Genomic DNA, 57,259 nt, shown 5'->3' on the forward strand with positions numbered 1-57,259 from the left:
GGGCGCGCGGCGCGGGGCGGCGCGGGGCGGCGCGGGGCGGCGCGGGGCGGCGCGGGGCGGCGCGGGGCGGCGCGGGGCGGGAGTGTGTGGGTGGCGGGGGCGGGCGGGCCACACAGCTTTGGTGCGGAGTATGTGTCGCTGGCCCATGTGCCGGGGACCACACAGCTCGTAACTTCTTGCGCCATGACGGCAGAACCCGTGGCGGTCCCCCACGTTGTGCAGGTCGACCTCTCCGGTCGGACCGCCCTGGTCACCGGGGGCGGCGGCGGCATCGGGCGGGCGTGTGCTCTGCGGTTGGGCGCGGCCGGTGCCACGGTGATCGTGGTGGACCGCAACCTGGAGGCGGCCAAGGCGGTGGCCGCGGAGGTCGGGGGCCGGGCCGAGGGCGTCGACCTGTCCGACGCCGCGGCGGTGGACTCGCTCGACGTGGATGTGGACATCGTGGTGAACAACGCCGGGCTCCAGCACGTCGCGCCGTTGCAGGACTTTCCCGTCGAGCGCTTCGAGTACATCCAGCGGGTGATGGTGGAGGCGCCGTTCCTGCTGATCCGCCGGGCGCTGCCGCACATGTACGCGCGGGGCTGGGGGCGGATCGTCAACATCTCCTCGGTGCACGGGTTGCGGGCCTCGCCGTACAAGGCGGCCTACGTCTCGGCCAAGCACGCCCTGGAGGGGCTGTCGAAGGTGGTCGCGCTGGAGGGCGCCGCGCACGGGGTCACCGCCAACTGCATCAATCCGGCGTACGTGCGCACCGCGCTCGTGGAGAGCCAGATCGCCGACCAGGCGGCCAGCCACGGCATCGACGAGGCCGAGGTGATCGAGAAGATCATGCTGGCTCGGGCCGCGGTCAAGCGGCTGATCGAGCCGGAGGAGGTGGCGGAGCTGTTGGCGTACCTCTGTTCGCCGCCGGCGGCGTTCATCACCGGCGCGTCGATCGCCCTCGACGGGGGCTGGACGGCCAACTAGTGGGGCTGAGCACAATGTCGACCATGTCATCGCCGGTGGAGTTCCTGGAGCTGCTCGCCCGAGAGGCCGCGCCGGTCGAGTTCGAGGGGCCGCTGGTGGCCGCGCGGGCCGCCGGGCTGCCACCGGACCGGCTGGCCGAGCTGGAGCAGGCCAAGTCGGTGGCGTTGCGGGTCCGGGCGCTGCTGGAGCGGCGCCGCCGCCGGGAGAGCGAGCTGTCCGGCCTGTACGACACGGTCAGCGACCTGGCCGGGCTGCGCGACCTCGACGACGTCCTGCGGGCGATCGTGCACCGGGCCCGCCACCTGCTCGGCGCGGACGTGGCCTACATGACGCTCAACGACGACGAACGCGGCGACACCTACATGCGGGTGACCGACGGGTCCGTCTCGGCCCGTTTCCAGCGGCTGCGCCTGCCGATGGGCGCCGGCCTCGGTGGTCTGGTGGCCCAGTCCGGCGCCCCGTACGTCACCGCCAACTACGGCGAGGACGCGCGGTTCCACCACACCGGCGAGATCGACGCCGGCGTGGGCGAGGAGGGCCTCGTCGCGATCCTCGGGGTGCCGTTGCGGCTCGGCTCGACGTCGATCGGGGTGCTGTACGCGGCCAACCGTTCGGCCCGCCCGTTCGTCCGCGAGGAGGTGGCGCTGCTGGTCTCGCTCGCGGCGCACGCCGCGGTGGCGATCGACACCGCCCGGCTGCTGACCGAGACCCGTTCGGCGTTGGCGGAGTTGTCGGCGGCGAACACCACCATCCGGGCACACAGCAGCTCGGTGGAGCGGGCCGCGGCGGCGCACGACCGGATGACCGCGCTGGTGCTGCGCGGCGGCGGGGTGGAGGACGTGGCGGCGGCGGTGACCGAGGTGCTGGGTGGGGCGCTGCTGGCGCTTGACGCCGAGGGGCGCCTGCTGGCCCGGGTGGGTGAGATCGAGGAGCCGGACCGGGCGGACATCGTCGAGGCGGTGGCCGCGTCCCGGACCGAGGGGCGCAGCGTACGCAGGGGTCCGCTCTGGTACGCGGCGGTGGTGGCCGGCGCGGAGAACCTGGGTGCCCTGGTGCTGCGCCCGGACGACGAGTTGGTCGACGCCGACCAGCGCATCCTGGAGCGGGCCGCGTTGGTGACCGCGCTGTTGCTGTTGTTCCGCCGGACGGTCGCTGAGGCGGAGGGGCGGGTGCGCGGCGAGCTGCTGGACGACCTGATCGCCCGTCCGCTGCGCGACACCGACGCGCTGCGCAGCCGGGCCCGCCGCCTCGGCGTGGACCTGGACGCGCCGCACGTGCTGGTGGCGGTGGGCGACGACGCGATCGCCGCGACCGGCTCGGCGCGGCAGCGGGTGCTGTCCTGGGCCACCACGTACGCCTCGGCGCGTGGCGGGCTGGCCGCGGCGCGCGACGGCCGGGTGGTGCTGATGCTGCCGGGGTTGGACGCGGGTGGCAGTGCACGGGCGGTGGCGCGGGACCTGTCCCGGGTGACCGGTCGACCGGTGACCGCCGGGGCGAGCGGCCCGTCGAACACGCCGTCGGCGCTGGCGGCGACCTTCCAGGAGGCGGACAGGTGCCTGACGGCGCTTGGCGCGCTGGGCCGCTCCGGGCAGGGGGCGAGCACGGTGGAGTTGGGCTTCGTCGGGCTGTTGCTGGGCACTGTCGGCGACCGGGGCGAGAAGGACGTGACCGACTTCCTCGGTGCCACTGTCGGGCCGGTGCTCGACTACGACGCCCGGCGCGGTACGGCGCTGGTGAAGACGCTTGAGGCGTACTTCGGGGTGGGTGGCAGCCTGGCCCGGGCCGCCGAGCAGCTGCACGTGCACGTCAACACGGTGACCCAGCGGTTGGAGCGGGTCGGGCAACTGCTCGGCGTCGACTGGCAGCGGCCCGAGCGGGCGCTCGAGGTGCAGCTCGCACTGCGCCTGCACCGCCTACGCGCGCCAGCCGGCTGACCGACGCCAGCCGACGGACCAGCGCCGGCCGGCTGACCGACGCCGGCCGGCGGACCGACGCCGGCCGGGCAGCCCCGACGTCAGCGGGCCCGGATGCCCTCCAGCACGGCGTCGACGACCCGGTCGGGCAGGCTCTGCTCGTCCAGGTCAGGGTTCCACTGGAGCACCCGCTGGATCAGCATCGGCCCGGTGAGCAGCGCCATCGTCACCTCGACGTCGATGTCGGCGCGGAGCACCCCCTCGTCGATGCCGCGCCGCAGCACCTCGCGCATCAGCTGTCGCCGGGGCGAGATGATGTTCTGGTAGAGCTGGAACTGGTCCGCGCTGCGGTTCACGGCGGGCGCCAGGCAGGGCATGATCTTGGCAGCTCGCGGGTCGACGTTCTTGCCGATCGCACCGACCAGTAGCACCAGGTCGTCGCGGACGGAGTGGCCCGCCGGCTGGGCCATCACGCCCTTGAGCCGCCGCAACGCGTCGAGCAGCAACGCGTCCTTGCCGGCCCAGCGACGGTAGATGGTGGCCTTGCCGACCCCGGCTCGGGCGGCGATCGCCTCGATCGAGAGCGCCTCGATGGTGCTGCCCTCGGCGAGCAGGTCGAGGGTGGCCTCGATGATCGCCTCGTCGGCGCGGATGCTCCGCGGTCGCCCGGGCGACCGCGGAGCATCGGCAGTGGACGTCATGTCCGCCATTCTCGCCGAACCTACGCCGTGCCGGCCAGTTCAGGCTCGGCGACCGGCGCCGCCGGGGCGACGCTGGTGTCCTCCTTGCCCGGCATCCAGCGCAGCACCACGATCATCCCGAGCGCGGCGATCACCGCGGAGAGCCCGGCCGCCCAGTGCATGGCGGTGACGAAGGCGTCGTTGGCCGCCGAGATGAGCCCCGGAGCCGCCGGGCCGAGCTGACCCGCCGCCGCGTACGCGCCGGAGATCGACTCGTTCGCCGCGTCCCTGGCCTGCGTGGGCAGGCCGGTGAGCGCGTCGCCGATGTCGCTGCGGTAGACCGCGGAGAGCACCGAGCCGAGGACCGCCACGCCGAGCGCGCCGGCCACCTGGCGGATGGTGTTGCTGACCGCGGAGCCGACACCTGCCTTCTCCCGGGGCAGCGCCGACATGATCGACTCGGTGGCCGGCGGCATGATGTTGGCCATCCCGGCGCCCTGGATGAGGAAGACCAGCAGCACGATCCAGATCGGGGTGGAGGCGCCGATGAAGACGAAGGCGGCGAGGGACACCACGGTCAGACCCAACCCGACGGCGGCGACGACCTTCCCGCCGTAGCGGCGGACCATCGCGGCGCTGCGCGGCGCGAAGACCAGTTGGGCACCGGCGAAGGGCAGGAAGAGCAGGCCGGTCTGCAGCGGGCTGTAGTCGCGCACGAGTTGCAGGTAGAACGAGCCGAAGAACATCGAGCCCATCGCGGCGAAGAAGACCAGGCCGACGATGGCGACCGGCGCGGCGAAGCGGGGCACCTTGAACAGCCGGACGTCGAGCGACGGGTAGTCGCTGCGCCGCTCGTGCTGGACGAACCAGGCCAGCACCGCGACGCCCACCAGGATCGAGCCCCAGGCCAGCGGGCGGTCGAAGCCGTGCTCGCCGCCGTCGATGATGCCGTAGGAGAGGGCGACCAGGCCGACCACGGAGAGCAGCACGCCGAGCACGTCGATCCGGCCGGGCCGCGGGTCCCGCGACTCGGGGACCAGCAGCGCCACCAGGACCACACCGGCGACGACCACCGGCACGTTGATCAGGAAGACCGAGCCCCACCAGAAGTGCTCCAGCAGCGCGCCGCCGAGGATCGGGCCGATGGCCACGGCGAGACCGACCGCGCCGGCCCAGACACCGATGGCCCGACCACGCTCACGCGGGTCGAAGACGTTCGAGATGATCGAGAGCGTGACCGGCATGATGGCCGCGCCGCCGACCCCCATCAGGGCGCGGGCCGCGATGAGCTGTCCGGGGCTCTGGGCGTACGCGGAGAGCAGCGACGCCAGGCCGAACAGCAGCAGGCCGACCATCAGGAAGCGCTTGCGGCCGGCGCGGTCACCGAGCACCCCGAAGGTGAACAGCAGCCCGGCGAAGACGAGCGTGTAGGAGTTGATGGACCACTCCAGCTCGCCCTGGCTGGCGCCGAGGCCGTGCACCGGGTCGGCCAGGGTGCGCAGGGCCACGTTGAGGATCGTGTTGTCGAGGACGACCACGAGGAGGCTGATCACCAGCACCCCCAGGATCGCCCACCGCCTCGGGTGTCCGGTGTTGTTGTGCAGCTCCATGCCGTGCTTTCCCCCCACGCTTGTCACCCGCGACGAAATACGATACGGGTCAGACTCGTAACGTGGGTCAGCGTACGACGCGTATTAACGATACGGCACCGATCCGTATCGTATGTGGTGGGCATCACGCCGGGACACGGTCGTCAGACATGCGTCGACGGCGTCCGACAGCGTGCCGAGCCGGACCGCCGGACGGCCGAACGGCTCGATCCAGCCCGGCCCCGCGCCGTACACCCGAAGGAGCGGGAAGTCCCGGGCGAACCGCACCAGGCGGTACGCGCGGCCGGTCAGCGGCGTCTGCGACCAGAGCACGACGGTGTGCGGACGCGCCCGGTACACCGCGCTGGTGAGGGCGGACCAGGGCAGCGCGGGGCCGAGGTTCAGACAGCCGCGCCCCTGCTCGCGCAGCGCGGCGGCGAGCGCGAGCAGGCCCAGGCTGTGCGCCTCCTTCTCGGCGCCGGCCAGCAGCACCCCGCCGGTGGGCAACGGCCGACCCGGCTCCCGGCGGTACGCGTCCAACCCGACCCGGACGCCCTCGAACAGGGCGTGTTCGACGACGACCTCGGCCGGGGTCCGCCCCGACGACCCGGCCAGCAGCGGACGGCAGACCTGCTCCCAGAGCGCCGGCACGCCCCACGCCTCGGCGCACTCCAGCAGCACCGAGGCGACGCCGTTGGCGTCCAGGTCCTCGGCCGCCAGCAAGACCTGCTTGTGCGCGATCTCCACGGCCTCCGCCGGCATCGGATCGGTAAGCACCAGACGCACCCCCGGGTAGACGTTCTCTACCCGGGGTTCGCTCGGAGGGCGCGCGGCGGATGCGCCGTCGGGAAAGTTTCAGCACCTTGACCGCACCCTCTACGTTGATGATCCACACAGCTCAGCGAAAGGTCCCACCCCATGCCCGTCGGCTTCACCATGGCGATCGTCTTCGCCGTCGCCCTGGCGGTCAGCGCCGTCGTCGCCCTGGTCGCCCCCGCCCGCCCGGTGAAGCGGACCGCCGCCCTGGCGGCGCTCGGCTTGCTCGCCCTGACCCTGGTGGTCGGCGTCGCCTCCAGCGCCCACTCGGTGCCCATCCGCTCGGTCGGCATCGTGACCAGCTTCGGCAAGCCCACCGGCAAGGTGACCGGCTCGGGCCTGAAGTGGGTGGCGCCCTGGCAGAAGGTCGGTGAGTGGGACGCGGGCCGACAGAAGTACGACCACATCGGCGGCAACAACTGCGTACGGGTACGCACCGGCACCCTCGCCGACGCCTGCGTCGAGGTGCTCGTCGAGTGGCAGGTCAAGCCGGAGAACGCGCCGAAGCAGTTCATGGACTACAAGGGCGACTTCGACAGCTTCCGGGGTCAGCGGGTGGGCGTGCAGCTCGACAGCGCGGTCAACGACGCCTTCGCCGCGTACAACCCGCTGGAGAAGATCGACGCCCGGACCGGTGACCTCAACGTCGACCTGAAGCCGTTCGCCGCGAACATCAAGACCAGTGCGGACAGCCGCCTCGCCACCGACGTGGACATCCTGTCGGTGACCATCACCAGGGTGAACCACGACGACAAGACCGAGGGCAACATCAAGGCGTTCCAGGACAAGCTGGCCCAGACCCGCAACCTGGAGCAGGACCGCAAGAACGCCGAGATCTCCAAGCAGATCACCGAGACCAACGCCAAGGTCGACAAGGTGACCCGCTGCCTGGAGATCGCGGAGAAGAACGGTGCCAACCCGGGGCTCTGCATCAACCCGGGCATCGTCACCGGCAAGTGACCCGAGGCCGACGGACCCATGGCGGGCGGGCCAGCCCGCCATGGGTCCCACTGCCGGCGTAGTTCGGCCAGACCACGGTCGGCGATGCGGTGGTACCTGCGCTTCCGCTCGTCGGCGACCGCCCGCCAGAATCCGGGAGGAAACGGTCGACCGAATCGCCGCCACCGGCAACTGTGGTGCCGCGAACGGCGTTGTCCGGGTTAGCCTCTACGTATATGGCTACCTTTCGCAGCGCCTCAGTCCTCCTTTCCTCAGACGGCACCAGGACCCCCGGCACTGCCGCGCTCTTCGCCGAGCCGGCCCGTAGAGGCGGGATTCCGCCCTGGGCAGGCGACTTCCGACCCGCCAACAGCGCCGGAAACGGCCCCAAGAACGCGGTCGGAAAGGCCTTCACCCTGGAGCTGCCCGACGGCAGCACCGGCAAGGTCGTGGTCCAGGGCCTCAAGAGCGGCAAGGGTGGCGTCGTGCTGGCGCTGATGGGCGAGGACGCCCCACCCTTCTGACCGGCCGCCCGGCTCTCGTCGCCAGGGTGCCCAGGATTGGCCCCTCCCGGGTCGATCCGGGGCCCCTGGCCAACCACGCCAGTCGCCGCGACAAATCGCTGGCACGTCGATGGTCGCGTCGCGACAATGGCCGTTGTGCCGGAGGTCGAGGTCGTCGTCGCCCACAAGGAACGCACGACCCTGCGCGTCGGCGACGTGTTCCTGAAGGTCGACGCCCATCCGGGCCGCACCGACGTCGAGGTCGCCGCGATGGCGCTGGCGCCGGTCCCGACGCCCGAGATCCTCTGGCACAAGCCGCCCGTGCTCGCGCTCGCCGCCCTGCCCGGGACGGCACTGGGCCGTCTCGGCGAGCCGTCGACCGCCTCGTCGGCGGCCTGGGCCGCGGCGGGCGCCGCCGTTCGGACGCTGCACGACGCGCCACTACCACCGTGGCCCGGTCGCAGCCGCGACGAGTTGGCATCGCAGCTCGACGCCGAGTGCGGGCAGCTCGTCGCCAGCGGCATCCTTCCCAGCGATCTGGTCACGCGCAACCGCCAGGTCGCCGAGGCGGCGCTGCGGCCGTGGACTCCGGTGTTCACGCACGGCGACCTGCAGCTCACCCACGTCTTCGTCGACGGTGACGAGATAACCGGTGTGCTCGACTGGTCCGAGGCGTGCCAGGGCGACGCCCACTTCGACCTCGCCATCCTGACGCTCGGCCATGAGGAGCGCCTCGACGACGTCCTGGCCGGCTACCGCGCCGACGTCGACCCGGACGTGATCCGCGCCTGGTGGTCCCTGCGAAGCCTGCTGGCGATCCGCTGGCTCGCCGGGCACGGCTTCGACCCGTGGGCACCGGGCTGCGAGGTAGACGTGCTGAAAGCCCGGCTGTGATCGGCGTCAGTTCAGGGTGACCACCCAGCGGGCTCCCTCGCCCCGCGCCAGCCGGTCGAACGCCGCGGGCGCCTCGTCCAACGGAACCACTCCGCTGACCAGCACCCGCAGGTCCAGTGCGCGGTCGGCGAGTTCGGTGGCCAGCACCGGCACCTCCCGGTCCGGGTCGGACGAGCCGTACACCGAGGAGCGCAGGGTGCGCGCGGAGTGGAAGATGTCCAGCGCGCCGAGGCTGACCATGTCGTCCTTCGCGCCCATGCCGACCACGGTCACCGCTCCCCCACGACGGGTGAGCCGCCATGCGGCGCGGATGGTGGCGGCCCGACCGACACACTCGAAGGCATGGTCGACGCCGCGGCCCTCGGTGCGCGCGCGTACCTCCTTGGAGAGCCGGTCGTCCGAGAGCAGGAAGTCGGTCGCCCCGGCGGCGAGCGCCAGGTCCCGTTTCGCCTCCGCGACGTCGATGGCCAGGACCGTCGTGGCACCGGCCCGGCGGGCCGCGCTCAGCACGGCGAGCCCGACCCCACCGAGCCCGACGACCGCGACCGACTCACCGGGCGCCACCCCCGCGGTGTTGCGGACCGCGCCGATTCCGGTGAGCACCGCACAGCCGAGCAGTGCGGCCTGCTCGGGCGGCAGCCCGGCGGGGATCGGGATGACGGCCCGCTCGGGTACCACCACCGCCTCGGCGAGCGCGCCGAGGCCGAGGGTCAGGTGCAGCGGCTCCCCGTCGTCGGTCTCGCCGCGCGGCACGGTCGGGGCGGTGGTGTCGGCGCAGAGCCACGGCTCGCCGCGCCGGCACCACCAGCAGGCCCGACAGGCCGGCGCCCAGTTGAGCACCACCGGCGTGCCGACCGTCAGCCGGCTGCCCGGCCCGGTCTCGGCCACCACTCCGGTCGCCTCGTGCCCGAGCACCAGCGGGAACCTCGCGGCGATGGTGCCGTTGACCATGGACAGGTCGGAGTGGCAGACACCTGCCGCCGTGATCGTCACCCGCACCTCGCCGGGGCCGGGCGCGGGCAGGCGTACCCGCTCGACCCGCAGCTCGGCACCGGACCCGCGCGCGACGAGCGCGCGGACGACGACCGGCGCGGACGCCGGCTCGGTGCCACCGCGCGGCGCGGCCGGGGGCAGCTCGGCGGCGGTCATCGCTGGATCGCCTTCAGCTCGCAGAACTCGGCCAGCCCGTGCACGCCCAACTCCCGGCCCAGGCCGGACTGCTTGTAACCGCCGAACGGGGCGAGCGGGTTGAACGGGGCACCGTTGATGTCGACGGCGCCGGTGCGCAGCCGCCGGGCCACCGCGAGCGCCGCGTCGGTGTCGGCGGACCAGACCGCGCCGGCCAGCCCGTACTTCGAGTTGTTGGCGATGGCGACCGCCTCGTCGGTGTCGGCGAACGGGATGACGGCGAGCACCGGGCCGAAGACCTCCTCCTGGGCGAGCGCGCTGTCGGGGCGCACATCGGCGAAGACGGTCGGGGCGACGAAGTGCCCCGGGGTCGGCACCGGGGCGTCGGGCCCGCCGGCGACCAGCCGGGCGCCGTCGGCGAGGGCCCGCTCGATGTGGCCGCGTACCCGCTCGGCCTGGGCGGCGGAGACCAGCGGGCCGAGCCGGGTCGCCGGGTCGAACGGATCGCCGAGTCGGTAGCCGGCCACCGCCGTGGCGATCAGGTCGAGGGCTTCGTCGTACCGGTCGCGGTGCACGAGCATCCTGGTCCACGCGGTGCAGGTCTGCCCGGAGTTGAGCAGGGCGTTGCCGACACCCACCTTCACGGCGGTGGCCAGGTCGGCGTCGGGGAGGACCACGTTCGCGGACTTGCCGCCCAGCTCCAGCGCGACCCGGGCGATCCGGTCGGCGGCGAGCCGCATGATCCGCGAGCCGGTGGCGGTGGAGCCGGTGAACGAGACCAGGTCGACGTCGGGGTGCCCGGCCAGGGCCTCGCCGACCACCGGGCCGGTGCCGGGGACCAGGTTGAGCACCCCCGGCGGCAGGCCGGCTTCGGTGACCGCGTCGAAGAGCAGGTACGCGGTCAACGGGGTCAGTTCGCTGGGCTTGAGCACCACCGTGCAGCCGGCGGCCAGGGCGGGTGCGAGCTTCGCCATCACCTGGTGCAGCGGATAGTTCCACGGGGTGATCGCACCGACCACACCGACCGGCTCGCGGACCACGAGCGAGTTGCCGATGCTCTCCTCGACCGGCGCTCGGGCGGCGAGCGCGACGTGGTCGGCCAGCACCGTCAACGGGAGCCCGACCTGCACCCGGGTGGCGAACTTGAGCGGCGAGCCCAGCTCCACCGCGATGGTGTGGGCGAGGTCGTCGGCGCGGGTGGTGAGCGCCGCGCGCAGTCGGTCGAGGTGCGCGGAGCGCTCGGCGGGGGTGGCGGTCGACCAGGCGGGAAACGCGGCGCGGGCGGCGGCCACAGCGCCATCCACGTCGGCCGGGGTGCCGGCCGGCACCTGCCCGACCGGCTCCCCGGTGCTCGGGTTCTCCACGTCGATCAGATCGGCGCCGGCGGGAGACGTCCACTCCCCACCGACGTGCAGGTGGCGCCGGAGGCGCAGGGAGTCGGGCAACTGCGACGGCGGGGCGGCGAGGTCCATGTCGTCCCTTCGGGGGTGGGCGAGGGGGTCGCGACGGGCGATGAAACTAGCGCTGGGAGTTTGGACGCTACCCGTTGGACTCCACCGGGTCGACGGTGCGGGCGTACTCGGCGGCCAGACCGTGCAGCAGGGCGTCCAGGCCGAGGGCGAAGGCACCCTCGTCCACACTCTGCTGGTGCTCGGCGAGCCGGTGCGCCTGACGCAGGTGCGGGTAGTGCGCCGCGTACAGCTCCGGGTCCTCGACAAAACCACGGGCGAACGAACCGAGCGCCGACCCGGCCACGAAGTAGCGCAGCGCCGCGCCGATGTGGGTGGCGCGGGCCGGCGGCCAACCGGCCCGGACCAGACCGCCGTAGACCGCGTCGGCCATCGCGAGGGCGGCCGGTCGACGGCCCGGCCCCTGGGCCAGGTACGGCACGACGTTCGGGTGCGCGGTGAGCGCCCGCCGGTACGACCAGGCCCAGTCCCGCAGGGCGGAGGCCCAGTCCCGGCTGGCGAAGCCGCCGGTGTCGACGGCGCCGGTGACCGTGTCGGCGACCGCGTCGAGGATCTCGTCCTTGGTGGCGAAGTGGTTGTAGAGCGAGGGACCCTGCACGCCGAGCGCGGCGGCGAGTCGGCGGGTGGAGAGCGCGCCGAGCCCGTCGGCGTCGATGAGCGCGAGTGCCGTCTCGACGATCCGGTCACGGGTGAGCAGCGGCCGTCGAGGTCGGGGCACGTCGGACCTCCTCGGTGTGCGGTGTCCCTACCCGTGGGAACCACCTGTTCACGCACCCTATCGGGGGGCGTGTGCGGGCAGGTGTCGGCACGAGGGGTCTGGACGAATGAAAACTTACACCGCTAGTTTAGGGATGACCGCTGCGGCCCGCAGCGGCGCACCGCCACGCCGACCGAGGGGGAACCGTGGACTTCGCACTGTCCGACGAGGAACGCGCCGTCCGAGACACCGTGCGCGCGTTCATCACCCGCGAGGTGATGCCCCTGGAAGCCGAGGTGCTCCGCCGCGAACGGGCGCACCAACCGGGCCTCGACCACTCCGAGGTACGCGAACTGCAACTCAAGGCGCGCAAGTTCGGCTTCTGGGGCCTGGCCACCCCGGAGGAGTACGGCGGGATGAACCTGCCGGCCGTACTCCAGTCGTTGATCTGGACCGAGCTGGGCCGCACGTTCGTGCCGTTCCGCTTCGGCGGCGAGGCGGACAACATCCTGTTCCACGCCACCGAGGAACAGAAGCGGGAGTTCCTCATCCCGACCATCGAGGGCGAGCGACGCTCCTGCTTCGCGATCACCGAACCGGGCGCCGGATCGGACGCGGCGAACATCCGGCTCTCCGCCCGACGCGACGGCGACGACTGGATCCTCGACGGCGAGAAGACCTTCATCACCGGCGGTCACGACGCCGACTTCGCCATCGTGGTCGCGGTGACCGACCGGGAAAAGGGCGCACGCAACGGCGGCGCCACCGCGTTCCTGGTGGACCGGTCGATGGGCTGGCGCTCCGAGTTCATCCAGACGATGGGCGAGGGCGGGCCCGCGTCGCTCATCTTCGACGGCGTACGCGTGCCGCACCGCAACATCCTCGGCGAGATCGGGCAGGGCTTCACCCTCGGCATGGAGTGGATCGGCAAGGGGCGCTACACCATCCCGTCGCACGCCATCGGCATCGCCGAGCGGGTGTTGCAGATGGCCATCGAGTACGCCAACACCCGGGAGACCTTCGGCGCGAAGATCGGCACCAACCAGGCTATCCAGTGGATGATCGCCGACTCCGAGACGGAGTTGGAGGCGGCCCGTTGGCTGGTGCTGCGCTCGGCGTGGACCGTCGACGCGGGCCTGGACCCCCGGCACGCCTCGTCGATGGGCAAGCTCTACGGCGCCGGCATGGTCAACCGGGTGGTCGACCGGGTGCTCCAGATCCACGGCGGCATGGGCTACACCCGGGAGCTGCCGATCGAACGCTGGTACCGGCAGGTCCGGCTCTACCGGATCTTCGAGGGCACCGACGAGATGCAGCGGCTGATCATCTCGCGGGACCTGCTGCGCGGCTACACGAAGATCGGCGGCCACCTGGCCTGAGCCGCCAGGTCCGCTACCACCGGGGGCGGCCGGCCGCCCGGCCGCCCCGACGCCAAGCTCAGCCGGCCAACGCCGTCAGCGCGGCGTCCACGTCCGCCTCGGTGGAGTAGACGTGGAAGGAGGCCCGGACCCGCCCGGCGCGCACCGCCGCCCGAATGCCGGCAGCCGCGAGGCGCTGCTCCGCGTCGGGCACGTCCACGCTCACGATGGCGCTCTCCCCCGGTGGCCGGCCCAGCCCGGTCAGGAACCGGTTGGCCAGCGCCACGTTGTGCGCCCCGATCGCCGACACGCCGATCTCGGCGACCACCTCCAGGGCGGGCGCCGCCCCGACCCAGCTGAACCAGGCCGGTGAGATGTCGAACCGGCGGGCGTCGTCGGCCAGACGCAGCGGCGGCCCGTAGTAGGAGGCGTGCGGGTCGCCGCCCGCGTACCAGCCGGCGGCGTCGGGGCGCAGCCGCTCGCGAAACGCGGGGGCCAGATAGGCGTACCCCGTCCCGCGCGGGTTCATCAGCCACTTGTAACCGCCCACCGCCACCACGTCGGCCAGGCCGCCGTCGAACGGCAGCCAGCCGCACGCCTGGGTCGCGTCCACCACCACCAGCGCGTCGTACGCGCGGGCCGCGGCCACGATCTCGTCGTACGCCGCGACCGCCCCGTCGGCCGACTGCACCAGGCTGAACGCGACCAGGTCGGTGTCGGCGTCGATGGCGTCGACAAGAGACGCCAGCGGCACCGTGCGAACCGTGACGCCCCGCTCCTCCTGCACCAGCCAGGGGAAGAGGTTCGAGGTGAACTCGACGTCGGGGACCACCACCGTGGCACCGGCCGGCAGCGCCGCCGCGACCGGTGCGAGGAGCTGAGACACGGCTGCGCCGACCGTCACGTCGCCGGCCGGCACGCCGATGAGGTCGGCGAACGCGACCCGCGCCCGGTGCGTCGACTCGCCCCAGCCCTCCCACGACGTACGACCGACCCGCCAGGCGGCGAGGGCCTCCTGCACCGCCGCCCACCCGGGCTCCGGCGGCAACCCGTAGCTGGCGGTGTTCAACCAGCCCGGCTCCGGCTGCCACAGCTTCTGCGCCTGCTCGATCTCCATGCGGTCGACGTTAGGCCGAACGGCGTGCGACGAGCACGGCCAATCGGCGATCGGCGGCCTGTCCGGCGGCGCTCACCAGCACCACGCCGGGCAGGGCGGCGGGCGCCGCCGGCGTCACGGCTCGCCGCGACGCCCGACCGGGTCGTCCGCACCGGGCGGACGTGCGCGAGCGAGACTGTCGGCGAGGCCGGCGAGCCACCTGTCGACCTCCACCACGTGCCGGACCGCCCGGGGGTCGGCCCCCGCCAGGAGGGGTCGGATCCGGTCGAGCTGGTCGACGCAGGTGGTCGAGACCGGCGTCGACTCGGACGTCCGGCCGTGGGCGACCTCGTCACCGAGGGCGTCGTACGCCGAGCGCAGACGCCCGGTGGCGTCCCGCAGCAACGCCGCCGCCTCCGGCCAACCGGCGAGGCAGCCGGGCGGGTTGCGCCGCAGCAGCGCCTGGGCCCCGGGCACGACGTGGTGTCCGGCGCTCAGGACGGCGTCCCAGTTCACCCGCTGACGGCGTGGATCGTGCCGCTCCGAGTGGTACTGGCCGTACGACGAGTCGACCAGGGCCATCCGCCACCGCACCCGGCCGAGGGCGGCCTCGGGTGGCGGAGCTTCACCGAGCACCGCCGCGACCGTCTGGTCGACCGCGTCGGCGTTGGCCGCCAGGTACCTGACGGCGTTGTGCCGCAGGTCGTGGCCCGCTCCGCGCGGCCACATCGCCACGCCGGCCAGCACACCGACCACCGTGCCGAGCAGGACGTCGACGACGCGGACCTCGGCGAGCCGCCACCCGGCCGGGCTGAGCTGGGCGAAGACGACAGTCAGCAGCAGGGTGAACAGCGCCTGCTGCCACAGCGGACCGAGCAGCCGGCCAACGCCGAAGGCCAGCAGCAGCGTGATCGGCAGGACGATGGCGTACACGATCGGCGCGTCGACGACGAGCATCACCCCGCCGCTGACCACCGCGCCCACGATCGTGCCCAGCACGGCCGGCCGCAGCGCGGTGCGGGTGTCGGCGGCCGAGGTACGCAGGACGGTGAGGGTGGCCAGCAGCACCCAGAAGCCGTGGGTCAGCTGCAACACTCCGGCGGCCACCCGGGCGACGGCGAGCGCCACGGCCAGCCGGAGCGAGCTGTGCAGGTGGGCCGAGCGCGGGGCCAGATGCGTGCGGAACTGTCTCCAGTACAGCGTCCACGGGCTGCGGCGGGCGTACTCGAACAGGCCCGATGTGGTGTCCTCGCCGTCGAGGGGTGCCCCGGTTGCCACCCGGCAACCCACCGCGAAGACCCGCGCCTGGCCCGCCAGGGCCAGCGCGGTCGCGTCCCGACAAAGCCGGGGTACGTCAGGTGCGCCGTGCCCGGTGCCCGCTGCCACGGGGTACGCCGCCTCGGCCCGGCCGACGGCCACGTCCAGGTCGGCGGGGTCCACCGCCGGCGCACCCGGTGACAGGCTCCGGCCGGCGTCGCGGGTCGTGTCCGCGCAGGCGCGCAGCAGACGCGCCGCCGCCAGGCCCGGGATCGGCGCCGACGGGGCGTCCGCCACCAGCCGGTCCGCCTCGGCGAGCACCTCCCGCAGCGCGGCCGCGCAGATCCGCAACGCCCGGTCCTGAGCGCTCGCCGCAGTAGGCGCCCAGGTGGGCGGGGTGCGGGCCAGCTCGATAGCCGCCACCACGTCGTACGCCCGCTCCCGCGGCGGGTCGGTCGACCTCTCGGCGGCGGGCGGGCCGGTCAACCTCTCGGCGGCGGGCGGGTCGGTCAACCTCTCGGCGGCGGCGTCGAGGAAGGCGGCGACGCCGTCCGCCGCCTCGGCGAGGCGCTGCCGGTAGGAGACCGGCACCGGGTCGGGCCAGAGCAGCACCTCCGCCGCGGCGAGCAGCACGATGGCGAGCGTGACCCCACCGAGTCGTTCCGGCAGGGTGCCCGGCTGGTACGGCGGGAACGACGCCAGGATGTAGAAGAGCTGGAATGCGCTCGCCAACCCCACCAGGCGCGGGTTGCCGACCCCGGCGAACGCCACCACGAACCCGACGACGAGCATCCCGGCAGCGGCGGCCCAGGTGCTCCAGGCCAGGAGCGAGCCCGCCGCGATCAGCGCCCACACCGCCGGCAGCGACAGCACCAGGATCCGCGCCCGTTGCGGCGCCGGGCCGGGGAGCTGCGCGAACGACCCGGCGGCGATCGTGCCGAACAACCCGTACGTGGCGAGCGTCGGGCTGCCCGCGCCGTACCGGCAGCCGTAGAAGACCAGCGACGCGACGAGCGTCAGTCGTGCGGCCCGTCGCAGGATGGCGTCGCCCGGGTCACGTCGGCGAAGGCGGCCAAGGAGGCTGGTTCCGAGCACGACCGCTCCCCCGGTTCGTCGCAGCACCCCTCCCCGGCCCACCATTCTTCCCCGCGCCCGGCCACCGGCGCTGGGTTTGACGACGAATCCCACCGCGACGTTCGCCGTGCCCAGCGACGGCGTGCACCACGTCGAAAGACACGACTCCACCCCTGTTGATCAAGAGCTTTGCGTCACCCATCTCGGCGTGTCGTGACAGAAACCTCTTGATCAACAACGGGGGTGGGGTGGGGGTGGGGGTGGGAGGGGATGGGGGTTTGGGGTGGACGGGGTTGTCTACTGTCTACAGCGCCTGGAGTTGGTGTGCTCGCTTGTTGCTGCCGGCGACCTGGACGTGCCGTCGAGAGGTAAACGTCATGCTGAAGGCCGAGGATCTTCCCCCGTTTCAGCGCGCCGTGTCCTACGAGTCGCAGCGCGGCCAACGCGTGTACGCCACCCTGATCGCGCTACGGCTGTCCCTGCTCCTGGTGGCCGCGGTCGCGGGAGTCGCCACCTGGAAACTCGACGATCTCGCCCTGGGCCCGGCGCTCGCGGCGGGGGCGTTCGCCGCGACCTCGATCGTCGAGGTCTTCCTTCTCACCAATCGCCCCAATGAGCGGTGGTACGTCGGCAGAGCCCTCTCCGAATCCGTCAAGTCGCTCACCTGGCGATTCAGCGTAGCGGCGGATCCCTTTCCCCGGTCGCGCAGCGACTCGGACAGCGTCGAGGAGTTCACCAACCGACTGTTTGGTCTGACCCGGGACATGTCGGCGGCTGGGTTGTCGGCCCCCGCGTTGGCCGGGCAACAGGTCACCGAGGGAATGCGGACGTTGCGCGCAGCCTCCCTCGCGGACCGCCGCGCCGCGTACCTGACCGGTCGTCTGGAGGCCCAACGCGCCTGGTACGCCGGGCAGTCGCTGTCCAACCGTGCACGGGCGACCCGCTGGTCGGTCAGCATGCTCGTGCTGGAGATAGTTGGGGTGACCCTCGCCGTGTCGCGGGCTGCCGGGTTGACCGACCTCGACCTGCTCGGAGTGGCCGCCGCCGCGGTCGCCGCCGGGGCGGCCTGGACGCAGACGCGGCAACACGGCGCGGTGGCGACCGCCTACGCCCTGGCGAGTCAGGAGCTTGCCGCGATGGGATCGTTGGGCACCCGGGTCAGCTCGGAGGCCGAACTGTCGCGGTTCGTGAACGACACGGAGACGGCGATCTCCAGGGAACACACGATGTGGCGCGCACGCCGACGCTGACGCCTCGCGGTCGACGCAGCGGCTGCGGCTCGTAGATCGACTCGGCTTCTAGGAAGTCGCGGTGTCGGGCAGGTTCGGACGCCACGATTTCCAGGAAACCGAGTGGATCACTGCCGGGCGGCGAGGGTCGCGGTGGCGCTGGGCCGCCGCGACCCCGGTGCACGGCGTGGATCAGGCCGGGGCGCCGGCCGGCGTGGCCCTGTTCTCGTCGGGGCGGGACTCCGACCCGTCGGGGTGCTCGTCGAGCATGGTCGCCTCGTCGTCGTGCTCGTCGACCATTGTCGTCTCGTCGAACGGGTCGGTGCCGCTGAGCACTCCGACCGCCCGCTCCCGGTCGAACTCGCCGGTCCAGGTGCCGACAAGGACCGTCGCCACCGCGTTGCCGGCGAAGTTGGTGAGCGCCCGAGCCTCCGACATGAACCTGTCGATGCCGACGATCAGACCAACCCCGTCGACGAGGTCCGGGCGGTGTGACTGGAGGCCACCGGCAAGCGTGGCCGGCCCGGCGCCGGTGACCCCGGCGGCACCCTTCGACGCGATGATCATGAAGAGCAGCGGCGAGATCTGCTCGCCGATGGCCAGTGGTTTGCCCAGCGCGTCGGCGATGAACAGTGAGGCCATGGTCAGGTAGATCGCCGTGCCGTCCAGGTTGAACGGGTAGCCGGTCGGCACCGTGATGCCGACGACCGGCTTGCTCACGCCGAAGTGCTCCATCTTGGCGATCAGGCGCGGGCGGCGATGGCGGCCCTGCGCGCGAACGACGGCGGCGACGTGGACCTCGTACTCCTTGATTTTCGGCTGCCCGACCTACACGGCCTGGACGTCTGCCGGGCGCTGCGCGCGGCCGGCAGCAGCGTCGACGTGCTCGCGGTGACGTCGGCGCGGGACCTCGCGGTGGTCCGCACGGCCGTGTCCCTCGGGGTGACCCACTACCTGCTCAAACCGTTCACGTTCGCCGCGTTCCGCGACAAGCTGGAGCGGTACGCGGACTACCGCGCCCAGGCGCTCGCCGACGGCGAGGTCGCCGCCCAGCACGAGGTTGACCAGATGTTCGCGACCCTGCGCGGCACCGCCGGGCACAGCCTGCCCAAGGGGCTCGACGCGCAGACCCTCGATCGGGTACGCGCCGCGCTCACCGACGGCACCCGCGCGGCGGTCGGGCTCTCCGCGACCGAGGTGAGCGCGTCGACCGGCATCTCCCGGGTGACCGCCCGGCGGTACCTCGAATACCTGGTGACCGTCGACCGGGCGGCCCTCAGCCCCCGCTACGGCACCCCCGGCCGCCCCGAGGTCGAGTACCGCCCCCGCTGAGGATGAAACAACTCCGCCTGACATCGGCGGTGAGGTGCCGCGCTGTGCCGTGGAGGTGGGAGCATCGACGACGGATCGATTCCCGGAGGTGAGCTGTGACGTCGAGCAACGCCGAGCGGATGCCCGAGTGGCCGACGACGGAACACGTGCCAGCCGAGGAGTTGGCCCGCCGTCAGGGCATTCGGCCGATCGCTTCCGTGGACGACCTGGCCCGTCCGGGTCTGTTCGAGTCAGACGAGGAACTGGACGAGTTCCTCGTTGATCTGTATGCCTCTCGGCGGGCAGGGGCCGCGTGAGCCTTGTCGTTCTCGACACCGACGTGGCGTCGGCAATCCTTCGTGGGCGGCTTCCTGAGCGTCTTCGTGCCCGCCTGACCGGTAAGACCCTCTGCATCACTTTCGTGGCGCTCGGCGAGCTGACCAAATGGACAGCGCTCCGCAGCTGGGGGCCGCGCAAGCTGGCTGACCTGGCGCAGTGGCGGTCGGGGATAGTGTTACTCCCCTTCGACGAGGCGGTGTCCGTCACCTGGGGGCGCCTCCAAGCGCGGGCTCAGCACCGGGGGGCCCCGGCCGACGAACGACTCGTGGATCGCGGCTTGCTGCCTGGTCGACCGACTGCCGCTGGCCACGTTCAACGGCAAGGACTTCGCCGACTTCGCCGAGTACGACGGACTGCGTCTCTTCGACGTGTCGTAGACTCGGCGAAGTTGGGTTAGTGGCACGACCAGGGAGACCAGACATGGCGGGTGACGACGACATCTCCGGGTGAGACCGGATGTGTTCGGCCATCGGTTCGGCGCGCGTTCGCGCTGCCGCCGGGGCCATGTCGCCGTTCCATCTGTTCCCGTTGTCGTCGGGCGGCTCTGGCACGCCCACCCCACCCTCTGAGGTCACTCGCATGTCTGATGCGTTCATTGTCTGCTCGAACCTGTCCTTCTCCTGGCCGGACGACACCCCGGTCTTCTCCGAGCTGTCCTTCACCGTGCCGGGCGGCCGCACCGGCCTGGTCGCGCCCAACGGCGCCGGCAAGAGCACCCTGCTGCGGCTGATCGCCGGGGAACTCCGGCCCAGCGGCGGCAGCGTCACCGTCGACGGTGTGCTCGGCTACCTCCCGCAGACGCTGCCGCTCGCCGGTGACCTGAGCGTGGCGCAGGTGCTGGGCGTGGCCGAGCGGATCGCGGCGCTGCACGCCATCGAGGCCGGCGACGCCGGCGAGGACCATTTCGCCACGATCGGCGACGACTGGGACATCGAGGAGCGCACCCGCTCGGAGTTGGACCGGCTCGGCCTCGGTGACCTGCAACTCGACCGACGGCTGCACACCCTCAGCGGCGGTCAGGTGGTCTCCCTCGGTCTGGCGGCGCAACTGCTGCGTCGCCCGGACGTGCTGCTGCTCGACGAGCCGACGAACAACCTGGACGTGGCGGCCCGGCACAAGCTCTACGACGTGCTAACCGACTGGTCCGGGTGCCTGCTCCTGGTCAGTCACGACCGGGAACTGCTGGACCGGATGGACCGCATCGCCGAGTTGGACCAGGGTGAGATCCGCTGGTACGGGGGCAACTTCACCGCGTACACCGAGGCCGTGCAGGCGGCGCGGGAGGTGGCCGAGAGCAACCTGCGCAACGCCGAGCAGGAGGTGAAGCGGGAGAAGCGGGAGATGCAGCAGGCTCGCGAGCGTGCCGACCGGCGAGCCAGCAACGCCTCCAAGAACCTGAAGAACGCCGGCCTGGCCCGGATCGTGGCCGGTGGGCTCAAGCGCAGCGCACAGGAGTCGGCGGGAAAGGCGCAGGAGACGCACTCGTCCCGGCTCGGTCAGGCCAAGGCCCGACTCGACGAGGCGGGGCGGGCGGTACGCGACGAGGACCGGATCACCGTCGAGTTGCCGGACACCAGTGTCCCGGGCGGGCGGACGGTCTTCTCCGGTCAGGGGTTGCGGGCCCGCTTCGACGACCGGGACCTGTTCGGTGGCGACGGCGCGGACCTGGTCATCCGGGGGCCGGAACGGATCGCGCTCACCGGGGCGAACGGCGTCGGCAAGTCGACCCTGCTGCGCCTGGTCAACGGCGACCTGGAACCGGCCGGCGGTGACGTCAAGCGGGCCGACGGGCGGATCGCGTACCTGTCGCAGCGGCTGGACCTGCTGGACCTCGACCGCACGGTGGCGGAGAACTTCGCCGCGTACGCGCCGAGCCTGCCGGACGCCAGGCGGATGAACCTGCTCGCCCGGTTCCTGTTCCGGGGTGCCCGGGTGAACCTGCCCGTCGGGGTGCTCTCCGGCGGTGAACGGCTGCGCGCCACCCTCGCCTGTGTGCTCTGCGCCGAACCGGCACCGCAACTGCTGCTGCTCGACGAGCCGACGAACAACCTGGACCTGGTAAGCGTCGGCCAGTTGGAGAGCGCGCTCTCCGCGTACCAGGGGGCGTTCGTGGTGGTCAGCCACGACGAACGGTTCCTCGCCGAGATCGGCGTGCAGCGCTGGTTGCGGCTGGCCGACGGCCAACTGCGGGAGGTCAGCGCGCCCGACCGGGGCTGAGCCCCGACCCAGCCCCGTCGATCATGGAGTAATGGTGCCCATCAACCGCAACTATGGGCGCTTTGTCACCCACCACAACTCCTTGATCGGCGGGGCGGGCGACGGGCCCGGCCATGGATCGGTCAGCTCACGTTGGCCGGGCCGAGGACGCTCTTCAGGTCACCCATCAGCGCAGTCGTCGCCGCCACCCGGAACGGGCCCAGCCGCAGGGTGGTGGTGCGCCCACCGTTGAGGAGTTTGACGTGCACCTCGGTGTCGCCGGGGTGCAGCACCAGGGTCTCCTTCAGCTTCTCCATCAGCGGTGGCGTGCAGCGGTGCACCGGGATGGTGAGGGTGACCGGCTTGTTGGTGGCGCTGGTGCTGACGTCCGGCATGGACATGTCCATCGCCATGATCCGAGGGGTGTCGTCACGGCGGTCCACCCGACCCTTGACCACCACGATGGCGTCCTCGGCGATGTATTGCCCGATCACCTCGTAGGTGTTGGGGAAGAACAGCGCCTCCACCCCACCGGCCAGGTCTTCCAGGGTGGCCGACGCCCAGGCCCGGCCCTGCTTGGTGACCCGGCGCTGCACCCCGGACAGGATGCCGGCGAGGGTGACGACCGCCCCGTCGGGCACCGCGCCCTCCTCGGCCAGGGACGCGATCGTGGTGTCGGCCGCCGCGTTGAGGATGTGTTCCAGGCCGAACAGCGGGTGGTCGGAGACGTACAGGCCGAGCATCTCCCGCTCGAACGCCAGCTTGTCGCGCTTGTCCCACTCACTGTCGCCGATCACCGGCATCACCGTGGTGCTGCCGGTGTCGGCGTCCCCGAAGCCCGCGCCGAACAGGTCGTACTGGCCGACGGCCTCCTTGCGCTTGACGTCGGCGTACGCGTCGATAGCGTCGGCGTGCACCGCGAGCAGGCCCTTGCGGGGGTGGTCGAGGGAGTCGAACGCGCCCGCCTTGATCAGCGATTCGATCGTCTTCTTGTTGCAGACCACCGCGTCCACCTTGGACAGGAAGTCGTAGAAGTCGCCGTAATCGCCCTTCTCGTCGCGGCAGCGCATGATCGAGGCGACCACGTTCGCGCCGACGTTGCGCACGGCGGCCAGACCGAAGCGGATGTCCTTGCCGACCGGGGTGAACGGCCCGGCCGAGGTGTTCACGTCCGGTGGCAGCACCTGGATGCGCATCCGGCGGCACTCGGCCAGGTAGAGCGCCATCTTGTCCTTGTCGTCGCCGACGCTCGTCAGCAGCCCGGCCATGTACTCGGCCGGGTAGTGCGCCTTCAGGTACGCGGTCCAGTAGGAGACCAGGCCGTACGCGGCGGAGTGCGCCTTGTTGAACGCGTACCCGGCGAACGGCACCAGGACGTCCCACACCGCCTGGATCGCCTCGTCGGAGTAGCCGCGCTCGCGACAGCCGTCCCGGAACGGGATGAACTCCTTGTCGAGGATCTCCTTCTTCTTCTTACCCATGGCCCGGCGCAGCAGGTCCGCCTGACCGAGGGTGTAACCGGCGAGGATCTGCGCGGCGCGCTGCACCTGCTCCTGGTAGACGATCAGGCCGTGGGTCGGGGCGAGGATCTCCCGCAGCGGCTCCTCCAGCTCCGGGTGGATCGGGGTGATCTCCTGGAGGCCGTTCTTGCGTAGCGCGTAGTTGGTGTGCGAGTCGACGCCCATCGGGCCGGGCCGGTACAGGGCCAGGACGGCGGAGATGTCCTCGAAGTTGTCCGGCTTCATCAACCGCAGCAGGGACCGCATCGGCCCGCCGTCGAGCTGGAACACGCCCAGGGTGTCACCGCGGGCCAGCAGCTCGTACGCGGGCTTGTCGTCGAGCGGCAGGGCCAGCAGGTCGAGCTTGAGGCCGTGGTTCAGCTCGATGTTCTTGACCGCGTCGTCGATGATCGTCAGGTTGCGCAGGCCGAGGAAGTCCATCTTCAACAGCCCGAGCGACTCACAGGTCGGGTAGTCGAACTGCGTGATGATCGCCCCGTCGGCGTCGCGGCGCATCAACGGGATGTGCTCGATGATCGGCTCGGCGGACATGATGACGCCGGCGGCGTGCACACCGGTCTGCCGGATCAGCCCCTCGATGCCCTTGGCCGTGTCGATCACCTTGCGGACGTCCGGGTCGGAGTCGTACAGGCCGCGGATCTCACCGGCCTCGGCGTAGCGGGGGTGCTTGTTGTCGAAGATGCCGGTGAGCGGGATGTCCTTACCCATCACCGCCGGTGGCATCGCCTTGGTGATCCGGTCGCCGACCGCGTACGGGAAGCCGAGGACCCGGGCCGAGTCCTTGATCGCGGCCTTCGCCTTGATCGTGCCGAAGGTGGCGATCTGGGCGACCTTGTCCTCGCCCCACTTGTCGGTGACGTACTTGATCACTTCGCCGCGCCGACGCTCGTCGAAGTCGATGTCGACATCCGGCATCGAGACCCGCTCGGGGTTGAGGAACCGCTCGAAGATGAGGCCGTGCTGGATCGGGTCCAGGTCGGTGATGCCCAGCGCGTACGCGACGAGCGAGCCGGCGGCCGAACCGCGGCCCGGACCCACCGCGATGCCCTGGTTCTTCGCCCACTGGATGAAGTCGGCGACCACCAGGAAGTAGGACGGGAACCCCATCTGGTTGATCACGCCCAGCTCGTACTCCGCCTGGACGACGTGCCCCTCGGGGATGCCGTTCGGGTAACGGCGACCCAGGCCGGCGAAGGTCTCCTTGCGGAACCAGGACTCCTCGGTCTCACCCTCGGGCACCGGGAAGCGCGGCATCAGGTTGTGGAACTCGAACATGCCCTTCGGGTCGACCTTCTCGGCGACCAGCAGGGTGTTGCGGCAGCCCTCCTGCCACAGCTCGGACGCGTCCACCGCGCGCATCTGGTCGGCGCTCTTGACGAAGTAGCCGCCGCCCTCGAACCGGAACCGGTTCGGGTCGTCGATGTTGCTGCCGGTCTGCACGCAGAGCAGCACGTCGTGGGCGGTGGCCTGCGCCTCGTGGGTGTAGTGGGAGTCGTTCGTGACCACCGGCGGGATGTCCAGCTTGCGGGCGATCTCGGTGAGCCCCTCACGGACCCGGCTCTCGATGGAGAGGCCGTGATCCATGATCTCCAGGAAGTAGTTGTCCTTGCCGAAGATGTCCTGGTAGCTCGCGGCGACCTTGAGCGCCTCGTCGAACTGGCCCAGCCGCAGCCGGGTCTGCACCGCGCCGGACGGGCAGCCGGTGGTGGCCATGATCCCCTCGGCGTGCTCGGCGATCAGCTCCATGTCCATCCGGGGCCACTTGACGTAGTGCCCCTCCATGGACGCCCGCGAGTTGAGGGTGAACAGGTTCTTCAGGCCCTGCGCGTTCTTGGCCCACATGGTCTTGTGGGTGATCGCGCCGTTACCGGAGATGTCGTCGCTCTTCTGCTCCGGCCGACCCCACTTGACCCGGGCCTTGTGATAGCGCGACTCCGGCGCCACGTACGCCTCGACGCCCAGGATCGGGGTGATCCCGGCGGCCATCGCCTGGTTGTAGAAGTCGTTCGCGCCGTGCATGTTGCCGTGGTCGGTGATCGCCACCGCGGACATGCCCAACCTGTTGGCCTCGGCGAACAGGTCCTTCAGTCGGGCCGCTCCGTCGAGCATCGAGTACTCGGTGTGCACGTGCAGATGCGCGAACGAATCAGCCATGCGTGGCGCCCCCCGGCGGTGTGGATCTTGTTGGTCGGAGCCGACCGGGACCTACCCTACCGAGGTGATCTCGGCGGCTCCACCGTCCGCGCCGACAGCCGTGGCCCTCGTCTCCCACCCGGTCGCGGTTGCGCCTAGGCTCCCCAGAATGGCGAGGTACTACGACGTACACCCGGACAACCCGCAGCCCCGGATCATCGGCCAGGTCGTCGAGCTGATCCGCGGTGGTGGGCTGGTCGCCTACCCGACGGACTCCTGCTACGCGCTCGGCACCGGACTGGGCAACCAGGAGGGGCTGGACCGGATCCGGCAGATCCGACACCTCGACGATCGGCACCACTTCACACTTGTCTGCCACGACTTCGCGCAGCTCGGTCAGTTCGTCCAGATCAGCAACGCGGTCTTCCGCCTGGTGAAGGCGTCCACCCCGGGCAGCTACACCTTCATCCTGCCGGCCACCCGGGAGGTGCCCCGGCGGATGCTGCACCCGAAGAAGCGGACGGTCGGCGTGCGGGTACCCCGGCACACCGTCACCCAGGCGCTCCTGGCCGAGCTGGGCGAGCCGCTGGTCTCCAGCACCCTGGTCCTGCCCGGCGACGAGGAGCCGATGACCGAGGGCTGGGAGATCAAGGAACGGCTCGACCACCAGCTCGACGCCGTGCTCGACGCCGGCGAGTGCGGCCGGGAGCCGACCACCGTGATCGACCTGTCCGGGCCCGAGCCGGAGATCCTGCGCCGGGGCGCCGGGGACGTGTCCCGCTTCGAGTAGTGGTCCGCGTCGGGTGCCGGACGCTTCGGGGCCGCTGCGGGGTCGCCGGTCGTACGCTCAGGGATCGGCACCGGCGAGCATTGGACACCCGGCATGCCCGACGCTGACGACATCGACGCCCTGGCCCGGTCCGCCGCGCACGGCGACCCGGCCGCGCTGGACGCCCTGCTGCTCGCGGTGCGCCCGGAGGTGCTGCGGTTGTGCGCCAGGTTCCTGCCCAACCGGGAGGACGCCGAAGAGGCCTGCCAGGACACGCTGCTGGCGGTGGCCGGCGGCATCACCCGGTTCGAGGGGCGCTCCTCGTTCCGCACCTGGCTGCACCGGTTGGCCGCCAACCGGGCCCGCTCCACGTACCGCACGCTGCGCCGCCGCTGCCGGCTGGAGGCCGGCGGCGTACCGGTGCCGGACCGGGCCGACCCGCGACGGACGAGCGTGGTCGCCGGCACCCGTCTCGACCTGCTCGACGCCTTCGACGCCGTCCACCCCGACCTGGCCGAGGTGGTCGCCCTGCGCGACGTGCTGGGGCTGAGCTACCCCGAGATCGCCGCTCTGCTCGACGTGCCGGTGGGCACCGTGAAGTCCCGGTTGCACCTGGCCCGGCGACAGGTCCGAGAACAGCTCGGCGCCGGATCGGGCTGAGTCGGCGTCGGCGATGGCATCGACGATCGGGGAAGGGGGTCGGGTGGTTCCGCTGCGCCGGGCCGTCGGCCGCGTCGTCACCGCTCTCGCGGCCGTCGCGGCGGTCGCCGGCTGCGGCAGCGACGCGGTCTCGCCGCTGCCCGTACAGCCGCGTGGACCGTCCCCGTCGGCGTCGATGCTGCCGTCGGCGCCGCCCACGCCGTCGGTCACGCCTGGCACCAGCCGGTCGCCAACGCGGCCGCCGCCGGCCGCCGGACGGCCCGTGCCGGTGCCGCCCGCACCGACCAGGACCCGGGGTACGACCCAGCGGCCGACCACGCCACCGACCACTCCGACCAGCAGTTGTCAGGGCGCGGTCCGCTACGACCTGCCGGTGGCCGACACCGAACTGGAACTGCTGCGGTCGCTCTGCTTCGCCACCGGCGCGGTGCTGCGGATCCAGGGCATCGGGCCCGGTCTGGTCACCGTCGACCGGCCGGAGCTGGTCTCGCAGCACTACGAGGCCGGGGTGGTGGACATCCGGTTCGTCCGACCCGGCACCGTCGCCGTCACCATCCCCAAGGACGACCGCGCGCACACCATCACCGTGGTGGTCCGCTGACCGTCGGCCCTGGTGACGGCTGGCGTCAGGAGGTCACCGACGCCGGGGTGGGTCGGCGTCGCCGGCGGAGCAGTTCGCCGAGCGCCACACCGGACAGCACCAGGGCGGCCGCCAGGCCCAGTACCAGCCCGGGCAGGTGCGCGGCGAGCGGCGCGAGGGCGATCGTGGCCGCCACGCCGAAGACGTGCGACAGCGCCACCCGCCCGTAGACCTCGTGCTCCAGGAACGCCCGACCGCAGAGGAACAGCCCGGTGCCGCCCAGGATGAGCGCCGTCATGACCGAGCCCGGGCGCTCCCCCGGCTCCGCGATGATCCGCTCGACGCCGGCAGCCGTGCCCACCACGCCGGCCACCATCAACCAGTGCGCGTACGGGTTGGTCTGCACCAGCCGGGCCCGGTGCGGCGACGCCTCGATGGCCGTACGCAGGGTCGCCCCCGCTCCGCCGGCGTAACTCCACCACAGCACCACGGCCGTCAGGAACGCGGTGCCGAAGGCGGCTGCCCGGTCCGGCGTGAAGGGCGCATGGCTCAGGCTGAGGACGGTGACCAGGACGAGTTCGCCCAGGGTGAGGGTGTAGATCTGCTGGTACCGCTCGGCGAGGTGCTCCGGCGACACCGCGTACTGCGGCAGGGCCGCCCGTCCGGGGACGGGGAAGCGGAACCCGAAACCGACGTAGTCGACGGCCAGCGCGGCGAGCCACACACCGAGCCGCCAGCCGGGGTCGGCCAGCACACCGCCCACCAGCCAGAGAGCCCCCGCGCTGAGGGACCAGACCACGGCACGGAGGGAGCGCTCGCGCCCCTGACCACCGTGCTGCGACCGGACGAGCACCAGCCCCCGGCCCAGGTTTATCGCGGCCCAGGCCCCACCGAAAACCAGCCCGTGGTCGCTGAAGGCCGTCGGCAGTGCGGCGGACATCAGCATGACGCCGAACATGATGCCGAGGATCAGGTACGGAATCGGCCGCCTGCGCGGGCTGTAGGTGTCGGTGATGAGCGTCGTGGTCACCCACACCGCCCAGAGCGTCGAGAGGAGGAGCAGCGCCTGACCGAGGCCGATCCAGCTCTGCTCGGCGGCCATCTTCTGCGAGACCAGGGTCAGGCTCGCCACGAAGGCGAGGTCGAAGAAGAGTTCCAGCAGGTCCGCACGCTGCGGCCCACTCTTCACCCGGGTCAGCGGCCGACGCGGGTCCTCCGTCACGCTGACAGCCTCACACCGGGAGACACCCCGTCGGGGCCTTTTCCCGCAGCGGGCGGTCAGCGCACCCGCACGCCGGCGAGCAGAGTGTCCACGAACGTGGTGCCGGTGTCCGGCGGTGGCGTGATCTGCGCGTACACCAGGGCGGCCCGGCCGGGGTGCAGGGCGGCCGACTCGACGATGCGCGGCCGGCCCTGGTCGCAGCGGTACGCCACCACCGTCCACTCGACGCCCGCCTGGCGGGTGGTGCGGGCCGGTGCGGGCGTGCAGTCGCCGTGGGTGCGCTCGGCCAGGAACCCGGCGGGCGTGGCGCGGGCCGCCGTGCTCGCGGAGAGGCCCACGAACGCGCCGGGCAGTCGGGGGTCGGCGGCCCACCGGCGGGGTTGCGGCGACATCACCAGCGCCGGTTCCGGTTCGCCGTCGGCGTCGTACTGACCGGCCCAGGTGGCGCCCGCGGCGGACCAGCCGGCCGGCAGCGCCACGGTCAGCGGCCCGGTCGTGTACGTGGCACCGACCTGCCGAGTCGACCCGGTGCCGGCCGGTTCGGCGCCTACCGCGGCCACGGCGGCGACGGCCACGACCGCTACTGCGGCCCGCCGGATCCGGTGCCGGCGGCTCGGCCGAGGTGACGGCTCTCGCCGCGCCGCGCCGGACGACGCGGCCAGCCCCGCTGGACCGCTCGTGGTGGTCGACGCGGCCGGCCGTCGCGCCGGCGTGCTCGTGGTGGTCGGCGCGGCCGGCCGTCGCGCCGGCGTGCTCGTGGTGGTCGGCGCGGCCGGCCGTCGCGCCGGGGTGCTCGCGCGGGTCAAGGCGGCGCGCAGGGTCGTGGCGTCGGGGTAGCGGTCGGCCGGGTGCTGGGCGGTGGCCCGGGCGAGCACCGCCGCGACCGCCGTCGGCACGCCGTCCCGTAGCCGAATCTCCGAAAGGTCCCGACGCGGGCCGGGCCGGGCCGGGTTCGCGGGCGACGGACCGGGCCCGGCCGGGTTCGCGGGCGACGGACCGGTGGCGAGCAGTCGGATGCCGAGCCGGCCGAGCCCGTACACGTCGGCGCGGGTGTCCACCACCGCCCCCGGGTCGTCCTGCTCGGGGGCCATGTAGCCCGGGGTGCCGGCTCGGGCGGTCAGCCCGGAGGCGGCGGCGAGCGCCTTGGCGAGGCCGAGGTCGGCGATCAGCACCTGTTCAGCGTCCGGGCCGACCGAGCGGAACAGGATGTTGCCCGGGGTGAGATCGCGGTGCACGACGCCATGTCGGTGCAGCACGGCGACCCCGGCGCAGACCTCGCCGAGCAGCCGCAGCGCCGCCGGCACCGGAATCTCCGCAGCGGCCAGCCGGTCGCGCAGACTGCCACCGTTCGCCCAGGCCAGGACCGCGTACGGGCGGCCGTCCGGCAGTTCGCCGACGGCGTGCACCCGGATCAGCCGCTCGTGCTCCAGTCGGCGCAGCAACCGGGCCTCGTCCAGGAAGCGTTCCCGAACCCGCAGGTCGTGGCTCCAGTTCTCGGCCAACACCTTGATCGCCACGTGCGCGTCGAGGGCCGGGTCGTGGCCCAGCCAGACCGTCGCGAACGAACCGACGCCGAGCAGTCGCTCGATGGCGTAGGGCCCGATCCGCAGTGGAGCCGTCACCGTGTCACCTCCGGCGGGCGTCTCTCTGCACGGTAGACCGGCCCGAGCCGGAAGGTGACGAACCGTTGGCCCCGACGCGGTGACTAACAGGGCAGGAGTCCCATCACCGAAGGAGCCACCATGAACCGTCCCTCGATCCTCCTCACCACCGCCGCGCTGGCGCTCGGCACGCTCGCCCCGGTTACCGTCGCCGGCCCGGCGGCGGCAGCGCCACCGGCCGCGTCGGCGTACGGGCCGCACGCCGACGCGGTCGGGCACACCCACCCGCAGGTGCTCGGCGTCGCCGGTGCCGGGGTGTACCGGATCGGTGCCAGCCTGGCGGCGCTCACCGCGAACGGGCACATCGACTGGACCGCGCCGGGCTGCGGCTCGGTGGTGCACGCCGGCGCGACCGGTTCCTGGGCCGGCGTGCTCCTGCTGGCCTTTGAGAACGATCGGCTGGTGGAGGTCGGTACGGCCACCGCGCCGCCGCGGTCCCCCGCCGGCGCCGCGGTCGGCATGTCCTTCGCCGAGTTGGAGGCGATCTACGGCCGGCGGGGGTCGTTGATCCGCAACGACGCGGGCGACGCCGAGGCGTACCTGGTCCGGGTCGGGTCGCGGGTGGAGCTGTTCACCGGGCACCCGATCCGGCCGGGCGTGGGTTACTTCCAGGTCGGGCCGGCCAGCTTCGTCGAGCGGAACTTCCGGCAGGGCCCTTCCTGCTGAACGGGGCCCGTCGCGGGGCGTCCGGCGTTGGCCGGGCGCCCCGCGCGCGTCCTTTGCTCTGCTGCCCTGAAGGCGCCACGCGGCAGCACCACCTGAAGGCACCCGGCGGCACCACCCCGCGGCACCCACCCCGCGGCACCCACCCCGCAGCACCACCCCGCGGCACCACCCTGGCGCGTCCGCGGCAGCAGAGCAAAGGAGGGTGCACAACCACTGCGGGCCTGGCAAAGACGCGCGGGCAGACGAGCCGCGCCCAACATTCCCCGCAGACGCGACGTTATCTCCGTAGACAACACTGTGTGCCACACAGTATGGTGTGACACATGGCTAGCGAGGACGTTCTACGGACGCACCTACAGGAGTTGCGTCGAGGCACCGTCGTGGTGGCCAGCCTGGTCGCGCTGCGCCGACCGGACTACGGCTACGCACTGCTGCAACGGCTCACCGACCACGGCTTTCCGGTGGACGCCAACACGCTCTACCCGCTGCTGCGCCGCCTGGAGGACCAGGGGCTGCTGACCAGCGAGTGGAACACCGAAGAGAGCCGGCCGCGCAAGTTCTACCGGACCAGCGACGAGGGCGAGTCGATGCTGAGCCGGCTGCTGGACGACCTCGCCGCCGTGCAGACCTCCGTCACCGGGCTGATCCAAGGAGTGGACCGATGAACACCCTGACCGACCGCTACCTCGCCGCCACCCTGCGCTCGGTGCCCGCGCCGCGCCGTGAGGAGATCGCCACCGAGCTGCGCGCCTCCATCGACGACATGATCGAGGGTCGCACCGATGGCGGGCAGGACGCCACCACCGCCGAACGGGAGGTGCTCACCGAGCTGGGCAACCCCGACGTGCTCGCCGCCCGGTACGCCGACCGCCGGCTGCAACTCATCGGCCCGACCTACTACCTGCTCTGGCTGCGACTGCTGAAGCTGCTGCTCAGTTTCATCCCGGCGCTCGTCGGCACGATCGTCACGGTGGTCGAGGCGGCGGAAGGCAAGGGCTTCGGCGCCATCGGGCCCGGCATCGCGGCGGCCATACAGGTGGCCGTGCAGATCACCTTCTGGCTCACCCTGACCTTCGCCATCATCGAGCGCACCCAGACGCCCGTGGACCTGCCGGAGTGGACGGTCGACCAGTTGCCCGACGCACCGGTGCGACGGGGCATCCCCCTCGCCGACACCATCGCATCGGTGATCATGCTGGTGCTGACCATCGCGTACCTGCCGTTGCAGCACTACCACTCCTGGGTGAGCGGCACCGACGGCGAGAACATCGCGATCCTCGACCCGGCTCTGTGGTCGTTCTGGCTGCCGGCCCTGATCGGGGTGCTGGTCCTCAGCGTGGTCTTCGAGATCGTGAAGTACCGGGTCGACCGCTGGACCTGGCCCCTGTTCGGCACGAAGGTGCTGCTCGACCTGGCGTTCGCGGTGCCGCTGGCCTGGCTGGCGCTCTCCGACCGGCTGCTCAACCCGGCCCTGGCCGAGCGGCTGAGCTGGGTGGCGGAGGCTGAAAACCGGGACGCCATCGGCCTGGCCATCGCGGTGGGCGCCGCCGCGGTGGTGGTCTGGGACCTGATCGACACCGCCCGGAAGACCCGCCAGCAGGCGACCGCGTAAGCAATACCGGAGACGGCGGCCCGGCGCGTATCCCGCGCCGGGCCGCCGGCCGTCCACCGACCGGACCGGCGTCCGCCCGCCCGGTCGACGGGCCCGCCGGGCGGCGTGGCATCGTGCCTGGATGAGCGTGGCAGCGCGGCAGGAGTGGGCCCGACCGGGTCCGACGGCGGAACAGCGTCGAAACGACCTCTGGATCGGCCTGGGGATGACCGCGCTGGCGCTGGTCAGCCTGACCTTGGCCCGCAGCACCGGGGCGTTCCTGCTGGGCCCGCCGCCGTCCGGGCCGGAGCAGCTGTTCTGGACCGTCGCCGTGACCGTGCCGCTGATCTGGCGACGGCGGTGGCCGGGCGCGACCCTGATTGTCGTCGCGGTGGCGTTCGTCGCCGCGCAGGCCCGCTCGGCACCGGAGACCCAGTTCTCCGCGTGGGCCCTGTTCTGCACGCTCTACACCGTCGGCGCGTGGGGGCGGAACCGCCAACTGGCCCGCCGGCTGCGCATCGGCGTGATCGCCGCGATGTTCGCCTGGCTCGGTGTCTACTACGCGGTGATGATCGACCACATCCCGGCGAATTCCTTCGCCGACGCGGTCGGTCCGGTGCCGCCGAGACTCGCCATGGTGGTCACCGGCGTGCTGCTCAACGTGCTGGTCCTGGGGTTCGCGTACTTCTTCGGTGAGACCGCCTGGGTGGCCGCGCACCGCGAGCACGAGCTGCGCGCCCAGGCCGAGGACCTGCGCCGGTCGCAGGCCGCCGCCCGGGAACGGGCGGTGCTCGGCGAACGCGTCCGGATCGCCCGGGAGTTGCACGACGTGGTCGCCCACCACGTGTCGGTGATGGGTGTGCAGGCGTCCGCCTGCCGCCGGGTGTTCGACCGTGACCAGGGCAAGGCCCGCGCCGCACTGGCCGCCATCGAACAGAGCGCCCGCACCGCCGTCGACGAGCTGCGCCGGATGCTCGGCGTGCTGCGGACCACCGGCGGCACCGACGCCGCGCCGCCGGCGGCCGGCGGCGTCGAACGGATCGGCGAGCTGGTCGAGCGGGCCAGGGCCGCCGGCCTGGAGGCAACCCTCGGGGTGTACGGCGACCCGGTCGCGTTGCCCGAGTCGGTCTCCCAGACGGCCTACCGGGTGACGCAGGAAGCGGTGACCAACACCCTGAAGCACGCCGAGGCGGCTCTGCTCGACGTGCGGGTCCGGTACCTGGCCCGGGAGGTGGAGGTCGACGTGACCGACGACGGGCGCGGCGGTGGCCGCGCCGACAGCAACGGACTGGGCCTGCTCGGCATGCGCGAACGGGTCACCGCCCACGACGGCGACCTGGAGGCCGGGCCACGAACCGGCGGCGGCTGGCGGGTCCGGGCCCGCTTCCCCCTCGACGGGTCGGCGGACCACACGGTCAGCCCGCAACGGGAGCCGGCCGACCGGCGCCGGGCGGCAGCCGACGCGGAGTCTCCCGCGTGAGCGCGGCATTCCGGCACGCACCCGACGCCGACCCGACGGTGCGGGTGCTGCTCGCCGACGACCAGCATCTCGTCCGTACCGGCTTCCGGGTCATCCTGGAGGTGGAGGACGACATCGAGGTGGTCGGAGAGGCCGCCGACGGCGAACGGGCCGTCACCATGACCCGGGCCACCCGCCCCGACGTCGTACTCATGGATGTCGAGATGCCCGGGATGGACGGCCTGGAGGCCACCCGGCGGATCGTCGCCGACGGCCCCGGGGCGCCCGCGGTGTTGATCCTCACGACCTTCGACCGCGACGACTACCTGTTCGCCGCGCTGCGGGCCGGGGCCAGCGGCTTCCTGCTCAAGAACGGCACGCCGGAGGAGCTGGTCGAGGCGATCCGGGTGCTGGCCAGGGGCGATGGTCTGCTCGCCCCGGAGATCACCCGCCGGGTGATCTCCACCTTCGCCCGACCCGGCGACCCGGCGGGCACCGCCCACCGGGGCCCGGCCGCCGAGGCCGCGCTGGCCGAGTTGACCCCACGCGAGCGGGAGGTGCTGATGCTGCTCGCCGCCGGATCGAGCAACGCGGAGATCGCCGCGACCATCCACCTCGGCGAGGCGACGGTGAAGACGCACGTGAGTCGGGTGCTGGCCAAACTCGGCCTGCGCGACCGGGTGCAGGCGGTGGTGTTCGCGTACGAGAACGGGGTGGTCCGGCCCGGCGGATGACCGGCGTCCACCGCGAGGCGGACCCGTCCGCTCAGCCGCCGGGCGGACGGCGCGGTGACGTGATCGATCTAGCGTGAGCACGTGACCAGAACGCTTCGCCTGGACGGCGTCGACCGCAGCTTCGGCGACCGTCAAGTGCTCAGGAACGTGTCCTTCGAGGTGGCCGCCGGCCGGATGACCGGCTTCGTCGGCGCCAACGGCGCCGGCAAGACGACCACCATGCGGATCATCCTGGGTGTGCTCGCACCCGACGCCGGCGAGGTGAGCTGGGGCGGTACGAGGCTGACCCCGCAGGACCGCCGGCGCTTCGGCTACATGCCGGAGGAGCGGGGCCTCTACCCCAAGATGACCACCCGCGAGCAGGTGACCTACCTGGGCCGGCTGCACGGGTTGGACGCCGCCGCGGCACGACGGTCCACCGACACCCTGCTGGACCGGGTCGGGCTCGGCGCACGCGGCGACGACCTGCTGGAGACGCTGTCGCTGGGCAACCAGCAGCGCGCCCAGATCGCCGCCGCGCTGGTGCACGACCCCGAGGTGCTGGTGCTCGACGAACCGTTCTCCGGCCTGGACCCCCTCGCCGTCGACACCGTCGTGGCCGTGCTGCGGGAACGGGCCTCGGCCGGCGCGCCGGTGCTCTTCTCCAGTCACCAGCTCGACGTGGTGGAGCGCCTCTGCGACGACCTGGTGATCATCGGGGACGGGGTGATCCGGGCCGCCGGCAGCCGGCAGCAGCTACGCGACTCGTACACCGCGCCCCGGTTCGAGTTGGTCGTGGAGCACGACGCCGGCTGGGTACGCGACCACCCCGCGGTGACAGTGGTCGAGTTGGACGGCGCGCGGGTGGTCTTCGACCTGCCGGCCGGCACCGACGAACAACCCGTGCTGCGGGCGGCCCTGACGCGCGGCCCGGTCCGCGCCTTCCGCCCGGTCAGCCCCTCGCTCACCGAGATCTTCCGAGAGGTCACCCAGTGAACGTCACCCAGGCCACCCGGCTGGTCGCCGAACGCGAGATCCGGGTCAAGCTCCGCGACCGCACCTTCCTGTTCGGCACCCTGTTCTTCCTGCTGATCGCCGCGGCGGGCACCATCCTGCCGCCGCTGCTCTCCGGCGGGCCGGACAGCGTGGCAGCCACCCAGGAGGCCGCCGGGCCGCTGCGCGATGCCGGACTCGACGTCCGGGTGGTTGCCGACGACCGGGCCGCCGAGCAGGCCGTCCGCGACGGTGACGTGGACGCGGCTGTGGTCGCCGGTCCGAAGGTGCTCGCGATGGACGAGTCCCCCACCGACGTGGTCCAGGCGCTGAGCAGTTCGCCGCCCGTGCAACTGCTCGACCCGGACGCGGTCGACCCGGTGGTGGCGTTCCTGGTGCCGTTCGTCTTCGCGTTCGTCTTCTTCATCACCTCGCAGACCTTCGGCCTGCAGATCGCGCAGAGCGTCACCGAGGAGAAGCAGACCCGGATCGTGGAGATCCTGGTCGCCGCCGTGCCGGTGCGAGCGCTACTGGCCGGGAAGGTGGTGGCCGGTGGCATCCTGGCGTTCGCACAGATCGCGCTGATCGCGCTCGTGGCGGTGCTCGGCATGCAGATCGGCGACAGCGGCGGCCTGCTCAGCCTGCTCGCCCCGGCGATCGGCTGGTTCGTACCCTTCTTCCTGATCGGTTTCGTGCTGCTCGCCGCGATGTGGGCGGCGGCCGGCGCGCTTGCCAACCGGCAGGAGGATGTCGCCGCCGTCTCGACGCCGGTGCAGCTCGCCGTCATGCTGCCGTTCTTCGCGGTGATCTTCCTGAACGACAACGCCACCGCGATGCGGGTGCTGTCCTACCTGCCGTTCTCGTCGCCCACGGCCATGCCGCTGCGGCTGTTCACCGGCGACGCGGCCGGCTGGGAGCCGATCGTCTCACTGGTCCTTCTGCTGCTCGCCGCCGGCGCGTTCCTCCTCGCCGGGGCCCGGGTGTACGAGGGGTCGCTCCTGCGCACCAACGGCCGGACCTCGCTGCGTACCGCCTGGCGGGAGCGGGAGACGCTCGGCTGAATCGGCGATCGGCCGCCACGCGGGCGTCGGTGTCCTGGTCGGATGCCGGCGCCCGCCTGTCGTTCGGCACCGTTCCGCGCACTGTTCGGAGGCTGTGAACAGGCCGCCCGACCCTACGGTGAGCTGGTCCGCACAACGGCGACCTGGTCGTCGTCGAACCCGGGACCGGAAAGGCCCCCGATGTCCGCTACGCCTCGCAGTCCCAGTGGCCGAAGTCGCCGGTACGAGACCAGATCTCGCGCGCCGTCCCAATGTTCCACGCCGGATCCAGCGCGGTCCGACGGTCGGCGCCGAACCGGGACACCTCCATGTCGCTGAGCTGGAACAACCCCCAGCGACGCAACCCGTCCCCCACGACCTCGACCCGGTACGGGTCCAACCCGGACAGACAGCGCGCCACCCGCACCGCCCCCGTCGGGTCCTCCGGGAACATCTGCCGCAGGTGCTTGCCGATCCGCTCCCTGGTCCAGGTGGCGGGCACCTTGCGATCGCCGGACAACTCGTCGAACAACTGCGCGTCCGCGGTGCCACTGACCGGCAGGCCGCCGAACGCCTGGAACACCATCACCCGGCTGGTGGTGTCCGGGCCGAACCAGCCGTCCACCGGCATGGTGAGTCCACCGGCCACCAGGTGCTCCTGGAGGTTCAGCACGCACGGCCCGTACATGCCCTGGCGCAGCACCGCCGGGCAGCCGTCGGTCGGCGAGCTGCTGACCGGGGGGCTGGCCAGCGGTCGTAACGCGCCGGCCGCCCCGACCATCAGGACGCCGAGCACCGCCAGCAGCGCCAGCCGAAGCCAGCGGCGGGCCGGCCAGGGCGCACCGGGTCGCGGCGGGATCGGGCTTACGCTCGGGCCGGTGGTCCCCGGATCGGCAGTGGACGGCTCGGCAGGGGTCTCGGCCTGGTCGCTCTCCCCTCTCGCCTGCTCACCGAGGCGGGCCTCGAGATCCCGCCGAGTCTCCAGCCACCTCTCGACCTCGACCTCCGCCGTACCGCAGGCCGCCAGCAGCGCGACGACGGTGCGCTCCCGGGGCAGCGTCGTCCGCCCCAGCATCGTCGCGAGGGTGCTCGGCGGCAGCCAGTGACCGGCCGCCGAGGCGCGTTGGGTGATCTCCCGATAGGTCAGGCCGGAACGCCACCGCACGTCCCTGAGCAACGCCACGTACTCCCCCGCCGTGGTCACCTGTGACACCGGATTCCGGGCAGTGTCATCCATCGAGTCTCTCCGTGTGGTCGACGTGGTCGAGCCCGGACCGGTGCCGGCGCGAGCCCGTCGGCCGTACAGCGGTCAGCGGCGCGGCCATCGGGAAGGAACGCTAGACAGGCTGGTGGGCGAGAACAATGCCCCTGTTCGCCGCGCTGCGCTGTCCGGGCAGCTCAGAGCGGCCTGTCCGGATCCTGTCCGACCATCTCGGACAGACGCTGGGCCCCGGCTTGCCCGGCGGTCGGCGCTGTCTGGACAATCGGGCGATGACCACGGGGGAGCTACGCCCGGACGACGCGTCCGACCCGGCCGAGTTCATCGAGTTGCTGCGCGACCTCAAGGAGCGGTCCCGGCTGACATACCGGCAACTGGAGCAGCGCGCCGCAGCCTCCGGTGACGTGTTGGCCCGTAGCACCGCCGCCGACATACTGCGCCGGTCCAGCCTTCCGCGACCCGAGGTGCTGGCCGCCTTCGTGCGGGCGTGCGGCGCGCCGGACCAGGTCGAGACCTGGCTGCGGGCGCGGCACCGTCTCGCGCTGGGCACCTACCCGCCAACCTTGCCGGGGTCGGAGCACCGGCCCACCGACGGCCCCCCGGCGGACCCGGCGCCTGTCGACGGCGGCCCGGCCGACGGCACCGCGGCGGGCTCGGCGGCGCTCGAGCAAACCACCGGGGCACGCTGGCTCGCCCGGCGCACACCACTGGCGCTGCTGGTCGTCGGGGTCCTCCTGGCCGCGCTCGGCCTGGGTTTCTGGATCCAACGAACCAACGGCGACGAGGGGGCAGGTCAGCTCGGCGGCCCGGCCACGTCGACACCCGACGGCTCACCGACCGCCCCGGAGGTCGACGCCAGCCCGACGATCGCCCCGGACGCGCGCCTGAGCCAGATCCACCCCGCCCGCAGCCCGCAACTCTGCCTCAGTGAGGGGCGTGACCGCACCGGGCAGTACCCGAGCGAGGTGGCGGTCCAACGTCCCTGTGTGGACGCCACCCCACCGGACACCTACCTGGAGCCGGCTGCCGGCGGCCTGTACTTCATCAAGTGGAATCACCCGGCGCACGGGCCGGGCTGCCTCACCATCCGCAGCGACGATCCGGGTCGGAATTTGCTCGAACCCGTCGTGAAGTGCAGCGAGGCCAACTCCGCGCAGCTGTTCCGCTTCGAACCGGCCCCGTCCGCGCCGACCTCCTACCGGATCAGGCCCAGCGGCACCGACCTGTGCGTCGGGCTCCGCGACGACGACACCGAGGTGTCGGCCGAGGCGCATGTCGAGCCGTGCACCGACGGCGCGGACCAGGTGTTCCTGGTCGACCCCCGACCGACCGGCTGACCGACCGGGCCGAACCCTCCGCCGCTCAGCGGGCGGGTGGCACCCGCTCCCAGCCGGCGGGCAACGAGCCCACCGTCCAGGCGGGGTCGGGCTGCCAACTGGCCCACGCTGGGTCCCACCAGCGCTCACCGCGGTCGAGCAGGGCGGCGATCCGGTCACCCTCGGCCTGGATGGCGTCGCCCATGCCCGGGTAACGCCCCTCGACGAGGCGCCGCGCGAACATCTCGACGTCCTTCCAGACGTACCGGTCGGCGTCGGACGCCCACCACAGGTCCAGCTCGTGGTCCAGGGTGTCCACCCCGATCGGTGTACGCCGCACCGGGTCCTGGAGGTTGAAGTACCAGCCGGCGAAGTCGCGCCCCGGCCCCGTCCAGAACACGTCGACCGAGTGCGCCTCACCCGGGCGTTGCAGCATCAGCTTGCCGTGACCCGACCACGCGCGGTGCCCGGCGGCCTCCCACGGGTGCCGCCCGCACGGGAAGTCGCCGTCCTCGGGGAAACCGAACTCGGCCCCCGGCGGGAGGTAGAGGGCGAGCAGGTCGGGCGAGTCCTCGACGCAGATCGTCGGGCAGCCGAACCAGACCTCGCCCCGCAGCACCTCACGCCGTACCACCGTGTCGCCGGCCGCGAACCGCTCCACCACGACGTCGAACCTCCTCTCTCGCTGCTGCCGGGTCGGCTCAGGTGAGGTCCAGCAGGTAGTCCAGCTCGACCCGGTCCGCCCGCATGACGATGTGCGCCACCTCAGCCACCCAGTCGCCGACGTAGGTCTGCCTGGTGATGGCGACTACTGGCACTCCACCCGGGATGCGTAACGCCTCAATCTCGGCGGCTGTCGGAATTCTCCACCTTGGACGCTCACGGATGCTGGTGATTGTGTGTCCGAGGCTGTAGAGCTGCGACGTGTTGCCACCAGGCCAAGGTTCGTTTTCAGGATCGGCCACCGGTGTACCTGAGACCATCTCCAACAGCAGACGTGAGACGGACATCTGCTGTGGCACGCCATGGGTCCGGAACAGAAAGTGGCGTTCAAGGATCATCGTCCCTGGCTCAACACCGAACAGTTCGGCTACCGCCTCCGACGCGGGCACCTCCCGGAAGTCCCTATCGAGGCTGTACGCAGACCACCCGACCTGCTGATCCGCTGTGAAGGACGTCCCCAGCTCGCCAGAGCGGACCTGCTCAAGTTCCTTGCGATATCGCTCCGAGGCCAACCGACGTACAGGCACGATCGGGCGTGCGTACGTGCCACGTCCCACCTCCGTCATGACCAAGCCTTCAGAGCGCAGCAGCGCCAGGGCGTCACGAACGGTCCCCCGTGCGACTGAGAACTCGGCCATCAACGCTGACTCACTGGGGAGCAGGGAGCCAGCCGGGACCGCACCGGCCTCGATGCGGCGGCGTAGCTCGTCGGCCACCTGACGATATCGACGAGGCTGCTGGTGCGGGGTAGGCACGTTCGTCACCGTAGCTTGCGTGCGTCGATGGAAGTGGTCTCAGATGCCGGACGAACCGATCCCGACGAGGCGGAACGCGCCGTGAGCGATGACCTTTCCGCTGCCCTACCCGCACGCTGGCCACTGGTTGCTGTTGGGGCGTCGCAGTCGGCGAGAGCTGTCCGCCGCACCAGGCGATGGGCAGCAGGGGCACGTGCCCCGAGTCGGGACAGCCGACCTCATGACTGAATCACCACGACGGAGGGGCCTGGTGAAGGCCCCTCCGTTGCCGCTATCCGGGGTCGGTCACCGTCCCCTGCCCCGAACTGTCGGGCGCGTTCTGGCCGTCGCGCGCCTGCGTCCTCGCGTACCTTGTGATGGGCGAGTTCGGCCGGTGGTGCCGGCCTCGCAGCCGTACCTCGGGAGATCTTGGACAGTTTCCGTCCGCACAGGACGGAAACTGTCCAAGATCTCCGCCTTCGGCGAATGCGGGGGCCGCCGCCACCGTCCGCTGGTCCTCCGTCGCGACCGCTCCGGCGATGACCTCGCGTCAGAGGTGGCCACCGCCCTCAGGCGTCGACGGCCGCCATCACGTCGTCGGAGACGTCGAAGTTGGCGTAGACGTTCTGCACGTCGTCGCAGTCTTCCAGGACGTCGATCAGCTTGAATATCTTACGCGCGCCCTCTTCGTCGAGCGGCACGTTGACGCTGGGGATCAGGGAGGACTCGGCCGACTCGTACTCGATGCCGGCGTCCTGCAGTGCCGTCCGCACCGGGATCAGGTCGGTCGGCTCGGAGACCACCTCGTACGCCTCGCCGATGTCGTTGACCTCTTCGGCGCCGGCATCCAGGACGGCCATCATCACGTCGTCCTCGCTGGTGCCCTCCTTGGGGACGATCACGACGCCCTTGCGGGAGAACATGTACGACACCGAGCCGGCGTCGGCGAGCGAGCCACCGTTGCGGGTCAGCGCGGTGCGCACCTCGGTCGCCGCGCGGTTGCGGTTGTCGGTGAGGCACTCGATGAGCATGGCCACGCCGCTCGGGCCGTACCCCTCATACATGATCGTCTGCCAGTCGGCGCCGCCGGCTTCCAGGCCGGAGCCGCGCTTGACGGCGCGGTCGATGTTGTCGTTCGGCACCGAGCTCTTCTTCGCCTTCTGGATCGCGTCGAAGAGGGTCGGGTTACCGGAGGGGTCACCGCCGCCGGTCCGGGCGGCCACCTCGACGTTCTTGATCAGCTTGGCGAACATCTTGCCGCGCTTGGCGTCGATGACGGCCTTCTTGTGCTTGGTCGTCGCCCACTTTGAGTGGCCGGACATCTTCTACCTCCGTCTGTCATTCCACGCCTGCATCGACTGCCGCACCGATGACGCGCCGCATCGGGCGGTCCGGCGGCCGGTCGGCTCCGCGGGAATTGCCGCGCTGGGCGACGGCCCTGCCGAACCGCGGCAATCTTACCGAGGTCACACCCGGGCGTGTCACATCCGGCACCCGCCGGGGTGCCGCCGGTGACCCCGCGGGACGACCACCCGGGGCCGGAACACCTGCCCGGCGGTCGGACGGCGGCGCCGCCCGACCGCTCAGGCGGCCCGCACCAGGTCCACGAAGTACGCGTGCACGCGCAGGTCACCGGTCAGCTCCGGGTGGAACGAGGTGGCCAGCAGGTTGCCCTGCCGGACCGCCACGATCCGGTCGGCGGCCGGGCCACCGGTCACCGTGCCGATGACCTCGACGCCGGCACCGACCCGCTCGACCCAGGGCGCGCGGATGAAGACCGCGTGGAACGGTTCGCCCGGCACTCCGGCGACGGTCACCGGCGCCTCGAACGAGTCGACCTGCCGGCCGAAGGCGTTGCGCCGGACGGTCATGTCGATGCCGGCGAAACCCCGCTGGTCGGGTCTGCCGTCGAGCACCTCGGTCGCCAGCATGATCATGCCGGCGCAGGAGCCGTAGACCGGCATGCCGTCGGCGATCCGCTTGTCGATCGGACCGCGCATCTCGAAGATGTCGGTGAGCTTGCTGATGGTGGTGGACTCGCCGCCGGGGATGACCAGGCCGTCGACCGCGTCCAGCTCCTCCGGACGGCGGACCGGGCGGGCGTCCGCGCCCACCGCGGCCAGCGCCGCCACGTGCTCGCGGACGTCCCCCTGGAGCGCGAGCACACCGATCACGGGTGCCGTCACCGTCACCAACCGCGCTCGGCCAGGCGGTGCGGCTGCGGGATCTCGTCGACGTTGATGCCGACCATCGCCTCACCCAGGCCCCGGGAGACCTTGGCCAGCACGTCCGGGTCGTCGTGGAAGGTGGTCGCCTTGACGATCGCGGCGGCCCGCTGGGCCGGGTTGCCCGCCTTGAAGATGCCGGACCCGACGAAGACGCCCTCCGCGCCGAGCTGCATCATCATCGCCGCGTCGGCCGGAGTGGCGATACCGCCTGCGGTGAACAGCACCACCGGCAGCTTGCCGCTCTCGGCGACCTCCTTGACCAGCTCGTACGGGGCCTGCAGCTCCTTGGCCGCGACGTACAGCTCGTCGGCCGGCAGCGCGGAGAGCCGGCGGATCTCCTGACGGATCTTCCGCATGTGGGTGGTGGCGTTGGAGACGTCGCCGGTGCCCGCCTCGCCCTTGGAGCGGATCATGGCCGCGCCCTCGGTGATCCGGCGCAGCGCCTCGCCCAGGTTCGTCGCACCGCAGACGAAGGGCACGGTGAACGCCCACTTGTCGATGTGGTTCGCGTAGTCGGCCGGGGTCAGCACCTCGGACTCGTCGACGTAGTCCACGCCGAGCGACTGGAGGATGCGCGCCTCCACGAAGTGACCGATGCGGGCCTTGGCCATCACCGGGATGGAGACCGCCTCGATGATCCCGTCGATCATGTCGGGGTCGCTCATCCGGGACACCCCGCCCTGCGCGCGGATGTCGGCCGGCACCCGCTCCAGGGCCATCACCGCGACGGCGCCGGCGTCCTCGGCGATCTTGGCCTGCTCTGCGTTGACGACATCCATGATCACGCCGCCCTTGAGCATCTCGGCCATGCCGCGCTTCACGCGGGCGGTGCCAACGACGGGGGCGCTACCGGTGTTCGAGACGGTGTTTTCGGGCACGGGTCATCGCTCCTTCGACGTGCTCTGGGGGTGGCCAGCGAAAATGCTACGCGCGGTGCAACGCCGTACCGACAGCCAATCAGACCCCCGGTGGCCTGCCCTGTGGCAGCGGTCACCCGGGCCCGTCCGTCCGGGAGCGGGCGGCGACCGGCGGGGGTCAGGCGGCGGGGACGTCCGCCGGGACGACGAGGGTCGGGTCGTCGATGTCGAAGTAGCGCGGCCACTTCCGGCCCCGCCCCATCCGTAACAGGCGCACCAGCGGTCGGCTACGCGCCGAGCGGGCGTCGCGGACCAGGTCGGTGTGCACCTGCCGGGACAGCGCGAGCCGACGACTCGCGGCGATGACCGCCGCGCAGTCCGGGTCACCCGGGTCCAACTGGACGCCGCGCAACTGCCGGGTGAGGTCGTTCTCCGCCGCCTCCCGCTCGTCCGGGCTGGCGTCCAGGGCGATCCGGGCCGCCGCGTACAGCTCGACGCCGAACCGCCGCTCGGCCAGGACCGCGGCCGCCGCCGCGCGGCGCAGCAGGTGGGCGTCGAGGGCCCGGGCCGCCAGCTCCGCGCGGCTCTGCAGCCGCTCGACCCGGCCGGCGGTCCAGATGAGGTACGCCGCGACCAGCCCCACGACCACGCTCGCGGCCACCACCCACCACATGTGCGGCATCGTAGTGCTGCTCCGTTTCGTCCGATTGGGCGCGGCCGGACCGGGTCCCGCCGGTCACCTCCGCACCATCCGTCACACCCGGCTCAGCCCAGCCCCACCCACTCCTGGTCGATGACCCGCCCGTCGGTTGCCTCGATCGCCGCTGCGTATACCTCCAGAACGCGGCGAGCAACCACCGGCCAGTCGAAATTCGCGACCACCTGATCGCCGCAGGCACTCAACGTGGCCCGCGCGGCCGGGTCGTCGAGCAGCTCGCCCAACACGGCACGCAGCCCCAGCGGGTCACCCGTGGGGAAGAGCCGACCGGCCCGCCCACCGTCGAGCACCCGCCGGAACGCGTCCAGGTCGCTGGCGACCACTGTCGTACCCGCGGCCAGGGCCTCGGTGAGGATCATGCCGAACGACTCACCGCCGGTGTTCGGTGCGACGTAGAGGTGCACGCTGCGCAACATGCGCGCCTTGTCCGCTTCGCTGACCAGGCCGAGGAACGTGATCCGCTCGTGCAGTTCGGCGGGAAACTGGTCGTACAGGTCGTCCGGGTCACCCGGGCCGGCGACGAGCAACCGCAGACCGGGCCGGTCGGGCGCCAACGCCACGAACGCGTCGCGCAGCACCGGGAAGCCCTTGCGGGCCTCGGTGAACCGGCCCAGGAAGCCGAGGGTGCCGCCGGTGCCGTCCGCGCACTCCCCCGGCCAGCCCGGCAACGGCTCGGCGTCGGCGAACTTGGCCACCGCCACCCCGTTGGGGATCTCCACCGCACCGCCGTCCATGTGCTCGACCTGCACCTTGCGGGCCAGCGCGCTCACCGCGATCCGGGCCGTGATCCGCTCCAGGACGATCTGGAGCACCCCCTGCGCGGCGGCGAGCACCCGCGAACGGGTCATCGCGGTGTGGAACGTGGCCACCACCGGGCCCCGGGCGGAGAGCACGGCCAGCAGCGACAGGCTCAACGTCAACGGCTCGTGCACGTGCAGCACGTCGAAGTCGCCGTTGGTGATCCAGCGGCGGACCCGAGCGGTCGACACCGGGCCGAACGCGATCCGGGCCACCGAACCGTTGTACGGCAGCGGAACGGCCCGGCCAGCGGAGACCACGTACTCCGGCAGCGGCGAATCCTCGTCGGCCGGCGCGAGCACGCTCACCTCGTGGCCCGACGCGATAAGCGCCTCGGCGAGGTCCATGACATGGTTCTGCACCCCGCCGGGCACGTCGAAGGAGTACGGGCACACGATGCCGATCCGCATGCGTCAGCCCACCTCCTCAGGCCTGGCCGGAGGTCGACGAGGGCAGCGCCGCGCCCTCCCCCGACCTCGCCTGGTCCAGCCACATCCGCTGCAACATGTGCCAGTCTTCCGGATGCCCGGCGATACCCGCCGCCAGACGGTCGGCGATCAGCTGGGTCAGCGACCGGACCCGCTGGTCCAACGGCCCCACCTCGGGCCCCGGCACCGGCAACGGACCGGCCAGCGACGCGCAGGCGGCGTCCGATTCGTACCACATCGAGGCCACGTAGAGCGGCGCACCCGTGTGCAGCGCGAGCAGTGCCGGCCCGGCGGGCATCCGGGTCTTCGCACCGAAGAAGTCCACCTCCACCCCCCGGGCGGAGAGATCCCGGTCGGCCAGCAACGGCACCACCGCACCGGCACGGAGGCGATCGAGAAGCACGTCGAACGCCGGACGCGGGCCCCCGTGGGTCGGCAGGATCTCCATCCCGAGGACCTCCCGGAACGCCAGGAAACGCTTGTACACGCCCTCCGGCTTGAGCCGCTCCATCACCGTGGTGATCGGCCAGCCGGTGGCCGCCACCCAGGCGCCGGCAGCATCCCAGTTGCCGGCGTGCGGCAGCGCCACCACCGCGCCCCGGCCGGCGGCCACATCGGCGGCGAGCAGGTCCGCGCCCTCCAGCCGGAAGGTGGACAGGATCTGCGACCGGCTCAGGCCGGGCAGCCGGAACGCCTCCATCCAGTACCTGGCGTACGAGCGCAACCCCCGCTTGACGAGGTCGTCCAGCTCGGCGTCGGGCAGCTCCGGGCCCACCACCCGGCGCAGGTTCGCGCGCAGTCGGGCCGTACCCCCGCCGCCTTTTCGGTGGGCGCGGTCCGCGCCCGCCCGAAACGCCGCCGCCACCAGCGGCCGGGGTAGCGCGCGGACCACCCGCCACCCGGCGACGTAGCCCAGCTCGGTGAGGTTCACGCGACTCCGCCGCCGGTCGCCGGCACGCCGCTCACGCCTGGCCGTCCGGCTGGAGCTGTCGGGCCTGGCGGTAGACGTGCGTCATCCGCTGCCCCACCGTGAAGATCGAGACGGCGGCGAGCAGCCAGAGCGCGATCTCCAGCGCCCGGTCCACACCGACGCCGGTGAGGATCCCGCCGACCCCGACGATCAGCAGCCGCTCGGTGCGTTCGGCGATGCCCACGTTGCAGGTCATGCCGAGCCCCTCGGCGCGGGCCTTCACGTAGGAGACCAGGCTGCCGGCGGCCAGGCAGACCAGCGCGGCGGCCACCCCGGAATAGTTGCTCTGCGTGGCGAGCCAGTACGCGACAGCGCCGAAGACGGCGCTGTCGGCGACCCGGTCCATGCTCGAGTCGAGGAACGCGCCGAACCTGGTGGAGCCGCCGCTCATCCGGGCCATCGTCCCGTCGAGCAGGTCGGTGAGCGCGAACAGGGTGACGATCAACGCGCCCGCGACCAGATGGCCGCGAGCACCGAAGCCGAGCGCGCCGACGAGCACACCAACGGTGCCCGCGACGGTGACGGCATTGGGGGTGACGCCCGCGCGCAGCAGGGCACGGGCAATCGGCTCGACGACGCGGGTCATCCCCGCGCGGGCCGACACTTGGAAGATCTTCGCCATGGCGGTCCCCACGATAACGGTCCGCCCAGCTCCGGCGATACGGACCGCCCCGCCGACCCGCGCGGGGGAGGCTTGTGCCTACCCGACAACGGGTGTGAGATCGAGCCGGGAGGTGAGCCAGCTCACCCGTCCGCCCGTCCCGTTCCCGCTGTGCAACAGACCACCGGAGGATACTGCCGCGCACTCGCCCCGGGCCGCTTCCCGTCGCGCGGCGGTCGCCACCACCACCGGCTGAGGGAGGTGCGCCCCATGGCGCAGAAGAGTCACGAGAAGGGTTCCACCGGCGGCACGCCGGTGGTGACCGAGCCCGAGCGGGTTCGCAACGTGGTGCTCGTCGGGCACTCCGGGGCGGGCAAGACCACCCTGGTCGAGGCCCTGCTCGCGGCGACCGGCACGATCGGCCGCGCCGGCACCGTGGCCGACGGCACCACCGTCGGCGACCACGACCCCGCAGCGGTACGCCAGCAGCGCTCGGTCAGCCTGTCCTGCGCGCCTCTGCTGCACAACGGCATCAAGGTCAACCTGCTGGACACCCCCGGGTACGCCGACTTCGTCGGCGAGCTGCGCGCCGGGCTGCGAGCCGCCGACGCCGCCCTCTTCGTGGTCTCCGCGGCCGGCGGCATGGACGCGGCCACCGTCGCGCTCTGGGAGGAGTGCGCCGCCGTCGACATGCCCCGCGCGGTAGCGGTGGCCCGACTGGACCAGCCCCGCGCCGACGTCGACGAGACCGTCGCGCTCTGCCAGCGCCTCTTCGGCGACAACGTGATGCCGCTCTACCTGCCGATGCTCGGCGACGACGGGGTCTCCACCGAAGGTCTGCTCGGTCTGATCACCCGCCGGGTGTTCGACTACAGCGCCGGGCTCCCCGCCGACGTGCGCGCCCCGGACCCGGAGCACCAGCGGGCCATCGACGAGTCCCGCGACGAGCTGATCGAGGGGATCATCGCCGAGAGCGAAGACGAGACCCTCATGGACCGCTACCTCGACGGCGAGGAGATCAGCGACGAGGTGCTCATCGACGACCTGGAAAAGGCCGTCGCCCGGGGCCACTTCTACCCGGTGGTGCCGGTCTGCGCCCAGACCGGCGTCGGGCTGGACGTGCTGCTGGAGGTGCTGACCGCCGCGTTCCCGTCGCCACTGGAGCACGAACTGCCGGCGGTCACCGGCGTGGACGGCTCGCCCCGCCCACCGCTGAGCTGCGACCCGGACGGGCCGCTCGTCGCCGAGGTCGTCAAGACCACCGTCGACCGGCACGTCGGTCGGGTGTCCCTGGTCCGGGTCTTCTCCGGCACGCTGCGCCCCGACCAGACCGTGCACGTCTCCGGACACGGCATGGCCGAACGCGGGCACCCCGACCACGACGCCGACGAGCGGGTCGGGCACATCTACACCCCGCTCGGCGCCACCCTGCGGGAGGTGTCGCTCTGCGTGGCCGGCGACCTCTGCGCCATCACCAAGTCGGGCAGCGCCGAGACCGGCGACACCATCTCCAGCCGGGACGATCCACTGCTGATCGCCCCCTGGGAGATGCCCGAGCCGCTGCTGCCGGTGGCGATAGTGGCCCGGAGCCGCGCCGACGAGGACGCCCTGGCCCGCAACCTCGCCCGGCTGGTCGCCGGCGACCCCACGCTCCGGTTGGAGCGCAACCCGGAGACCCACCAACTGGTGCTCTGGTGCATGGGCGAGGCACACGCCGACGTGGTGCTCGACCGACTGCGCGCCGGCGGCGTCGAACTGGACACCGAACCGGTGAAGGTGTCGCTGCGCGAAACACTCACCGTCCCCGCGAAGGGCCACGGCCGCCACGTCAAGCAGTCCGGCGGCCACGGCCAGTACGCGGTCTGCGACATCGAGGTCGAACCACTGCCCCGCGGCAGCGGCTTCGAGTTCGTCGACCGGGTGGTCGGCGGCGCGGTGCCGCACAACTACATCCCGTCCGTAGAGAAGGGCATCCGCGCCCAACTCGAGCGCGGGCTGGTCACCGGTCACCCCGTGGTAGACCTGCGGGTGACCCTGGTCGACGGCAAGTCGCACAGCGTCGACTCCTCCGACGCGGCCTTCCAGACCGCCGGCGCGCTGGCACTGCGGGACGCCGCCGAACGCGCCCAACCAGCCCTCCTGGAGCCCATCGACGAGGTCACCATCCGGGTTCCGGACGGCTCGGTGGGCACCGTGCTGGGCGACCTGTCCGGCCGACGCGGCCGGGTGCTCGGCACCGAACCGGACCCGGACACCGACGGCCGCACCCTCGTCCGCGCCGAAGTGCCAGCCACCGAACTCCTTCGGTACGCCGTCGAGCTGCGCTCCATGACAGCCGGCACCGGCACCTTCCGCCGCCACTTCGTCCGCCACGACCCCATGCCCACCCACCTGGCCGACCAGACCCGCAAAGAACAACATCCCTAACCCGCTCCTGCCCCAGCCCTAGCCTGGCCCTGGCCCTTGGCCTTGGCCTTGGCCTTGGCCTTGGCCTTGGGTCCCGGCCCCGGATCCTGGCCCCGGGTCCTGGCCTCGGCTCCTGGCCTCGGGTCCGGGGCCTGGCCCGGTTCCGGCCCTGGCCCGGTTCCGGGTCCGGGCCCTGGCCCTGGCCCTGGCCCGGGTGCTGGCCCTGGCCCGGGTGCTGGCCCTGGCCGCCGGTCCTGGCCCGGCTCCGGCCCTGGCCCTGGCCCTGGCCCGTCGATCTTGCACTTTCGGTTGACGATATGTCGTAATCACGGCTTAAGTCACCACAGAAAGTGCAAGATCGGCGAGAGTCACTGCGGACCCGTGTCGATCATGGAGTTGTGGTGGGCGAAAAGTCTGCGCATGCCCCATTTATGAGGCACCACAAGTCCTTGATCGACGAGGGTGGGCGCGCGGCGGGACCCCAGCACGGCAGGACGCGGCGCATGCGTGACGCGGGACGGGGCGACGCGAGTCAGGCACGACCCGACGCGACGCAGGCACGGGCAGACGCGACGCGAGGCAGACGCAGCGCGAGGCAGACGCAGCGCGAGGCAGACGCAGCGCGAGGCAGACGCAGCGCGAGGCAGACGCAGCGCGAGGCAGACGCAGCGCGAGGCAGGCACCGGCAGGCTCGGGACGGGCTCCGGGCTTTGTGGGATCTGTCAGGGGTGGACTGTGGGGTGGGGCGGGCGGGGCCAGTGGGGGCGGTCGGCGTCGCGGAGGGCTGCGGTGCGGACGGCGGCGAGTTGACGCTCCACCTCGACGAACTGGTCCGCCGGCAGCGGGCCCCGGTGCAGCGCTGCGGCGTTCTCCTCGACCTGGGCGACCGTACGGCAGCCCGGGATCGGGATGGTGCGACCGCTGCGCGCCCAGATCCAACCCAGGGCGCCCTGGGCGAGGGTGCGTCCGTCGGCGGTGAGGGCGGTACGGACCGCGCCGACCCGGCGGAGCCACTCCGGTGCCGGCCGGCCTCCCCGGAACCACTCCAGCCAGCCCGGAGCCAGTCCGCGTACGTCGTCGCGGGGCAGTGTCGACCCGGCCGAGTACTTGCCGGTGAGCAGCCCCATCCCGAGTGGACTCCGGTTCACGCTGGCCAGGTCGTACTTGTCGCAGACGGCGAGTAGGTCGGGGGTGTCGCGCAGCACCGACAGGGTGTGTTGCACGGCGGTGGCCCCGGCGGCGGCGTGCCCGAACGCGGCGGCCCGGTCGGGGCGGTCGGTGCTCCACCCGTACGCGCGGATCAGGCCCTCGGCCACCAGGTCCTCGCAGGCCCCGATCAGCGCCTGGGCCCTCGGCACCGACAGGTCGGCCAGGTGCAGTTGGTATAGGTCGATCCGGTCGGTGCCCAACCGGCGCAGCGAGGCGATCACGGCGGTACGCAGGTAACCGGGCGAAGCGTCCTCGCCGGTCGCCTGCCGAGTGGACTCGTCGAAGGTGTATCCCCATTTGGTGGCGATCACGGCGTCGTCGCGGCGGCCGGCGAGCGCGCGACCGAGCACCCGCTCACTGCGCCCGGCCCCGTACGTGTCGGCGGTGTCGAAGAGGGTGATGCCCACCTCGAGCGCCCGGCGTACCGCCCGCACCGACTCGTCGTCGTCGACCGCGCCCCAGCCCAGCGGCTGGGTGCCCTGCGCCCAGGGCCCGCCGATCGCCCAGCACCCCATGCCGAGGGCGCTGACCTCGATGCCGCTGCGCCCCAGGGTCCGTGTCGTGACTGCCATCGGCCGATCGTGCCACCTTCGGCGGGCCGGGGCGTAGCAGATCCGCGGGGCGGACGCGCGGGCCCTCGGGACGGTCAGCCGACCTGGCTGCCGCGCGGCGACCAGCCGGAGCGGCGCGGACACGGCGGGCAGCCCACCGCGAGCGTTACGGCGGCCGGGGTCAGGACGGCCAGGCGCGGGCGAGCAGGTCTCGGGTGTCGTGCAGGAGCTGCGGCAGGACCTTGGTCCGGCCGATCACCGGCATGAAGTTCGCGTCGCCGCCCCAGCGTGGCACCACGTGCTGGTGCAGGTGCGCGGCGATGCCGGCGCCGGCCACCCCACCCTGGTTCATGCCCAGGTTGAAGCCGTGGGCGTTGCTCACCTTGCGGACCACCCGCATGGCGGTCTGGGTGTACGCCGCCAGCTCGGTGGTCTCCGGCGCGTCCAGGTCGGTGTAGTCCGCGACGTGCCGGTAGGGGCAGACCAGCAGGTGGCCCGGGTTGTACGGGTAGAGGTTGAGCACCACGAACACGTGCTCGCCACGGGCCACCACCAGGCTCTCCTCCGGGGGCAGTTGGGGCCCCCGGCAGAAGGGGCAGCCGGTGGGCTTCTCGTAGCCCTCGGCCGGGCGGTCCTCGCCGGAGATGTAGGTCATCCGGTGCGGCGTCCAGAGCCGCTCCAGGCCGTCCGCCATGCCGTCGGTGTCCGTGTGCCGTTCCGCCCCTGTCACGAGCCGATCCTACGGAGCCGGCCGGCCGGGCCGCGACACCCACCGTCGCGAAAAACTCTGCGATGCAAGTTCTTGACGGATCAATACCGAGCCTTGAAGATTCCATGCATCCACAACCATCCATATGGAGGCGAGATGTTCCGACGGCTCGGCAGGTTCCTCGCGGCACTTGCGCTGACCGCCGCCACCACAGTGGCAGGCGTCACCCTCACCGCCGGCGCCGCCCAGGCGGACGGCTGCTACACCTGGGGACGCACCCTGGCCCAGGGTGCGTCCGGCGAGGACGTCCGGCAACTCCAGATCCGGGTCGCCGGATACCCCGGCTACGGCGCGGTGCTCGGCATCGACGGCGCGTTCGGCCCCGCCACCCGGTCGGCGGTGATCCGCTTCCAGCAGGCGTACGGGCTGCCGGCGGACGGGATCGCCGGCCCGCAGACGTTCAACCGGCTCTACGCCCTCCAGGACGACGACTGCACCCCGGCCAACTTCAGCTACGCCGAGCTGAACAAGTGCAACAGCGACTGGTCCGGCGGTGCGGTCTCGGCCAGCACGGCCCGGTTCAACGCGCTCGTCTCGATGTGGAAACTCCAGGCCATGCGGCACGCCCTCGGAGATGTGTCCATCGCGATCAGCAGCAGCTTCCGCAGCTACGCCTGCAACAGCGCGGTCGGCGGGGCGTCGAACAGCCGCCACCTGTACGGCGACGGGGTGGACCTGGTCGGCTCCCCGTCGTTCTGCCGGCTGGCCCAACAGGCTCGCAACCACGGCTTCGGGCAGATCCTCGGCCCCGGCTACCCGGACCACAACGACCACACCCACGTCGCGGCGGTCGGAGGCTGGTCAGCGCCGAACTGCGGCATCTGACCCCCGCACCACCCCAGGCGGCGCCGCTCACCCCTGCTGGCGCTGGAAGCCGGCCACCGGCGCCCGGACCGGCAAAGATCCTGTCACCGATCCCGGCGAAGATCGCGCTCGAACATGGAAGTAGTGGCCTCCTCAGGTTCGGAGGCCACTACTTCCTGGATCGAGCACGATCGAGCGGCAGCCGGGCCCGCGAGCCGCGGCAGCCGGGCCCGCAAGCCGCGCCGCGGCAAGCGGGCCGCGCAGGCAGGCCCGCAGGGCGGTTGCGCTACTCGGCGGCTGCGGAGGGGCCGATGTTGGTACGGGAGCTGACCACGTCGAGCACGTGGGTCACCGCCTCGGCGACCGGCACCCCGTTGCGCTGGGAACCGTCGCGGTAGCGGAAGGAGACCGTCCCGGCGGCCACGTCGTCGTCGCCGGCGATCACCATGAACGGGATCTTCTGCTGCTGGGCCGTCCTGATCTTCTTCTGCATCCGGTCGTCACCCGCGTCCACCTGGGCGCGGATGCCCTCGGCGCGCAGTGCGGCGACGAAGCCGTGCAGGTAGTCGGTGTGGTCCTCGCGGATCGGGATGCCCACCACCTGCACCGGTGCCAGCCAGGCCGGGAACGCGCCCGCGTAGTGCTCGGTGAGCACCCCGAAGAACCGCTCGATCGACCCGAACAGCGCCCGGTGGATCATGACGGGACGCTGGCGGCTGCCGTCGGCGGCCTGGTACTCCAACGCGAACCGCTCCGGCTGGTTGAAGTCGACCTGGATGGTGGACATCTGCCAGGTCCGGCCGATGGCGTCGCGGGCCTGCACGGAGATCTTCGGCCCGTAGAACGCCGCGCCGCCCGGGTCGGGCACCAACTCCAGGCCGGAGGTCGCGGCGGCGGTGCGCAGCGCCTCGGTGGCCTCCTCCCAGTCCTCGTCCGCGCCGATGAACTTGGGTGAGTCGTCCCGGGTCGACAGCTCCAGGTAGAAGTCGTCCAGGCCGTAGTCGCGCAGCAGGTCGAGCACGAAGCTGAGCAGCGTGGACAGCTCGCCGGCCATCTGCTCACGGGTGCAGTAGATGTGCGAGTCGTCCTGGGTCAGGCCCCGGACCCGGGTCAGGCCGTGCACCACGCCGGACTTCTCGTACCGGTAGACGGTGCCGAACTCGAACATCCGCAGCGGCAGCTCACGGTACGACCGCCCGCGCGACCTGAAGATCAGGTTGTGCATCGGGCAGTTCATCGCCTTGAGGTAGTAGTCCGCGCCCTCCAGCTGCATGGGCGGGAACATGGTGTCCGCGTAGTACGGCAGGTGACCGGACGTGTGGAACAGCTGCGCCTTGGAGATGTGCGGGCTGTTGACGAACTCGTAGCCCGCTTCCTCGTGCCGCTGACGGGAGTAGCCCTCCATCTCGCGGCGGATGATGCCGCCCTTTGGGTGGAAGACCGCCAGGCCGGAGCCGATCTCGTCGGGGAAGCTGAACAGGTCGAGGTCCGCGCCGAGCTTGCGGTGGTCGCGCCGGGCGGCCTCCTCCAACAACTTGAGGTACGCCTTGAGCTCGTCGCGGGTCGGCCACGCGGTGCCGTACACCCGCTGTAGTTGGGGGTTCTTCTCCGACCCGCGCCAGTACGCGGCGGCGGAACGCATCAGCTTGAACGCGCCGATCAGTCGGGTGGTCGGCAGGTGCGGGCCCCGGCACAGGTCCGACCAGCAGACCTTGTCCTCCTTGGCGTCGAGGTTGTCGTAGATGGTCAGCTCGCCGCCGCCGACCTCCATCACCTCGTCGGTGTCCAGGCCCTCGCCCTTGACCTCGATCAACTCCAGCTTGAACGGCTCGTCGGCCAGTTCGGCGCGCGCCTCGTCGAGGCTGCCGAAGCGGCGGCGACGGAACCGCTGCCCGGACTTGATGATCTCCTGCATGCGCTTCTCGAGCTTGCTGAGGTCATCGGGCTGGAACGGCTTGTCGACGTCGAAGTCGTAGTAGAAGCCGTTCTCGATGGGCGGGCCGATGCCCAGCTTCGCCTCGGGGAAGATGTCCTGCACGGCCTGGGCGAGCACGTGCGCGGTGGAGTGGCGCAGCACGTTGAGCCCGTCGGGCGAGTCCAGGCTGACCGGCTCGACGACGGTCTCCTCGGCGGGCGACCAGTCCAGGTCACGAAGCTGACCCTGCGGGTCGCGGACCACGACGACCGCCTTGGGGCCGTTCGCGGGCAGTCCGGCCGCGGCCACCGCGTCGGCCGCCGTCGTCCCGGCGGCGACGACGACGGGGTCGGCCACGGCGGGGGTACGGGGTGCGGACACGGTGACTCCTCCAAGCGGTACGAACGGTGCCGATCCTCGGCTCCTGCCGATGCTATCGGTCGACCCGCCCGCCACCGGGAACGGCACCTTCCTTACCGCCGACGTTGAACCTTTCGCGCCCCGCAGCCGAACTACAGGGTGTGGCCGGAAACCGGTGCCGGCCGCGTCGAAACGGATGGGGGCACGAGATGGCGAGCACGTACGGCGGTGGCCGTCGGCGGCGGATCGTGGCGGCGACCGCGGTGACCGCCGCTGGGCTGCTGCTCTGGCCGGGCGCGGCGTACGCGGCGGACCTGACCACCACCCCGACCGAGGCCCGACAGGGCGAGGCGGTACGGCTGGAGTTCAGCGTCCCGGAGGAGCGGGCCGGCACGAAGACCAAGCAGATCGAGATCCGGCTGCCCGCCGACGCGCCGATCGCCGAGGTCTACCCCATGTCGGTGGACGGCTGGGCGCCCCGGCTCAGCTCCCGCACCCTGGACAAGCCGTTGCCCGGCATCCACTCCTCCGGGGTGAGCACGGTGACCACAGCGGTGACCTGGGTCCGGGTCGGTGCGAGCGAGCCGGGGCCGGCCCGGTTGGCGCTCTCCATGGGGCCGATGCCGCAGACCGAGCGGCTCACCTTCGAGGTCGTCCAGACGTACGCCGACGGCACTGTGGTCCGGTGGGCGGACGCCTCCGGGCCGCACCGGGCACCGGCGCTCAGCCTGCTGCCGGCCGCACCGGGCGCCGGCGGACCGGCAGCGCACGGCGGTGGCCACGCGCCGGCCGCCGGCGGGCCGGCCGGCGAGGCCAGCGGTGTCGACACGGGACCGCTCTCCCGAGCGGGCGACACCGACGAGGACGCCGGCAACGCCGACGGGATGTTGGCCGCCGGGCTGCTGGCCGGGCTGGGCGGTGGCGCGACGATCGGTTGGCTGGTCAGCCGGTGGCGCCGACGCAACCCGGACGAGGCCACCGCGCTGGCCGAGGTGACCGGCGACCCGCACGAGGTCGCGACGCTGGCCGAGATAACCGGTCGCACGGACAAGACCGCAGAGCCCTCCACGGCGGGTGGCCCCGCGAACGACGCCACGACACCCACCGAGACAACCGGCCACGCGGACGAGACCGCAACGACCGCCCACCGGGCACCGACCGACCCGACGCCCGCCGACCCGCAGCCCGCCGACCCGCAGCCCGCTGTGTCCGCTGCATCGCGGTGATCCACTCGGCTTCCCGGAAACCGCGGCATCCCCGCCGCCCGGACAGCCCGATCTCGCGGTGATCCACTCGGCTTCCCAGAAACCGCGGCATCCCCGCCGCCCGGACAGCCCGATGTGCAGGAGGCCGAGTTGATCGTGGGCAGCGCCACCGCAGGGCACGCCGCACGGGGGCAGGCCGCACGGGGGCAGGCCGCGCGGGGGCAGGCCGCGCGGGGGCAGGCCGCGCGGGGGCAGGCCGCGCGGGGGCAGGCCGCACGGGGGCACGCCGCACGAGGGCACGCCGCACGAGGGCAGGCCGCACGGGGGCACGCCGCACGGGGGCAGGCCGCACAGGGGTGAGCCGCGCGGGGGAGCCCCGGGTGGTCAGGGCAGCCAGGCGGGGAGCGGTTCGCGGGCGGCCAGCCACTCCTCGGGCACCCCGCCCGGGGTACCGACGCCGGTGTGCGCCGCCACCACCGCTCCCGCGATGGCCGCCGTGGTGTCCACGTCCCCGCCGGCCCGTACGCACGTCTCGATCGCCGACGGATAGTCGTCGAGGTGGGTGGCGGCCACCCAGAGGGTGAACCCCACGGTGTCCTGGGCGGTCACCCGGGAGCCGTTGCCGAGCGCCGACACCACCCGGGGCAGCGGCCGGCCGAGCAGCCCGGACGCCCGATGTACGCCCCGGTGCACCTCGGTGCCCGGGTCGAGCGCGGCGGCGATCTCGGCGAGCAGCCGCTGCGGGGCCGGCCGGTGCCCGTCGAGCCGGGCCCGGGCGGCGAGCGCGGCGGCGACGGCGACCGCGACCGCGCCGGTGATCCCCTCCGGGTGCGCGTGCGTCACCTCGGCGCTGGCGCGGGCCTGGGCGGCGGCGCGCGCGGTCGAGTCGGCGAAGTACGCGCCCAGCGGGCCGACCCGCATCGCCGCACCGTTACCGCAGGAACCCTGCCCGTCGAAGGCGGAGGCGGCTGCCACCGGCCACGGGGT

General features: G+C 72.2%; 51 protein-coding genes (1 of these 51 cut by a window edge). 25 read left to right on the forward strand and 26 right to left on the reverse strand.

Features of this window, described 5'->3' with window-relative positions:
* Window positions 1–183 precede the first annotated feature (183 nt).
* Both AB0C15_RS06555 and AB0C15_RS06560 read left to right on the forward strand, forming a co-directional pair.
* Window positions 184–966, forward strand: coding sequence for a 3-hydroxybutyrate dehydrogenase (locus AB0C15_RS06555; RefSeq protein ID WP_357349361.1), 783 nt, complete (start codon window positions 184–186; stop codon window positions 964–966).
* A 14-nt stretch (window positions 967–980) separates the two neighbouring features.
* Window positions 981–2,900 (forward strand): helix-turn-helix domain-containing protein, encoded by a 1,920-nt coding sequence (locus AB0C15_RS06560; RefSeq protein ID WP_357349363.1) that lies wholly within the window; start codon window positions 981–983, stop codon window positions 2,898–2,900.
* Between the two features lie 80 nt (window positions 2,901–2,980).
* On the opposite strand, the gene AB0C15_RS06565 is transcribed toward AB0C15_RS06560, so the two are convergent.
* The 3 genes from AB0C15_RS06565 to AB0C15_RS06575 form a co-directional block, all read right to left on the reverse strand.
* Window positions 2,981–3,589, reverse strand: a complete 609-nt coding sequence (locus AB0C15_RS06565; RefSeq protein WP_357349365.1) for a TetR/AcrR family transcriptional regulator — start codon at window positions 3,587–3,589, stop codon at window positions 2,981–2,983.
* Window positions 3,590–3,600: 11 nt separating this feature from the next.
* Window positions 3,601–5,169, reverse strand: a complete 1,569-nt coding sequence (locus AB0C15_RS06570; protein ID WP_357349870.1) for an MFS transporter — start codon at window positions 5,167–5,169, stop codon at window positions 3,601–3,603.
* 84 nt (window positions 5,170–5,253) lie between these two features.
* Window positions 5,254–5,925: a transcriptional regulator gene (locus AB0C15_RS06575; RefSeq protein WP_357349368.1), complete on the reverse strand. Its 672-nt coding sequence runs from the start codon at window positions 5,923–5,925 to the stop codon at window positions 5,254–5,256.
* A gap of 141 nt (window positions 5,926–6,066) precedes the next feature.
* Here AB0C15_RS06575 and AB0C15_RS06580 point away from each other — a divergent pair, with 141 nt between their 5' ends.
* The 3 genes from AB0C15_RS06580 to AB0C15_RS06590 all read left to right on the forward strand — a co-directional run bounded on the left by AB0C15_RS06580 (window position 6,067) and on the right by AB0C15_RS06590 (window position 8,300).
* Window positions 6,067–6,924, forward strand: a complete 858-nt coding sequence (locus tag AB0C15_RS06580) for an SPFH domain-containing protein (protein WP_357349370.1) — start codon at window positions 6,067–6,069, stop codon at window positions 6,922–6,924.
* A 215-nt stretch (window positions 6,925–7,139) separates the two neighbouring features.
* Complete coding sequence (locus AB0C15_RS06585; protein WP_357349372.1) at window positions 7,140–7,427, forward strand: hypothetical protein; 288 nt, start codon at window positions 7,140–7,142, stop codon at window positions 7,425–7,427.
* Between the two features lie 126 nt (window positions 7,428–7,553).
* Complete coding sequence (locus tag AB0C15_RS06590) at window positions 7,554–8,300, forward strand: aminoglycoside phosphotransferase family protein (protein ID WP_357349373.1); 747 nt, start codon at window positions 7,554–7,556, stop codon at window positions 8,298–8,300.
* 6 nt (window positions 8,301–8,306) lie between these two features.
* Here the strand turns inward: AB0C15_RS06590 and AB0C15_RS06595 are convergent, their stop codons facing one another.
* The 3 genes from AB0C15_RS06595 to AB0C15_RS06605 form a co-directional block, all read right to left on the reverse strand.
* Window positions 8,307–9,449: a zinc-binding dehydrogenase gene (locus tag AB0C15_RS06595; protein ID WP_357349375.1), complete on the reverse strand. Its 1,143-nt coding sequence runs from the start codon at window positions 9,447–9,449 to the stop codon at window positions 8,307–8,309.
* Window positions 9,446–10,900: an aldehyde dehydrogenase family protein gene (locus AB0C15_RS06600; RefSeq protein WP_357349377.1), complete on the reverse strand. Its 1,455-nt coding sequence runs from the start codon at window positions 10,898–10,900 to the stop codon at window positions 9,446–9,448. The genes AB0C15_RS06595 and AB0C15_RS06600 overlap by 4 nt, the downstream gene beginning before the upstream one ends.
* A gap of 67 nt (window positions 10,901–10,967) precedes the next feature.
* Window positions 10,968–11,615 (reverse strand): TetR/AcrR family transcriptional regulator C-terminal domain-containing protein, encoded by a 648-nt coding sequence (locus tag AB0C15_RS06605; protein ID WP_357349379.1) that lies wholly within the window; start codon window positions 11,613–11,615, stop codon window positions 10,968–10,970.
* A gap of 185 nt (window positions 11,616–11,800) precedes the next feature.
* On the opposite strand from AB0C15_RS06605, the gene AB0C15_RS06610 reads away from it, so the two are divergent.
* Entirely contained in the window at window positions 11,801–12,973 is a 1,173-nt protein-coding gene (locus AB0C15_RS06610; RefSeq protein WP_196922268.1) for an acyl-CoA dehydrogenase family protein, read from the forward strand.
* Window positions 12,974–13,031: 58 nt separating this feature from the next.
* On the opposite strand, the gene AB0C15_RS06615 is transcribed toward AB0C15_RS06610, so the two are convergent.
* Both AB0C15_RS06615 and AB0C15_RS06620 read right to left on the reverse strand, forming a co-directional pair.
* Window positions 13,032–14,069, reverse strand: coding sequence for an aminotransferase class V-fold PLP-dependent enzyme (locus AB0C15_RS06615; RefSeq protein WP_357349382.1), 1,038 nt, complete (start codon window positions 14,067–14,069; stop codon window positions 13,032–13,034).
* Between the two features lie 114 nt (window positions 14,070–14,183).
* Entirely contained in the window at window positions 14,184–16,400 is a 2,217-nt protein-coding gene (locus AB0C15_RS06620; RefSeq protein ID WP_357349384.1) for an FUSC family protein, read from the reverse strand.
* A 356-nt stretch (window positions 16,401–16,756) separates the two neighbouring features.
* Here AB0C15_RS06620 and AB0C15_RS06625 point away from each other — a divergent pair, with 356 nt between their 5' ends.
* Window positions 16,757–17,629, forward strand: a complete 873-nt coding sequence (locus AB0C15_RS06625; protein WP_357349386.1) for a DUF4231 domain-containing protein — start codon at window positions 16,757–16,759, stop codon at window positions 17,627–17,629.
* Between the two features lie 171 nt (window positions 17,630–17,800).
* On the opposite strand, the gene AB0C15_RS06630 is transcribed toward AB0C15_RS06625, so the two are convergent.
* A complete protein-coding gene (locus AB0C15_RS06630) occupies window positions 17,801–18,328 on the reverse strand; it encodes a cation:dicarboxylase symporter family transporter (protein WP_357349388.1) in 528 nt (175 codons plus the stop codon).
* A 39-nt stretch (window positions 18,329–18,367) separates the two neighbouring features.
* Here AB0C15_RS06630 and AB0C15_RS06635 point away from each other — a divergent pair, with 39 nt between their 5' ends.
* The 4 genes from AB0C15_RS06635 (at window position 18,368) to abc-f (ending at window position 21,475) form a co-directional block, all read left to right on the forward strand.
* Window positions 18,368–18,940 carry a response regulator gene (locus AB0C15_RS06635; RefSeq protein WP_357349390.1) on the forward strand — a complete coding sequence of 191 codons (573 nt, stop codon included), beginning with the start codon at window positions 18,368–18,370 and terminating at the stop codon, window positions 18,938–18,940.
* 95 nt (window positions 18,941–19,035) lie between these two features.
* Window positions 19,036–19,236 carry a hypothetical protein gene (locus AB0C15_RS06640; protein ID WP_357349393.1) on the forward strand — a complete coding sequence of 67 codons (201 nt, stop codon included), beginning with the start codon at window positions 19,036–19,038 and terminating at the stop codon, window positions 19,234–19,236.
* Between the two features lie 23 nt (window positions 19,237–19,259).
* Window positions 19,260–19,655: a hypothetical protein gene (locus AB0C15_RS06645; RefSeq protein WP_357349872.1), complete on the forward strand. Its 396-nt coding sequence runs from the start codon at window positions 19,260–19,262 to the stop codon at window positions 19,653–19,655.
* A gap of 182 nt (window positions 19,656–19,837) precedes the next feature.
* Window positions 19,838–21,475: a ribosomal protection-like ABC-F family protein gene (gene abc-f / locus AB0C15_RS06650; RefSeq protein ID WP_357349395.1), complete on the forward strand. Its 1,638-nt coding sequence runs from the start codon at window positions 19,838–19,840 to the stop codon at window positions 21,473–21,475.
* Between the two features lie 122 nt (window positions 21,476–21,597).
* Here abc-f and dnaE read toward each other — a convergent pair whose 3' ends face one another.
* On the reverse strand, window positions 21,598–25,128 hold the full coding sequence (gene dnaE / locus AB0C15_RS06655; RefSeq protein WP_357349397.1) for a DNA polymerase III subunit alpha: 3,531 nt from the start codon (window positions 25,126–25,128) through the stop codon (window positions 21,598–21,600).
* Window positions 25,129–25,276: 148 nt separating this feature from the next.
* Between dnaE and AB0C15_RS06660 the strand changes: the two genes are divergently transcribed.
* From AB0C15_RS06660 to AB0C15_RS06670, 3 genes are all read left to right on the forward strand, one after another.
* Window positions 25,277–25,897 carry an L-threonylcarbamoyladenylate synthase gene (locus AB0C15_RS06660; protein ID WP_357349399.1) on the forward strand — a complete coding sequence of 207 codons (621 nt, stop codon included), beginning with the start codon at window positions 25,277–25,279 and terminating at the stop codon, window positions 25,895–25,897.
* Between the two features lie 93 nt (window positions 25,898–25,990).
* Window positions 25,991–26,536 carry an RNA polymerase sigma factor gene (locus tag AB0C15_RS06665; protein WP_357349401.1) on the forward strand — a complete coding sequence of 182 codons (546 nt, stop codon included), beginning with the start codon at window positions 25,991–25,993 and terminating at the stop codon, window positions 26,534–26,536.
* A 43-nt stretch (window positions 26,537–26,579) separates the two neighbouring features.
* A complete protein-coding gene (locus tag AB0C15_RS06670; protein ID WP_357349403.1) occupies window positions 26,580–27,137 on the forward strand; it encodes a hypothetical protein in 558 nt (185 codons plus the stop codon).
* A gap of 25 nt (window positions 27,138–27,162) precedes the next feature.
* Here the strand turns inward: AB0C15_RS06670 and AB0C15_RS06675 are convergent, their stop codons facing one another.
* Window positions 27,163–28,338 (reverse strand): low temperature requirement protein A, encoded by a 1,176-nt coding sequence (locus AB0C15_RS06675; protein WP_357349405.1) that lies wholly within the window; start codon window positions 28,336–28,338, stop codon window positions 27,163–27,165.
* 56 nt (window positions 28,339–28,394) lie between these two features.
* Window positions 28,395–29,960, reverse strand: coding sequence for a protein kinase (locus tag AB0C15_RS06680; RefSeq protein ID WP_357349407.1), 1,566 nt, complete (start codon window positions 29,958–29,960; stop codon window positions 28,395–28,397).
* A 120-nt stretch (window positions 29,961–30,080) separates the two neighbouring features.
* On the opposite strand from AB0C15_RS06680, the gene AB0C15_RS06685 reads away from it, so the two are divergent.
* From AB0C15_RS06685 to AB0C15_RS06715, 7 genes are all read left to right on the forward strand, one after another.
* A complete protein-coding gene (locus tag AB0C15_RS06685; RefSeq protein WP_357349409.1) occupies window positions 30,081–30,665 on the forward strand; it encodes a hypothetical protein in 585 nt (194 codons plus the stop codon).
* A gap of 323 nt (window positions 30,666–30,988) precedes the next feature.
* Window positions 30,989–31,330 carry a PadR family transcriptional regulator gene (locus AB0C15_RS06690; RefSeq protein ID WP_357349411.1) on the forward strand — a complete coding sequence of 114 codons (342 nt, stop codon included), beginning with the start codon at window positions 30,989–30,991 and terminating at the stop codon, window positions 31,328–31,330.
* Window positions 31,327–32,277, forward strand: a complete 951-nt coding sequence (locus AB0C15_RS06695) for a permease prefix domain 1-containing protein (protein WP_357349413.1) — start codon at window positions 31,327–31,329, stop codon at window positions 32,275–32,277. Before AB0C15_RS06690 ends, AB0C15_RS06695 begins: the two co-directional genes overlap by 4 nt.
* Before the next feature lie 121 nt (window positions 32,278–32,398).
* The gene (locus AB0C15_RS06700) at window positions 32,399–33,736 is read left to right on the forward strand and encodes a sensor histidine kinase (protein WP_357349415.1); all 1,338 of its coding nucleotides are present in this window, start codon (window positions 32,399–32,401) and stop codon (window positions 33,734–33,736) included.
* Window positions 33,733–34,449, forward strand: a complete 717-nt coding sequence (locus tag AB0C15_RS06705) for a response regulator transcription factor (RefSeq protein ID WP_357349417.1) — start codon at window positions 33,733–33,735, stop codon at window positions 34,447–34,449. The genes AB0C15_RS06700 and AB0C15_RS06705 overlap by 4 nt, the downstream gene beginning before the upstream one ends.
* 81 nt (window positions 34,450–34,530) lie before the next feature.
* Window positions 34,531–35,424 carry an ATP-binding cassette domain-containing protein gene (locus AB0C15_RS06710; RefSeq protein WP_357349419.1) on the forward strand — a complete coding sequence of 298 codons (894 nt, stop codon included), beginning with the start codon at window positions 34,531–34,533 and terminating at the stop codon, window positions 35,422–35,424.
* Window positions 35,421–36,482, forward strand: a complete 1,062-nt coding sequence (locus AB0C15_RS06715; protein WP_357349421.1) for an ABC transporter permease — start codon at window positions 35,421–35,423, stop codon at window positions 36,480–36,482. Before AB0C15_RS06710 ends, AB0C15_RS06715 begins: the two co-directional genes overlap by 4 nt.
* Window positions 36,483–36,669: 187 nt before the next feature.
* Here the strand turns inward: AB0C15_RS06715 and AB0C15_RS06720 are convergent, their stop codons facing one another.
* On the reverse strand, window positions 36,670–37,698 hold the full coding sequence (locus tag AB0C15_RS06720) for a peptidoglycan-binding protein (RefSeq protein WP_357349423.1): 1,029 nt from the start codon (window positions 37,696–37,698) through the stop codon (window positions 36,670–36,672).
* Between the two features lie 254 nt (window positions 37,699–37,952).
* Between AB0C15_RS06720 and AB0C15_RS06725 the strand changes: the two genes are divergently transcribed.
* Window positions 37,953–39,017: a helix-turn-helix domain-containing protein gene (locus AB0C15_RS06725; protein ID WP_357349425.1), complete on the forward strand. Its 1,065-nt coding sequence runs from the start codon at window positions 37,953–37,955 to the stop codon at window positions 39,015–39,017.
* Between the two features lie 25 nt (window positions 39,018–39,042).
* Here the strand turns inward: AB0C15_RS06725 and AB0C15_RS06730 are convergent, their stop codons facing one another.
* The 9 genes from AB0C15_RS06730 to pgsA form a co-directional block, all read right to left on the reverse strand.
* Complete coding sequence (locus AB0C15_RS06730; RefSeq protein WP_357349427.1) at window positions 39,043–39,660, reverse strand: DUF402 domain-containing protein; 618 nt, start codon at window positions 39,658–39,660, stop codon at window positions 39,043–39,045.
* 37 nt (window positions 39,661–39,697) lie between these two features.
* The gene (locus AB0C15_RS06735) at window positions 39,698–40,435 is read right to left on the reverse strand and encodes a GntR family transcriptional regulator (protein WP_357349429.1); all 738 of its coding nucleotides are present in this window, start codon (window positions 40,433–40,435) and stop codon (window positions 39,698–39,700) included.
* Window positions 40,436–41,022: 587 nt separating this feature from the next.
* Entirely contained in the window at window positions 41,023–41,775 is a 753-nt protein-coding gene (locus AB0C15_RS06740; protein WP_357349430.1) for a YebC/PmpR family DNA-binding transcriptional regulator, read from the reverse strand.
* 261 nt (window positions 41,776–42,036) lie between these two features.
* A complete protein-coding gene (pdxT, locus tag AB0C15_RS06745; RefSeq protein WP_357349432.1) occupies window positions 42,037–42,639 on the reverse strand; it encodes a pyridoxal 5'-phosphate synthase glutaminase subunit PdxT in 603 nt (200 codons plus the stop codon).
* Between the two features lie 2 nt (window positions 42,640–42,641).
* Window positions 42,642–43,559 (reverse strand): pyridoxal 5'-phosphate synthase lyase subunit PdxS, encoded by a 918-nt coding sequence (gene pdxS / locus AB0C15_RS06750; protein ID WP_357349434.1) that lies wholly within the window; start codon window positions 43,557–43,559, stop codon window positions 42,642–42,644.
* 157 nt (window positions 43,560–43,716) lie between these two features.
* Window positions 43,717–44,211 (reverse strand): hypothetical protein, encoded by a 495-nt coding sequence (locus tag AB0C15_RS06755; RefSeq protein WP_357349874.1) that lies wholly within the window; start codon window positions 44,209–44,211, stop codon window positions 43,717–43,719.
* A gap of 92 nt (window positions 44,212–44,303) precedes the next feature.
* On the reverse strand, window positions 44,304–45,464 hold the full coding sequence (locus AB0C15_RS06760; RefSeq protein ID WP_357349436.1) for a glycosyltransferase family 4 protein: 1,161 nt from the start codon (window positions 45,462–45,464) through the stop codon (window positions 44,304–44,306).
* Between the two features lie 16 nt (window positions 45,465–45,480).
* A complete protein-coding gene (locus AB0C15_RS06765; protein ID WP_357349438.1) occupies window positions 45,481–46,413 on the reverse strand; it encodes a phosphatidylinositol mannoside acyltransferase in 933 nt (310 codons plus the stop codon).
* A 31-nt stretch (window positions 46,414–46,444) separates the two neighbouring features.
* Window positions 46,445–47,074 carry a phosphatidylinositol phosphate synthase gene (pgsA, locus tag AB0C15_RS06770; protein ID WP_357349441.1) on the reverse strand — a complete coding sequence of 210 codons (630 nt, stop codon included), beginning with the start codon at window positions 47,072–47,074 and terminating at the stop codon, window positions 46,445–46,447.
* 249 nt (window positions 47,075–47,323) lie between these two features.
* Here pgsA and AB0C15_RS06775 point away from each other — a divergent pair, with 249 nt between their 5' ends.
* Window positions 47,324–49,480, forward strand: a complete 2,157-nt coding sequence (locus AB0C15_RS06775; protein ID WP_357349443.1) for an elongation factor G-like protein EF-G2 — start codon at window positions 47,324–47,326, stop codon at window positions 49,478–49,480.
* Between the two features lie 701 nt (window positions 49,481–50,181).
* On the opposite strand, the gene AB0C15_RS06780 is transcribed toward AB0C15_RS06775, so the two are convergent.
* Entirely contained in the window at window positions 50,182–51,240 is a 1,059-nt protein-coding gene (locus AB0C15_RS06780) for an aldo/keto reductase (RefSeq protein ID WP_357349445.1), read from the reverse strand.
* Window positions 51,241–51,400: 160 nt separating this feature from the next.
* Entirely contained in the window at window positions 51,401–51,913 is a 513-nt protein-coding gene (locus AB0C15_RS06785; RefSeq protein WP_357349876.1) for an HIT domain-containing protein, read from the reverse strand.
* A 171-nt stretch (window positions 51,914–52,084) separates the two neighbouring features.
* On the opposite strand from AB0C15_RS06785, the gene AB0C15_RS06790 reads away from it, so the two are divergent.
* A complete protein-coding gene (locus AB0C15_RS06790) occupies window positions 52,085–52,813 on the forward strand; it encodes a D-Ala-D-Ala carboxypeptidase family metallohydrolase (RefSeq protein ID WP_357349447.1) in 729 nt (242 codons plus the stop codon).
* A gap of 265 nt (window positions 52,814–53,078) precedes the next feature.
* Here AB0C15_RS06790 and thrS read toward each other — a convergent pair whose 3' ends face one another.
* Window positions 53,079–55,088: a threonine--tRNA ligase gene (gene thrS, locus AB0C15_RS06795; protein WP_357349449.1), complete on the reverse strand. Its 2,010-nt coding sequence runs from the start codon at window positions 55,086–55,088 to the stop codon at window positions 53,079–53,081.
* 188 nt (window positions 55,089–55,276) lie between these two features.
* On the opposite strand from thrS, the gene AB0C15_RS06800 reads away from it, so the two are divergent.
* Window positions 55,277–56,293: a DUF1775 domain-containing protein gene (locus tag AB0C15_RS06800; protein WP_357349451.1), complete on the forward strand. Its 1,017-nt coding sequence runs from the start codon at window positions 55,277–55,279 to the stop codon at window positions 56,291–56,293.
* A 363-nt stretch (window positions 56,294–56,656) separates the two neighbouring features.
* On the opposite strand, the gene AB0C15_RS06805 is transcribed toward AB0C15_RS06800, so the two are convergent.
* A protein-coding gene (locus tag AB0C15_RS06805; RefSeq protein ID WP_357349453.1) for an ADP-ribosylglycohydrolase family protein crosses the window boundary here: on the reverse strand, window positions 56,657–57,259 show its 3' portion. 318 nt of this gene lie beyond the right edge of the window; 603 of the gene's 921 nt are visible here — the last part of the coding sequence; its start codon lies off the right edge, out of view; it ends in the stop codon at window positions 56,657–56,659.

The organism is Micromonospora sp. NPDC048835 (assembly GCF_040649995.1).
Taxonomy (GTDB): domain Bacteria; phylum Actinomycetota; class Actinomycetes; order Mycobacteriales; family Micromonosporaceae; genus Micromonospora.

Excerpts from the sequence above, each read along its gene's own strand:
- AB0C15_RS06555 (WP_357349361.1), top strand. The coding sequence starts at position 184 with ATGACGGCAGAACCCGTGGCGGTCCCCCACGTTGTGCAGGTCGACCTC.
- AB0C15_RS06560 (WP_357349363.1), top strand. The coding sequence starts at position 981 with ATGTCGACCATGTCATCGCCGGTGGAGTTCCTGGAGCTGCTCGCCCGA.
- AB0C15_RS06565 (WP_357349365.1), bottom strand. The coding sequence starts at position 3,589 with ATGGCGGACATGACGTCCACTGCCGATGCTCCGCGGTCGCCCGGGCGA.
- AB0C15_RS06570 (WP_357349870.1), bottom strand. The coding sequence starts at position 5,169 with ATGGAGCTGCACAACAACACCGGACACCCGAGGCGGTGGGCGATCCTG.
- AB0C15_RS06580 (WP_357349370.1), top strand. The coding sequence starts at position 6,067 with ATGCCCGTCGGCTTCACCATGGCGATCGTCTTCGCCGTCGCCCTGGCG.
- AB0C15_RS06585 (WP_357349372.1), top strand. The coding sequence starts at position 7,140 with ATGGCTACCTTTCGCAGCGCCTCAGTCCTCCTTTCCTCAGACGGCACC.
- AB0C15_RS06590 (WP_357349373.1), top strand. The coding sequence starts at position 7,554 with ATGGCCGTTGTGCCGGAGGTCGAGGTCGTCGTCGCCCACAAGGAACGC.
- AB0C15_RS06595 (WP_357349375.1), bottom strand. The coding sequence starts at position 9,449 with ATGACCGCCGCCGAGCTGCCCCCGGCCGCGCCGCGCGGTGGCACCGAG.
- AB0C15_RS06600 (WP_357349377.1), bottom strand. The coding sequence starts at position 10,900 with ATGGACCTCGCCGCCCCGCCGTCGCAGTTGCCCGACTCCCTGCGCCTC.
- AB0C15_RS06615 (WP_357349382.1), bottom strand. The coding sequence starts at position 14,069 with ATGGAGATCGAGCAGGCGCAGAAGCTGTGGCAGCCGGAGCCGGGCTGG.
- AB0C15_RS06625 (WP_357349386.1), top strand. The coding sequence starts at position 16,757 with ATGCTGAAGGCCGAGGATCTTCCCCCGTTTCAGCGCGCCGTGTCCTAC.
- AB0C15_RS06635 (WP_357349390.1), top strand. The coding sequence starts at position 18,368 with ATGGCGGCCCTGCGCGCGAACGACGGCGGCGACGTGGACCTCGTACTC.
- abc-f (WP_357349395.1), top strand. The coding sequence starts at position 19,838 with ATGTCTGATGCGTTCATTGTCTGCTCGAACCTGTCCTTCTCCTGGCCG.
- dnaE (WP_357349397.1), bottom strand. The coding sequence starts at position 25,128 with ATGGCTGATTCGTTCGCGCATCTGCACGTGCACACCGAGTACTCGATG.
- AB0C15_RS06660 (WP_357349399.1), top strand. The coding sequence starts at position 25,277 with ATGGCGAGGTACTACGACGTACACCCGGACAACCCGCAGCCCCGGATC.
- AB0C15_RS06665 (WP_357349401.1), top strand. The coding sequence starts at position 25,991 with ATGCCCGACGCTGACGACATCGACGCCCTGGCCCGGTCCGCCGCGCAC.
- AB0C15_RS06685 (WP_357349409.1), top strand. The coding sequence starts at position 30,081 with ATGAACCGTCCCTCGATCCTCCTCACCACCGCCGCGCTGGCGCTCGGC.
- AB0C15_RS06690 (WP_357349411.1), top strand. The coding sequence starts at position 30,989 with ATGGCTAGCGAGGACGTTCTACGGACGCACCTACAGGAGTTGCGTCGA.
- AB0C15_RS06695 (WP_357349413.1), top strand. The coding sequence starts at position 31,327 with ATGAACACCCTGACCGACCGCTACCTCGCCGCCACCCTGCGCTCGGTG.
- AB0C15_RS06700 (WP_357349415.1), top strand. The coding sequence starts at position 32,399 with ATGAGCGTGGCAGCGCGGCAGGAGTGGGCCCGACCGGGTCCGACGGCG.
- AB0C15_RS06720 (WP_357349423.1), bottom strand. The coding sequence starts at position 37,698 with ATGGATGACACTGCCCGGAATCCGGTGTCACAGGTGACCACGGCGGGG.
- AB0C15_RS06725 (WP_357349425.1), top strand. The coding sequence starts at position 37,953 with ATGACCACGGGGGAGCTACGCCCGGACGACGCGTCCGACCCGGCCGAG.
- AB0C15_RS06740 (WP_357349430.1), bottom strand. The coding sequence starts at position 41,775 with ATGTCCGGCCACTCAAAGTGGGCGACGACCAAGCACAAGAAGGCCGTC.
- AB0C15_RS06755 (WP_357349874.1), bottom strand. The coding sequence starts at position 44,211 with ATGTGGTGGGTGGTGGCCGCGAGCGTGGTCGTGGGGCTGGTCGCGGCG.
- AB0C15_RS06760 (WP_357349436.1), bottom strand. The coding sequence starts at position 45,464 with ATGCGGATCGGCATCGTGTGCCCGTACTCCTTCGACGTGCCCGGCGGG.
- pgsA (WP_357349441.1), bottom strand. The coding sequence starts at position 47,074 with ATGGCGAAGATCTTCCAAGTGTCGGCCCGCGCGGGGATGACCCGCGTC.
- AB0C15_RS06775 (WP_357349443.1), top strand. The coding sequence starts at position 47,324 with ATGGCGCAGAAGAGTCACGAGAAGGGTTCCACCGGCGGCACGCCGGTG.
- AB0C15_RS06780 (WP_357349445.1), bottom strand. The coding sequence starts at position 51,240 with ATGGCAGTCACGACACGGACCCTGGGGCGCAGCGGCATCGAGGTCAGC.
- AB0C15_RS06785 (WP_357349876.1), bottom strand. The coding sequence starts at position 51,913 with ATGGCGGACGGCCTGGAGCGGCTCTGGACGCCGCACCGGATGACCTAC.
- AB0C15_RS06790 (WP_357349447.1), top strand. The coding sequence starts at position 52,085 with ATGTTCCGACGGCTCGGCAGGTTCCTCGCGGCACTTGCGCTGACCGCC.
- AB0C15_RS06800 (WP_357349451.1), top strand. The coding sequence starts at position 55,277 with ATGGCGAGCACGTACGGCGGTGGCCGTCGGCGGCGGATCGTGGCGGCG.